This window comes from Verrucomicrobiales bacterium, from assembly GCA_016793885.1.
Classification (GTDB): Bacteria; Verrucomicrobiota; Verrucomicrobiia; order Limisphaerales; family UBA11320; genus UBA11320.
Window position 1 is genome coordinate 1 of record JAEUHE010000133.1, and the last position, 57,671, is coordinate 57,671.

Here is a 57,671-nt window from a genome sequence, read left to right on the forward strand (position 1 = left end):
GTTGTGAGAAAACAACGACTAACCCAGGGTAGGCGCTCCTGCGTCGCGCCAACCCTGGGCTTTGAGGCGGAATCCCTTTGGGATTCTAACATTTGGTCGAAGAACTTGTGGGTAATGCTTAGGTCGTGCCACCGCGGTCCAGAGGGGAATCGTGCTTCTCGGACGTTGCGATCGGGCTGAGAAACGACAGTTGTCATCCACGCTCGCTGCCCCTACTGTCTTGAACATGTCAAATCGACTGGCTTACGGATGGGCCTGTTGCCTGTGTGCGATCCATGCTTCGGCCTGGGATGTCGTTCAGCTTAAAGAAGGTGCCTCGGTTACGGGGAAGCTGCTAAACGAGAAGCCAGACTATGTGGTGGTTGATGTCGGCTTTACGGCACTCACCATCCCCCGCACGCACATCACGAAGATCACCCCCGATGCTGACGCCAAGGGATCGGGCGCTCCGGCCCCGGTCGCCATCGAATCGGTGGGCCAGACTTACTTCACCGCCAAGGTTCCGCCGCCCGAGCGCGCGGTTCGGGAATGGTCCAAAGAACTGGGTGAATCAGTGGTGCAGGTGCGCACTCCGGGGGGGCTGGGCTCAGGCTTTATTCTCAATGAGGACGGTTATCTCATTACGAACTTTCACGTGATTGAAGGAGAAACCCAGATTTCGGTGGAGGTTTATCATCAGGACGCCGGCGGTCCTCTGGAGCGACGGCCCTACAAGAAGGTCAAGATTATCGCGCTCAACAAGTTCCACGACCTCGCTCTGCTGCGAATTGAGGATGATGCTTCCCCCAAGCCCAAGTTCAAACCGATCCTGATCGGCAGCTCGGATGCTTTGGGACAGGGAGAACGGGTGTTTGCCATCGGGAGTCCGTTGGGACTCGAACGAACGGTGACTGAAGGGATTGTGAGTGTGAAAGCACGTGAGATGCAGGGTGAGCTCTTTCTGCAAACCACCACCCAGATCAACCCCGGTAACAGTGGCGGCCCGCTGTTTAACCTGCGAGGCGAGGTCGTAGGAGTCACCAACATGAAGATCTCGGTGGGGGAGGGTCTGGCCTTCGCGATCCCGTCCGAGCGGCTCAAGTATTTTTTGGATCACCGGGATGCCTTTTCCTACGACAACGACAATCCCAGCAATCCCTTTCGCTATCTCGAACCCCCTCGACATCCCCAGACCTCCGGCAAAACCCCTGCAACAAAGAAGGATAAAGGGGGTTGATCCAGTGTCGATAGACTCCATGAACAGATCGCTCATGCGCTCAACTCAACTCAGGTGACCGTCACTATGCCTTGCACTTTTATTGGCCGTCTTACGGCGTCGCTTCCGCTCACCCTGGCCTTTGGCCTCGTCGCGTTCGGCCCGGTCCGGCTGGCTTCGGCGGCGGCACCTCCTCCGGATAAACTGCTTCCCGCTTCGACCTTGGCCGTGCTCTCGGTTCCCGATTACGTCAAGTTCAACGCGGCCTCCACCAACGACCCCGTGTGGCGGTTTCTGCAGGATCCCGCCATGAAGCCCATGGTCGACAAGCTGTCTGCCAAGTGGAAGAGCGATGTGGTGGTCAAACTCGAGCAGCAGTTCGGCATCAAGTTTGCCGACTACGCCGAATTGGCCCAGGGCCAGATGACCCTGGCTTTCATGAGTCAGGCGGCGGACGCCAAGGACGGATCCTTGCAGCCATTCGTGTTCATCATGGACTCCGATTCCAAGGCCGAGCTGCTCAAGAAGTCCTTGGCTGACCTGCGGAAGAAGTGGGTGGATGCTGGAAAGAAGCTCAAGACCGAGACCATCCGCGGGGTGGAGTTCACCGCCTTGATGTTCACGCCGGCCGAGTTGGATAAGGCGTTGCAGGACGTATTTCCCAAGCCCCAGGGTCAGGACCAGGAGGAAGACAAGGATCTGGCCAAAGAGAAGCAAGAGGACAAGGAGGCCGACGAGAAGGAATCCGGCAAGACAGCGGTGGCGGGCTATGAGTGGTATGTGGGCCAGAGCGAGTCCTTGCTATTGCTGGGCAACATCCCCGCACACCTGGAGAAGGTGCTGTCATTGCAAGCCGGTGCCTCCAGCTCCACGCTAGCCGAAGTTCCCAGCTTTGCTTCGCATCGGGGTGCCCTGTTCGGCGACTCCAGCCTTTATGTGTGGGCCAACCTGCAGGAAGTTGTCGGGATGGTCAGGAAAGCGTTGGAACCCGACGCCGGAGCGCGTCGTCGCAACGTCGATTCCGGTCCTTCATCCGCTCAGATTCTCGATGGATCCGGACTGGCGGGCCTGCGCTCGCTGGCGTTTAGCTTGCGTCCCTCCGCTGAGGGCAGCCTCCACGACTTGCGAATCGAGGTTCCCGAAAGCGAGCGGGTCGGACTGCTCAAGATTCTGGGATTTGAAGCCAAGGATGCCAGCCCACCGCCCTTTGTTCCGCAGGACGTGCTGTCGTTCAGCCGCACCCGCATCGATTGGCTTAAAGGATTCGAGACCTTGGAAGCCACGGTGGTGAAGCTGTTCCCTCAGAGCGCCAGCTTCATCAAGTTGATCATGGAGACCACGGGTAAAGAGAAAGATCCAAACTTTGATCTGCGCAAGAACCTGATTGGGAACCTCGGAGACGATTACATTTCCTACAGCAAGGCTCCGGCTGAGAAGACGCTGGCTGGTCTTGCTTCCGGCCCGTCGATCCACCTGATCGGCGCACGCAATGCCGACCAGCTGATGGCGGCTTTGAAAACTTTGACTGCATTCATGCCTGCCCAGGCTGGCAAACGGGAGCGGGAGTTCCTGGGGCGCCAGGTCTTCAGTCTGAACGTTTCGGGAAGCAAGCAGAGCCTGAGCTTCGTGAGCAGCGGCGGGTATCTGGTCATTGCCAACGAGGATGGGATCCTGGAGGAGTACTTGCGCAGCAGCGAGCAGAAGTCCAAGCCGCTGAGTGCCGCCCCTGGATTGACAGAGGACGCGCAGAAAGTGCGTGGCACCAGCACCGGGTCTTTTGGCTACGCCAACCTCAAGGAGTCAGCGCGGCTCCAGTTTGAGGTCTTTAAAAAGGAGTCGGGCACGCTGGCGAATCTTCTCGCCGGAGCACCGCTGGCCAGTCGCTTGGGGCTGGATGAGGACAGCTCCGCGTTAAAGTCCTGGGTGGACTTTTCGTTGCTTCCGCCGTTTGACAAAGTGGCTCAGTATTTCCATCACTCGGTGTACACCTGGGCCTTTACTCCCGCCGGAATCGAACTTCGATCGTTCACCCCGGTTCCTCCCGAGCTGAAGAAGTAACTGGCATCCGGCGGGGCTCATGACTGCCCGCCGGGTCGGACCTGGAAGGGATCACGCTTCGCTCGGAGCGGTCTCGTCCATAAGCGCCACGTGGTGGCGGTACCAGTCACTGGTAAAGCGGCATTCCGGATCGAAGTGCCGCTTGCGTTCCAAGAAGAGTTTGAACTGCGGATAGGCGCGAAGGACCTGCTCGCGGGTGGCGTATCTATGGTAGGTGAGGAAGTAACTCCCGCCGAGTTTCAAAGCCGCGTCGATCAACGAGCGGAAGGCATCGGCGGTTCGAGCCTTGCCCTCCGGAGTATGAGGTGTTCGCAGGTTAAAAATGACGCACGCATAGTCGGCTTTGGCCCACGTTAGGAAGCTCGACTCGTCCCGCAGAATGGCGCGGATGGTTCCATAGATCACCTCAACGCCTCGCGACTTGAGTACCTGAGCGGCCTCGGCCATGAACGTGGCGATCTGATCGCGAGGCACATAGTGCTCGCCGATCACCAGTGTCTCCTTCGGCCCAGGAGGCCCGTCTGCCGCTCGTAGACTCTCCAGGAACTCGGCATAGCTTGGGATGTAAGTTCCCAGTTGCATGGTGTCCGACCAGTAGGTGGAGCCATGGGTACTCAGATAGTGCTGAGAATAGAGTCGGAAAGCCTGGGCTTTGTCCTCATGGGCTAGCTTGAGCAACTGTAACCATGCTTCCGGCTGTAAGTCGGCGCTGTCCGCCCCCACTGGATCGAGATCTGGACTGGCGATTGGCTCGTAACACGCGAACACGCCGCGATGTAGGAAACTGGCATCGTGGGGATCGATGACGAACTGGAAATCGCCATAGAGGCAACCCTCTCTCACGCGTCGGTAGACCGCGTTCATGGCATCGGCCAGATCGAGAATGTCCACGACTCGACGCACCCGTCGTCGCGGCGCGAGCCTCAGGGTGGCGGCGTAGATCAAACCGAACAGGCCATATCCTCCAATCACGAGCGAAAACAACTCGGCATTCTGGCTTCGGCTGCAGACCACCAGATCGCCATGGGCGTCGACCAGCGTCAGGTCTTCGATATCAGCTCCCAGCGGCTGCATTAACAAACCGCGTCCATGGGCGTTAGCCGAGATAGATCCACCCAGCGTCACCTCATCCACTCCCGTTTGCTTCTGGCGTATGGCCCATCTGTGGCCATCAGGCGCCACCATTTCGTGAGCGGCGGAGATGATCCTGGGCCAGTCAGCACCCGCCTCGATTTGCAACAAGCCGCGCTGGACATCCGTTTGCAAGACGCGGTTCAAACCTCTCGTGTCCACGTGCAGTTGGTGGGTGGCGAATTGCTGTCCTCCCATGGCGTGCCGGGCACCGCCAATGGACAGCGACATGCCGCGACGTTTGGCCTGCCTGACCGCCTCGCGCAAGTCCGACAAGTTGGTGGGCCGTTCGACCTGCGCCACCCGCGTCGGGTTGAGCTGTGAATGGACGTCGTTTAAAAGCATCGCATCTGGCGTCATGACATGTGCGTCAAAAGGGAGAATTCACCACAACCCCCACTCTCGGTTTCGCACACCTGAGCAAAACCATATCCGACCGGCCGTAGCGGAACAAGCCAAACGGATCGCGGTCCCGTTGGCGACCGAAAGGGTTTGCTCGGGTGTGAAGGCGAACGGTGGCATGCCACGCGCGGTCCGCACGGCGGGGTAGGGCGAAACTCTGTTGAGCCCATAAATGCCTCAGGCTTTCCTACACAAGAAACGCTGCCCCGACGCGGGCCTTTCGATCTGGATCATTTTTCAGCGCTCCTCGCCGCGGCTCCTTCCATCCTTTCACCACCCTAGCGTTCATGGGCTCGACGGAGTCTCTCCCTACCCTTGTAGCCCGCCCAGGTTTAAGTTGAATCACCTCCGTCTGAACCAGGGGGGTACGGGGTGGACACGGTGGGGTGGATACGCTAGACCTTAGGGGAGATCATGCATCGACGTTTCTATTCCATCGACGTAGGGGCAGTGGCTGGCCTCCTTCTCGGAAGTCTGGCCGTCACAGCCCATGCCGCGTCCGGGCCGCTGGACTTCAATCGCGATGTAGGTCCGATTCTGTCTGACCGGTGCTATGCCTGTCACGGGCCTGACTCCCAGAAGCGGGAGGCAGGATTGCGGTTGGATACCTTCGAAGGGGCGACGGCGCCACTGAAGAGCGGTGTGCGGGCGATCGTTCCTGGAAATACTAACGCCAGTGCGCTCGTTTCGCGCATTCATACAACGGATCCGGACGACCAGATGCCTCCCTCCAAGCTCAATCGTCCGCTGACGACCGGCGAGAAGGAGACGCTCGTGCGTTGGATTGTGGAGGGAGCGCCCTATTCCAAGCACTGGGCATTCCGAGCGGCGGAGCGGCATGCGGTTCCTCAGGTCAAAAACCAGGACTGGCCTAAGAATGGGATCGATCGTTTCGTGCTGGCCAAGCTGGAGGCTCTGAATCTATCCCCCAACCCGGAAGCTGAACGGGGTGCCTTGCTGCGTCGGGCGTCGTTCGCCCTCACCGGACTCCCCCCTTCGGCCGAGCAACTGGCGGCCTTTGCTGCGGATCGATCCGATCAAGCGTGGGAAAAGCAAGTGGATGCCCTTTTGGCCTCGCCCCGCTACGGAGAGCGCATGGCTTCCGATTGGTTGGACGTGGCGCGCTTCGCCGACACCATGGGTTATCAGGGAGATCCCAACGGTTTTGTGTGGCCGTGGCGGGATTGGGTCATCCGGGCTTTCAACGACAACCTGCCCTATGATCAATTCCTAACCTGGCAAATCGCGGGCGATTTGCTCCCGGATGCCACCCAGGACCAGCAGTTGGCCACCATGTTCAATCGGCTCCATCGCCAAACCAACGAGGGCGGTTCCATCGAACAAGAGTTTCGCCAGGAGTATATCTCGGATCGGGTTCACACGGCGGGAACCGCCTTTCTCGGGCTGACCCTCGAATGTTCCAAGTGTCATGATCATAAATATGACCCGCTGCCCCAGGCCGATTACTACAGCCTGTGTGCGATGTTCGGACAGATCGATGAGTGCGGTCTGTATCCGTATGGGATCAACACCACGGCCGCCGAGCCTTCCATGCGCCTTTTGGAACCGGGACAAGCGGCGGAGGCCAAGAAGCGTGAAGCGGCCCTGAAGGCGGCGAGGGCCAAGGCTGCGGCCATCCGTACGGAGCGTGCGGAGGCCTTTGCGGCCTGGCTGACTTCGGCCGCGGAGCTAAGCTTGCCCGCCCCTTCGGATCACTTTCCCCTCGATGCCATCGTCGAGGGAAAACTGACCAATGTGGTGGCGGGTGCTGCTTCCGCCACGATGTCGGCCGGGGTTTTGGCACCCGTGCCGGGTGTCGTCCAAGGTGCCATGAAGTTCGATGGCGATACGGTGTTGCAGTTGAACGGGGTCAAAGGCATCACCCGTCACGATTCGCTGAGCATATCAGTCCGGCTCTTCTGCCCGGAAAAGAAGGACCGTGCGGTGTTGCTGCATACGGGGCCAGCCATGTATGCGTGCGCCTCGGATGCCTCCGGATTCGAGCTGCTGCTCGAGAACGGCAAGCTCCGGTGGAGTTGCATCCACCTCTGGCCTGGCTGCGCGGCTTCGGTGGAGATGACCGACGATTTTCCGATCCAGCAATGGGTGGATGTCACGGTCACGTATGATGGCACTTCACGGGCCGCCGGCCTTAAGATCTATCGCGATGGGAAAGCGGCGTCGACCGTGGTTTTGCACGACCACTTGGACAAGAGCATCTTTACGGAGATGATGCGAGTGGGAGCCCGGCCGCGGGATGATCGCGGGTTCGCGGGCGGACTCATGGACGAGATCAGGATCTTCCGTCAGCCGCTTTCAGCGCTGGAGGTAGCTCATCTACACGCCCCGGCTTTTGCGGAAACCTTGGCGCAAGCCAGGACGGGTGATCGGGTCGCGCAGGCGCTGCTGCGCGAGCACTTCTTGAATCGCGTCGATGAACCCTGCGCCGCGGCGCGACGACAGGTCAGCGCGGCCCTCAAGCATTTGGAGGATGAGTATCTGCATCGCATGCCGCTGATCATGACGATGAAGGAGTCGCCGAATCCGAAGCAGTTCCACGTTCTACAACGGGGCGACTATGCGTCGCCCGACTTGAAGCGGCCGGTGTTGGCGGCGGCTCCGTCGGACATCATGCCGTTCCGGGCCGAGGGTGGACGGAACCGGTTGGGGCTGGCGCGGTGGATGACCGACCCGAAAAATCCATTGGTAGCGCGAGTGGCGGTTAATCGCCTGTGGATGCAGTGCTTTGGGACGGGCATTGTGTTGACACAGGAGAACTTTGGGACGCAGGGCGATCCGCCGTCGCATCCCGAGTTGCTGGATAGCTTGGCCTACGAGTTCAGCCACACCGGTTGGGATACGAAGCGGCTTCTGAAGCAAATCATGATGAGCGCCACGTTTCGTCAGTCGTCCGCGTCTACGCCGGAGAAAAAAGAGCGAGATCCCGGCAATCGGTTTCTGTCGCGAGGTCCCTCTTATCGGTTGTCGGGGGAGGCGATTCGGGATCAGGCGCTGTTCGCCTCGGGATTGCTGGTCGATCGGATGGGCGGGCCCAGTGCCAAGCCCTGGCAGCCACCGGGCCTCTGGTCAGAGGCCGGGGCCTCTGGTGGAGACTACACGCCGGATACTGGCGCCGGGCTTTATCGTCGGAGTCTCTACACGTTCCGAAAGCGAACCGCCCCGCCACCGAGCATGACCACCCTGGACGGTGGCAGTCGCGAGACTTGCCAGCCGCGTCGGCTGACGACCAACACCCCCTTGCAGCCTTTGCTGTTTCTCAATGACAAGGCCTATTTCGAGTGCGCTCGCGAGCTGGCCCGTCGGGTCAGGCGCGAACAACCGGGCGGTCCGAAGCAGCAGTTGGAGCGAGCCTTCCTCCTGCTGACATCGCGGCCGCCGGCGGCCCCCGAGATGAAGTCCTTGCTAGCCCTGTATGAGCAACAATTAGCGACCTATGCCACGGATCTGCCGGGGGCGAAGGCGGTTTGCGGCCAGGAGGATCCGGGTTTTGCTTCGATGACCGTCGTCTGTTCCACCCTGCTCGTGAGCGATGCTGCTCTCACCAATCGATAGTACATTATGAGCACACCCTTCCTGCCTCCTGACTTCATGCTGCGACAGACCAGGCGCCACTTTTTCGCCCGGAGCGGCCTGGGTCTCGGCGCCCTGGCCATGGCGAAGCTCTCGGAGAATCGCGTGTTGGCCACCAGTCCCGGGGTGCTCAGCTCGCCACATGTCGCGCCGAAGGCCAAGCGGGTCATCTATCTTTTTCAATCGGGCGGCCCCTCGCATCTCGAAACCTTCGATTTCAAGCCGGTGTTACGAGCGGGGCACGGGAAGCCATTGCCCAAGGAAGTGATCGGCAATCAGCGGCTTTCGACCATGAGTGGGAATCAGAGTTTCCTGCCGATGGCTGGTTCGTTCACGGAATTCTCCCGGCATGGGCGTTCAGGCTTGGAGATCTCGGACTTGCTTCCGTACACCCAGCAGATTTCCGATGACATCTGTTTGATTCGCACCCTGCATACCGAGGCGATTAACCACGATCCGGCCATCACGTTCTTTTGTTCAGGCAGCCAGATCCCGGGACGTCCGTCCATGGGTGCTTGGGCTTCGTACGGACTGGGCAGTCTCAACGAGAACCTGCCCGCGTTCATCGTCTTGGTGTCCAAGAATGCCGTGCGCGACCAGCCGCTCTACTCGCGGCTCTGGGGCGCCGGCTTCCTGCCCAGCGAGCATCAAGGGGTGCAGTTCCGGGCCGGCAAGGAGCCCGTGCTGTATCTCACCAATCCGGAAGGCGTTTCCACCGACACACGACGTCGCATGCTGGACACCCTCGGGCAGTTGAATGGGTATCAGGCGGGGCAGCAGCTGGATCCGGAGATCGAAGCGCGGGTGGCGCAGGCCGAGATGGCGTTTCGAATGCAGGTCAGCGTGCCGGAGGCGGCGGATTTTTCTCAGGAATCGGAGGCGACTTTCGCCATGTATGGTCCGGATAGCAAAACGCCCGGCACCTATGCGGCGAACTGCTTGCTGGCCCGTCGGCTGATCGAGCGCGATGTGCGATTCGTGCAGTTGTTCCATCAGGGATGGGATCAGCATGGCGACGTGGTGGGCGGAATCACCAAGCAATGTCGGCAGACCGACCAAGCGTCCGCGGCGCTGGTGGTTGATCTGAAGCGACGCGGATTGCTGGACGACACCTTGGTTGTTTGGGGCGGGGAATTTGGGCGCACCGCGTACTGTCAGGGGAAAATGTCGGGGAATAACTATGGGCGCGACCATCATCCGCGCTGCTTCAGCATCTGGATGGCCGGCGGCGGGGTGAAGGGCGGCACCAGCTACGGGACCACCGATGATTACGGCTACAACATCGTCGAGAATCCCGTTCACGTGCACGATCTCCATGCGACAATGATGCATCTGCTCGGCGTGGAGCATGAGAAGCTGACCTATAAGTATCAGGGCCGCTATTTCCGTCTGACGGATGTTCACGGGCACGTGGTGAAGCCGATTTTGACTTGAGTGATGAGCTGGGGAGGGGACTTTTGGCCCACGGATCATGCGGATCACACGGACCAAGACCGAAATCAAAAACTACCAAGTCATATCCTACCCTTCGGGTTTTCTCCGTGTGATCCGCGTGTTCCGTGGGCAATTCCTCGTTTCTTGAAGCTTGCCGTTTCTTGCTGCGTTTGCGACAACCATGCCTAGATCTATGATTAAATCCCTCACCTTCGCGACTGTCCTTCTCACCGTTGTTGCTTTCAGCGCCTTCGCCGAGACCAGCGTTAAACTCTCCGGAGTCCATCTTTGCTGTGGTAGCTGCGTGAAAGGCGCCGATAAGGCCGTCGCGAGCGTCACTGGCGCTACCTCCGCCACGGACAAGGACGCGGGTACCGTGACCATCCAGGCGGCCGATGCCGCCACGGTCCAGAAAGCGGTCGAGGCGCTCGTCGCTGCCGGGTATTTCGGCACCTCCAGCGACTCTGAAATCAAGGTAAAGGCCAAGAGCGGCGCCAAGAAGGCGAACGTTCAAACGTTGAAATTGACCGGCGTGCACCTGTGCTGCGGCAAGTGTGTCACGGCGGTTAATGACGCGATCTCCAAGGTGAGCGGCGTCAAAGCCAATACGGCGACCAAGGGTGCCGAATCGTTCGAAGTGACTGGCGCTTTCAATCCGAAAGAAGTGGTGGCCGCTCTGAACAAGGTCGGACTGACCGGTAAAGTTGCCAAGTAACACCGAGCGGGAATATTTCCCATTTGGTTACACGGGGTGGCTCTGGGTCGGCCCAGAGCCGTGTTCCGCGAGAGAAGGTGATGGCATGTCCGACATTACTCAGCTTTTAAAGGCTATTGATGCTGGGAATTCTCAGGCGGGCGAAGAGCTGCTGCCCTTGGTGTATGGCGAGTTGCGCCGACTAGCCGCCGCCAAGATGGCTCGGGAAACCCCAGGGCAAACCTTGCAGGCCACGGCGCTGGTTCATGAAGCCTGGTTGCGTTTGGTTGGTTCCGAGGATCAAGGGGTGTGGAGCGGCCGCAATCACTTTTTTGCTGCCGCAGCCGAAGCTATGCGACGGATTCTAGTGGACCGGGCTCGGCAAAAGCACCGCATCCGTCATGGGGGAGAGTTGGAGAGAGTGGACCTGACGGATGTTCAAGTGGCCACTCAGGACAAGGATGAGACGGTCTTAGCCATGGACGAAGCCCTCGAGAAGCTGGGCAAGGAATGGCCGGAGAAAGCCGAGATCGTCAAGCTGCGGTATTTCACCGGCATGACTCACGAGGAGATCAGCCAGGCTCTCAATCTGTCCGAAACGACAGTTCGACGACACTGGGCTTTCGCCCGCGCCTGGCTCCATGCGGAGCTAACGAACTTCCGGTGAGCGTGACAGCCCGAATTCCTCGCACTAAGGCACGAAGTTCACGAAGGAGGGGAACCGTTCCTGGCCGCCTGTAGAATCGTCCTTACTCGGATGATTACGCGCGGAGGAGAATGCGGCGCTATGGACTGCGCGTCGCATGCCACCGCTTTCCCTTCATGCCAGCTCCCCCTCCGGCGCGCCCTTTCAGAGTAGCCCCCCAGCCACGCCGCCACGCGCAGGAAAGCGGCGACATGTCTCCGCGCTCCATAGAGCCACCCCCCTTCGCACGTCACCCGGGGGAAGGACGTCCTATGGACCGCGGTGGCACGACACCGCTGTTCCTTCACGCCACGGCAACTCTCTCGTGCACCTGCGCGTTGATCGGGCAACCTAGCCAAGGACGCTGCATTATGACCACGCCATCTGATTACATCGATCCGATCCCCTCCTTGGGGAGCTTCGTGCCTTCGTGCGAGGCTATCGGATTCGGGTCCTTTTCCCTCCCTCTTCGTTTCCTTTCGTGAGCGTTCACTATCGGTCGTCTTCCCCACAGAAATCCACGGATCGAAAATAGTTTCATTTTATTTGGACGCTTTCGAAACGAAACGACGCACGTGATGGGTGGAACCAATGTATCTCAAATTACAAGCCATCTGCTCGTGGGTTCTGGTTACCTGGGTTGTTGCCCTGGGTCTCCAAGCCGAGGTGCCTCAGGTGCTGCACTATCAGGGACGGGTGTTCACGGGTGGAACTGGTTTTGAAGGCGCCGGCCGGTTTAAGTTCGCCCTGATCAGCACCGGCGCGGCTCAAGTGTTTTGGCAAAATGCTTCTGATTTCAATGGGGACGGCCAGCCTGATGCAGCGGTGGAGTTGCCTGTCAAAAGCGGCGCTTTCGCTGTCTTTTTGGGAGATGCCACGATCGCCAACATGGCGGCATTTCCGGCGAGGCTGTTTACGAATTCCCCGATGTTGCTTCGAGTTTGGTTCAGTGACGGAGTGATGCCGTTCGCCTCCGTAACGCCCGATCAGCGATTGGGCGCCGTGGCCTACGCCATGATGGCCAGCGAGGTCCCTGATGGTTCCATCAGTTCAACAAAACTGGCAGCCGGGGTGCTGGACGCTAGTAATATCACCGGTACGCTTCGGCCGACCCAAATCCCCAATCTCAACGCCTCCAAAATCGCCACTGGCCGCTTGGCGATTGAGCGGCTGCCTCAGTCCTTGCAGGACCAAAATCTTCAATTGAGCAACCAAGTGGCAGCCATGAGAGGGCAGATCGACACCATTCAAGCCCGGCTTGAAGAGCTATCCGCTGGAGGTACGCCCTTACCCTCGGGGCTGGTTCTGGTCTCGGAGATTGCCAACGACCCAGCTTTGGAGGCTCAAGGGCTTCGGACCTTCGTTGAGTTTTCACCGCAACCTTGGGCCAGGGGTTCTGGCGAGGAAGCACCCTCCCCACGACGAGGTCACTCCGCTGTCTGGGCTGGGCAGTCGATGATCGTGTGGGGGGGAACTCAAGACCTTGGCTCCTACCTGGCGTCTGGAGGGATCTATCGTCCCGGCGAAGATGTGTGGCGTCGGATTTCGCCGTTGAACGCTCCGACTGCTCGCATGGGTCACAGCGCGGTATGGGGCGGCCAGTCCATGATCGTGTGGGGTGGGTTTGGAAGCGACGGCTATGAGCAGTCCGGCGGGGTGTTTCGGCCGGAAGATCAGCACTGGTCGAAGGTCTCGGTGGAGAATGCTCCTTCGGGACGGGATGGCCATCTGGCAATTTGGACGGGAACGCGAATGCTCGTCTGGGGAGGTCGAAACGCCTCGGGGTATTTGGGCGATGGTGGGCAGTATGATCCGGTTAGCCAGCAATGGAGTTCGCTCCCCGGAGGGGTCAGCGCTCCGTCCGCGCGTGGCGGCGCCACCGCCGTTTGGACCGGCTCCTCGGTTTTGATTTGGGGGGGCAAAGGAACGACTGGAGCTCTTCAAACTGGAGCCGAATTGCGCTTCGATGCGCTGGGGCGTCCAACGACCTGGCGTCCCTTGCCGGGGGGTGCGAGCTCACCCGCGGCGCGCACCGGACATACGGCGCTATGGACTGGCAAGAAAATGCTGATCTGGGGTGGAGAACTGAAAGGCGCTCCCGTTAAGGCGGGAGCGTCTTACGACCTGGCGACGGATAGCTGGGAATCCTTGCCTGGCGACGGGGGCCCCGACGGTCGGATTGGCCATGCCGCTGCATGGACCGGTTCGGAAATGGTTCTGGTGGCCGGCGGGGATGCCTCCGGGCCGCTCGCTTCGGGCTGGGCCTATCACCCGTTGACTCATCGCTGGCGTCAGCTGACGAGCGCAGGCGATCCGCTGGCGCGAACCCAGGCCACTGCCGTCTGGACTGGGCGTGAGATCCTGGTCTTTGGCGGCCGATCTGGAACACAGCCGGTCGGGACCCTCGAACGACTGAGCGCAGATCCCACCTATTACTTCTATCGGAAACCATGAACTCGAGAAATTCCATCAACTTTCGCTCGATCCTTCGTGCCGCCTGTGGTGACGCCTTCTTGGGCACGATGCGCTCCGCATTCCCTGTCCGGCTGAGCTGCCTGGTTGTGTGGTTGGGCGCAGCTCTAGCGGGTCAAGCCCAGTGGCTCACGCAGAATCTCCCGCTCAGACCGGGCTGGAATGCCGTCTATCTTCATGTCGACTTGTCTCACACCAACCTGCTGGATCTAGTGGGGAGGGATGCTTCGAATCCCATCCAAGAGATTTGGCTTTGGAATGTGACTCCCTCCGCCGCTGAGTTCCTTGTCACCCCTTCCACTCCCTCGGACTCGGGAACCGAATGGATCACCTGGAAACGATCCCAAGCGGCGACCTCAAAGCTCCAGCGACTGGTTGGCAATACGGCCTATCTTGTCCGACTCGCCAATGACGCGGCAAGCACCACCTGGGCCATCAAGGGCAAACCTGTGCCTCCTCAGTATCAATGGACGAGCAGCGGGCTAAACTTCCTCGATCTCCCGGTTATCCAGGGTCAGGGACCCACCTATCAAGCCTTCCTATCGGAGCAGCCTGGCATGTTGCAGGCAGAGATCTATCGTTACACGACCGGGGAGCTCGGGGACAGCAATCCTTATCGGGTTGATCCATCGAGCGAGACGCTCGTGCGAGGTGAAGCGGTGTGGATTCGGGCCAACGGCGCGTTCAATCGTTACTTTGGCCCCTTTGAGCTGGAGCTCCCCGGGAGCAAGGGAGTGGAGTTTGGAGATTCGATCGGACAAATGCGGATTCGCGTGCGGAATGTGACGGCTCGGACGAATGTTGTCACCGTCCAGCTGCTGAACTCTGAGAGTGCTCCGGCTGGACAGACGGCGATCCGGCCCGACCTGATGCCTATGCTGGTGCGAGGCGAGCGTGACCAGACCACGTTGAAGTATGCCTTCACCAATCTCTTGACACCCCAGTCGTGGACCCTGAGCCCGAAGGGCCGGGAAGGCTCGGCCACCGAGGTCGTGCTAGGTATTAACCGTTCCGCCATGACTGGGAACGCCGGTGACCTGTACGCTGGCATCCTGCGTTTCACCGATTCCCTGAACCATTCCCAGGTGGACGTGCCGGTCTCCGCGATCGTCGCCTCCACACAGGGGCTTTGGGTCGGGCAGGCGACCGTCAACGCAGTGAATACCGATTTGGTGAAGTACAAACGCGCCACCAATGCTGCGGCCTTTGCCAGCATCGTGTCCCAACTGGATCCGAGCGTCACCTACCAGTGGCAGAGCAATTCCGGAATGATCCTCATCTCGGGAGGGCCAAACAAGGGTCGCTATGTGGAGGACGGACGAATTTCTTCGAAGGATGTCGCCCGGCCGTTTCCTCTCCGTCTCATTCTTCACGACGATGGTGCCAACATCCGGCTGCTTCGTCAGGTCTACCATGGCTACGGCAAGGCCGAGAACTCCAGCAACCTGATCGTGACCACCAGCCAGGAGCAGCTGGACCCAGGGCGGCTGACCACCGCACGTCGCATCAGCGCCGTCCATCTGCCGGCTTCCGGCGCCATCGGCGGGTGGAGGTGTGACGGAAAGATGTTGCCCGACAGCGTCGTGACCACGGCGGATCCGGTTTCCTCGGATTTCGACGACGCGGACAATCCATTCGTCCACAACTATCACCCCGACCATGACAACTTGGATGCGACCTTCAAGGAGCGGTCGGCCCAGGGTCAGGAGTCGTACACCCTGAACCGTCGCTTGGCGCTCGGGTTCGCGGCTGCAGGGGATGATTTCGAAACGCTCACTGCAGGGTCCAGTCGGCTCGTCGGCAACTATTCCGAGACGGTCACCCTGCTGGGGCGATTGGTGGACCGTGGCGGAGGGAATGTCACGACGAACTCGCGCACCTATCCGGTGAGCGGATCGTTTCTGTTGAATCGAATCAGCAGCTCCCGGCTCTTCAAGGACTAACCCCGAACGCCCCTATCACACTCTTTCCAATCTCACTTTACGAAACTATGAAAATACAATGTTCCCTCCCATGGCTTCGCACGCTGAGCCTGTCGGCCGGTGCGCTGAGCCGGTCACGATGGTCCCTGCTGATGATTCTCCTGCTGTGCGGGGTGGTCCCTGGCACGTCTGCACAGACGGCGGCACCGCCAGAGTTCATGACCTATCAAGGCTTTTTGACCGATGCCAATGGGGTTCCTCTAGGAGCCAACAATCCCCTGAACTACACCATCACGTTCAAGGTATACGGTTCGCCGACTGGGGAGGACGCCCTGTGGGGCGAGACGCAGATCGTGACGGTGGACAAGGGCAATTTCAATGTGCTGCTGGGCCGAGGGACCCGCCTGACCCTTCCGAATGTGCCCTCCACGGTCAAGTTGCCGGACGTCTTTGCTAGCCCCACCGCCTCCGATCGATACGTTGGGATTTCGGTTTCGGGGAACAACATTAATGCGGAGATCAAACCTCGCCTGCGCCTGCTCCCATCCCCTTATGCGTATCTGGCCACCAGCGCCTTGAAGCTGACGGATGGCCAGGGCAAGCCCTTGTTGGATAATCAAGCGGGTCGCGTGGTGGGGAATGGTTCAGGCCTCACCAACCTGACTGCGGCAAACATCTCCGGAGTCCTCGGCGTGGGCATTATTCCCAATCTGGATGCGAACAAGCTGACTTCAGGCACCCTCGATCCTGCCCGAATCCCTGTCCTGGACAATTCCAAGATCTCCTCCCTGGACGCCGCCAAGATCACCGCCGGTACGCTCAACTTGGCGCGAGTTCCATTGCTGGATAACACGAAGATTCCAGTGTTGGATAACAGCAAGATTCCGGCGCTGGACAGCAGCAAGATCGGGAGCCTGGATGCCGGCAAGATCAGCTCGGGTGTCATGGACAGTGCCAGGATTCCCACCTTGGACGTCAGCAAGATCACGACCAAGACTGCGACTGGGGTCGCCACCAACTTGGCCGAGGTCCTGGGCCCTGCCCCGAGAACGTATCACTCGGTGAATCGTACCGATACAACCACTTGGCATGGAGTGGAGGTGGATCTCACGCCCTATCTGGACGACGACGACGGCTGCCGTGTGTGGTTCCATCTCGCCCACGAAACAGATAATGATGTGATCCGATCAACCACGCTCCATTTCGCCAGCGAGCGTTCCTGGAATTCCGCGGAAAAGGCGCTTGGTACACAGGTCTTTGTGCACGGCCACCTGTTGAATAGGGATCTCTACGGTTATTCCGATCTGACGTGGGGGGTTGCAGTCACGAAGCACCGGAATGAGATCAGCTCTGGCTTTTGCTACCTCACCAATTACAGGCCCAAGGAAATCAATGGGGGAGTAGTGGATGGTCCCGTCAACACAGGTGCAAATCGCTACAAAATCTGGTTCACGATGCCCGGTACCGTGAGCGGTCGGCTGATCGTTTATGACAACTGACCTGGGGTTTATCCAGTTCGGCCAGGGTACCGTTCAGCCCAGGTTCAAGAGACTTCATCAGACCACGCCTCATTCAGCCGCTAGGTAACATCCTATGAGAACTTCAACCCTCCTTCTCTCCGTACTTCTGCTGCAGGCGCAGGTAGCGACGCTGAGACTTCTGGCCCAAGTTCAGGTGCTCGCGCCGCCATTGGAAAGTCCACAGGATCGCACCGTGTATAATCCTCATTCCTTGCGGGGCCTGCCGTTGTCCACCAACCAGAACGCCACGATTGGGTCCGATGGACGTGCCCCTAGCTTGACCACTCAGATAGCCGCCCAGCTCACGATCGATCCCGCCACCACCAATCAGTTCGTCAACGCCGCGTGGTTTGGAGCCGTCGCGGCGCCGACCAACTCGGCGGGCCTGGTGGTGGGCAACCTTGCCGCCAACGCCCTCAATATCGGACTTCCGGCGGCATCCGATGGGACGGTCCTCATGCTGGCAGCGAGGGTGGGGGCCTCCTTTTATGGGGAGCGCGTCGAGTTTCTCTTTGGCCAGGAAGTCACCCCTCCGACGACCGATGAAGCTGGAAAGGCGCTAGCCGCCAATGCCGCGGCCAGCTATTGGCTCGGCGAGGCGATCATTCCATCCGATTCTACCAACAAACTTTACTGGAGCCCTCACGCTCGGAAGCTCTATGCCGTCCGTCCCGGGCCGGTCTCGGTGGTGTGGAAGAAGAGCTCCCCGAACAATGTGGCGCCGGCAGCGGCTGGCAATGTCGGGTTCCTGCTCACCAACGGATTCTATTACACGCTTTGGACGAACAGCTACATTGTCAGCGGAAGTCCTGTAAAGCCTCCTCGGCAAATCTACTGGACCGAGGGAGTGTTCCGGTCGACCGGAGTTCCCGTTTCCATTCCTCCCTCTCGCATTAGCGGCGTGGTTGTGGCAGAAACCGACCTGTTTCCGAGGACCGTCCCATCCAGCGCCATCTATCAACCACTGGGGGGAAACAGCGCTGTTGATGGCGCAGCGCTCGAGACGCGCACGCTCTACCTGGACACCAGTGGCGGGCAGAAATCCCTACGCGCTTACAACATCGAGGGGAGAGGATTCCTCGAGCTGCTCGGGGATCTCCGTTCTGACAACACGACCTACGAGTCGCTGGGGGTGGAGATCGTGGATGTCCTGCGGGAACCGGTCCGGCACGATGTGACCATCGAGTTGGGCAATGAGCTCACCGCATACCCCGGCGGCGCTCCTGACGACGCAGAGCTTCTGCCGCAGGCTTTGATGACCGCGGGCGCCGCGGGGAGTTTCGCCTATCAGCATAGCATCAGCGGCTCGGACCGCTTTCGTTTCTATGCAAATCGTGAGACCGTCAACCTCAACGACTACCTCCTCCACTGGCTGGAGGAAGGGATCGAGGGCCTCAGGTGGCCATCTCGACTTGTCCGCTACCATCACGTTTGGCCCAGCAGCGTCTCCGAGTATTCGGCTTTTCTCCGTCCGCGGGTTTCCACGGAGGAAGAAGCCAAGCTGACCGCCGTGCAACTGCCCTTGGCGAACAGCCCATCCCTGGACTTCCAGGATCCCCTCGACATCCCGCGCGCCAAGCTGACGGAGAGCTTCAAATTCTACACGTTCCTGACCCCCGCCCATCCTGCGCATCGATCGCTCTTGCGCTTCACGTCCGGCGACACGGTCCGCTTTGAACGCGTGTTTTCCTGGCTTGACGACAGTGTTCTCTCCAATCAGTTGGCCGCGTCCGTGGCGGTCAATCTGGATAATTGGAACACAAACTCCAAAACTTTGGTGTGGAACAATAACCTCGATCTCCCTCTCGGAGCCACTGACACCGTCGGCGGTGGGCAGATGGGAGGCGGTGGGCCGCGTGTCGTTACGAACCTCAACGCGGTGGTCGGGGAGCGACTTCATCCTCCGGCGAACGAGGTTGAGGAGCTGGCTGGGTATATCAAGGTGGAGAGAGGTGATTCTTTTCACCCCGGAGCGTATGTGGATCCTTTGGTGAATGGGTTTACCCTGGCCAGTCAGGGAGCGATCATTCCCGTCAACGCCATTCCCGCGAGGAATACGCTGGAAGTTTGGTGGTTTCGGAAGCAGGCGGTGGATGAGAGCAAAGGATTCAAGCCGATCTTCTGGCCTGCGGTGTTCGATCGGCGGACGATCGTGTGGCCCGGTGATGCCACCGAAATCGTCCTCGCGAGCAACAAGGGCAGCGGCCCTCTTGCCAGCCTGCAAGCCAAGGGCAGCATCTATGTGCAGAACGACCCGATGCTTCCAGGCTACAATCCGAATGAAGAGCATGCCTTGATGCAGGGAGGACAGGCCTGGGCTCTGCGCGACGATCTGAACCGAACCAATGCCGCCGGTGGGATTTACACCTCGCATCCCTTCGTGTTGCTCGACTACACCGAATCCGATGGGCGTCCCGCTCTCCGAGCCTTCAAGGTAGTTCGGGAGCGCCCCGACCTGGGCCTTGTGTTCCGCTACCTGGTGCCGGCTGGCCAGATCCTCCAGCCGCCCATGCCGCTGCCCCTGATGGCGAAGCCCTTGGTGCCAGCTGAGACACCGGGGCTCCCTCCCAAGAGTTTCAACCAAGAGGTGGGGCCTTGGAAGATCACCGCGGGGACAAAGACCGCGGCCAACGGAGTGGCGACCGAGCTTTGGAGCCTGACCACCGACCTGATCCACGGGTTCGGCACGAACAGCACGATTTGGTTGGAGAGCACCGACGGGTCTCAGGCGTTGGGATTCGTGCCAACCGGCGCCACTCTGACGAAGATCAACGGTTTCGTGACGAAGGATCAGCCGAGGGTGATCACCTCAGTGGGATCCGCCACGGGAGCGCCGGCGGGCTCATCGCGCTGGCGATATGGAGCCGACTTGTCCTCCCTAGCCCTCAACGACCTCATCGCCGTGGTGTCTCCGAACACCGGGCAAAGCTGGCGGGGGACGATCAAATCGATCACGCCCACCTTTGTGGAAGTGGAATTCGCGATCCCCACTATCCCGAGCGCAGCTCGGAGTGGAAAGCTCGTCCGCCTGAGTGAAACGCAAGCTGCCAGTCAGCTCAATGGCTGGGTGGTGATCACCGAGCGCACGCCGAAGAACTTTCCCGACTACTATCCCCAATTCACCTTCAAGGATCGAAAGAACAACGTGTGGATTTACCGCGGACCGCATCTCGCCACCGGAGGATCACCTGAGATGGTGATGAAGTATTATTACAAGACCTTGCCAGGATTCTTCTTTCCGGGAGAGAACCCTCAGCCCGCGGTAGGAACCATCACTCCTTATCTCCGCCCCTTTGACACCGCGAGCCAACAGTATTCGGGCGGCGCGGTCACCGGCGTGCCCGTCGACTTGGGGGGCGGAAACCCCCTGGGCATTGTCTATACCCCGGTATGGCCCACCGATACGCCAGTGCTCCAGATGGCGGAGACTCTCACCTTGCCGAAACGAGGACTTCCGGCGGTGCGGGGGCAGCGAAGCGCCGAGATCCTCTATCAGCAATCTCAGGTGGCGGCGAATGATGCGCAAAAGATATCCGCCATTCTTCACGATCCCACCCGACGAAAGATCCACAAGCTTTCGGAGCCGGACGCCACGTCGGGCCTGACTGGAATTCCCGAGTCGATTCGGACTCAGTCGTCGCGGGGAAAAACCTACTTCCCCAATCTTCCGCCGCATTTGGTGAAACGGTTCTATTTCGATCCGAACGAGGAGGGAAACGGCGCGCTTGTTTTTGAAGGGGAGTTCGTCGATGCACCTTTGGGCGAGCGCTATCTCTTCCTCAACGTTATGGGCCGCCAGGATCTGGATGCTATCCAGCAGCTCTGCCTCCAGGGCGACCCGAGAGAGGATGCCTGGAGGACAGCCGTGGACCGCGTGAGCTTTGACTTGGAGAAGTTCGTTCACAATGATGCCAAGCCGGGAACCTTCAAGCCTGAGAAACTCCGATCGATATCGGCTACTGCCATGGCTCAGATCACAGATGATGACATCGCGGTGGATTCCTACGCCCTGACGGCCGTCGGGGCTGGAGTGGGCTATGTAAGCCTCCTTTTTGGCAATGGCCTCAACCCTGAGAGAACCCCTCAGGAGGAGCCGGTCAGCGTTCAAGTTCTCCGGGTGGTCGATACTCTGTATCCCGGGGAGGTTAATGTGGTGGAGTCCGCCAATCCCCTGAGTGAAAGCGTGACAGCCGCGCAGGTGGTGGATCTTGCCGGAGAGATTGATCGCTACGCTTTTGAGTGGCGGATTGCGGCGCCGGTGGACGGCTTTCCCCCCCCGGTGTATGCAAAGGTTGCGACTAATCTAATGGCTCCTGATTCTTGGATTCACATCCCATTTCCGCTCGTCAGCGAGACCCCTACGGACAGTTTGGCCATTGGACCTGAACGCAGCTCCCAGGACTATGCCAACACGGGGGATGCGCCAGCGCTGGCGGTCGTCCAGGGGATTCCTTTCACTGCCAAGGACAATGAGCTCGACGAGCTTCAGTTTGAGGTGAGCGGCTCGACCCGTTTGGTGGCCGGAAACGAGTTGTCGCTTCGCACGGCCGAAGTCACGACGGTGTTCGGGACCGTGACTCGCGTTACGGGATCTGGCGGCACACGCAATGTGTTCGTTCAGTTGGAGGAGGATCCGCCGGTCAGCCTGGAGGCTAGCCAGGTGCTGCAGCTTTCGGAGCGCGTGGCGTCGGGCCGTCCCCAAAGCGTGCTGTGGCGAACCGTGGACATTCCGGCCAATGTGATCTATTCGCAGTACTTGGTCAGCCTGGACTTGGAGGGCTCACTTGGCGCGAAGGTCTACTTCGACGGACAGCTGGCGGTTACGGCCAACACCGGAATCAGCGATTCTCCAGCCATCGCGATTCCCCAGAGCCTTGACGGCACAGCGCTGCCCCGGCTGTACCGCATCAGTGCGTCGGCCCTGGCGGGCGGAACTCCGCTTGGGACACTTCGCCGTCATACCGTCGTCGTCGAACTGTATTCGGCGGCGAATCCGGACGTCGCTCAGGTCTTCAACATCCGCCTGCATGCCTTCCAGGCGCAGGACATCACGGGCGATCAATGGTTGGCGTTGGACTCAAGAAAGCACGAAGACGGTGTTCGCGCCGTGATGGGCGGCTCGGCGGATGTTCAGGTGCTCTCAGACAACTACCTCATCATGCGCTACAAAACGAAGGATCCTACTCATGCCTCCTTTAACCTGGGTTGGTCTCAATGGACGGAGCCGATGCTGGTGGAAGGTTGGATCAAGCGGGTTCTCAAGGGGATCAATCCGTTCAATCAGCGGGTGACGGACCTGTTTAACAACCAGGTGAACACGGACGTGAGCATCATCTCACAGGCTGGTCCGCGCTGGGAGGGAGACGTCGCCCTGAGTCTCGACAACCTTAACCAGGCAGGCCTGATCGAGATCTATGAAACCGTGCTGAACCGTGGGAAAATGTTGAGCATCGACTCAGGAATTAACTATGGGCCGGCCAACGATGCTCTCTTGCTGGCTGCGGGGTACCTCAACGATCTTTACATGCTCCTGGGCAATGAGGCTTGGGCCGATGCTGCCAATCCCACCATCGGGATTGGAACCAAGGACCGCACTTACGGGGATATCGCGACCGCTCTCTTCTCCTTCAAGGGTCAACAGGCTTCCTTGTTGGATGAAGAACTCGCCCTCCTGCGTGGCCGAGACGACTTCCCGCTCCCCGGAGTTGAGCTCCGCCCCGTTTACAATCGTCTCGTCTGGAACTACACGCGCGGCATCGACGCGGGAGAAGTCGTCTACGCGCTCAACTACAATATCCTGGACCAGAATGCCGATGGCGTGGTGAACGCCGATGATGCGCGCAAGTTGTACCCTCAGGGACACGGGGATGCCTACGGCCATTATCTGACCGCGCTCACCGGGTATTACGCCCTGCTCATGGACAATGATTTCGACTGGGTGCCACGTATTGAAGCCGTCACCGTCCTTGGCAAGCCGGTGTCGGTGGACTACCAGGACGAGCGGAAATTTGCTGCCGCCGCGGTCGCGCTGGCCAGAACCGGTCGACAGGTGTTCGACCTGACGTGGCGTCAGGACTATAAGTCGGGGCCAGGCAACGGATGGGACCATTTCCATCCCATCCGAACCAATGAGCGTCGCTCCAACCCGCCAGAACCGACGGCTCGTTCCTGGGGAATGGATCACTGGGCTTTCCGCACTGGCCAGGGGACGTACCTCCATTGGATCGTGGGCAATTCGACCCTTCCCGATGTGGATCCCGATCCCGACCATGAAGGGATTCAGAAGGTGGACCGAACCACGGTGCTCGAACTGACAGAGTTAGCTTCGCTCGCAGCTGGGTTGCAGACGGCGCTCGACAATGCCGAGGCTGGCATGAGCCCGCTTGGGATGCCGGAGTCAAGCGTGCCCTTCGATCTGAGCCCGACTTCGATCGGGGCGGCCGGAGGGACCACGCATTTTGAGCAGGTTTACGACCGAGCTCGGCTTACGCTCAACAATGCGATCTCGGCGTTCGACGATGCCAAGGACGTGACGCGGCTATTACGGTCGGAACAGGACTCGCTGGCGGACCTGCAGGCCACGGTGGCTCGCCAGGAGCTAGCCTACGAAAACTCTCTGATCGAGATTTACGGAACACCCTACGCGGATGACATCGGTGCGGGCAGACTCTACAAGCAGGGCTATACCGGTCCTGATCTGGTGCACTACAGCTATGTGGATTTTCCGGAGATTCAGTTTCCTGAACTCTGGAACCATACTGAGACCCGGGAATACCTCATCGACATCCAGAACTTTCCGGAGGACTTCACCGTTCGGAACCAGCTGCTCAAGGATTTCAACTTTCTCGTGAAATCGGATGATTCTGCGAACTACACCACGAACCTCTACATCAAGCACGTCCTGAGCGACCTGGGCCCGTTCCGCAAACCGGACGCTTGGAATGGCCGTCGTCTCGCTCCGGGCAAGATGCAGCAAGCCATCTCGGACATGATTCACGCGCGTGCCCGTCTGAAGCAGGTGCTTTATGACAACTACGGAGGCAAAGCCGACTTAGACAAGGCTATCCGCCTCTTTGAATCCCAGACGGCCACCAGCCTTGCCGTGCTGGACAAGGAAAAGGACAACGTGGACCGCGACAAAACCATCGCCGATTTGCAGACAGTCTATGAGTTTGTCAATCAGAGCATGGACTACGCTGCCAATGTGGCGCAGGAGGCGAAGGATTTGCTTGGTGATGCAACGTCAGTCATGGGGATCGTTGGAGTGGACAATGGTGGTGATTGGGGAAAGTTCGCGATCATGACGCCCTACGTTCTTGCCCAGGTCGCCAAGTTGACGGCCTGGAGCGCAGGTCTTCTGGCGTTCGGCGGACTGCAGGGCGGGATCATCGAGCGCCGGGACGACACCTACAAGGCGACGAAACAGATTCTCGAGCTGCAAGTGGACCAAGGCACTAAGGATGCCGCCTACCAGCTGTTTCTGCAGATGGAACAGATCCAAGCCGCTCTGGACACGATCAACTTGCGTTTGCGAGAGTTCGACGACGCCGAGCGGCGCATTCGCTCCCTCGAGGCTGAAGGCCTTCGCATTCTCACCGAGCGGGAATCGGTCAGGAAGCGCACCGCGGCGGTCATTCAAGGATTCCGGGTGCGTGATGCTGCATTCCGAATCTTCCGGAATGAGAAGCTCGAACGATACAAGACGATGTTCGACCTTGCCTCTCGCTACTCATTCATGGCCGCCCAGGCCTTCGATTATGAGACGGGCCTGCTCCATACCCAGCAGGGCAAGGAGTTCATCCAGCGCATCGTTCGATCCCGCGCCTTGGGGGCGATGAAGGATGGCGCGCCAGTGTTCGCCGGCAGCAACACCGGGGATCCTGGGCTCTCCAGCGCGATGGCCGAGATGCACGCGGACTGGCAGGTGCTCAGGGGGCGGCTGGGCTTCAATAATCCGGACGCTTACGGCACCACGGCTTCGCTTCGTCGGGAGCATTTCCGCATCGATTCCGGAACGGAGGGCCAGGATAGCTGGAAGGACGTGCTCCTGCGAGCCCGTCGGGCCAATCTGCTGGATGACGAGGATGTGCGGCGTCAATGCATGCAGATCGGCTCCCGGGATGGGCTGCCAGTTCCTGGCATAGTCCTTGAATTCAGCACCACTATCGCCGATGGCGTGAATCTGTTCGGGAAGCCCCTCTCTCCCAGAGATCACGCGTTTAGTCCGAGCTCCTTTGCGACCAAAATCTTCGCCATGGGGGTCGCGCTGGAAGGCTACCAAGGAATGGATGACCCCTCCGCGAACGGGAATGCTGTTTCCGCCGCCGGGGCCTCCTCTCCCGCCGATCCGTCCCTCTCCCTCCTGGATCCGACGGCTCTGTCCGCCACACCGTACGTCTATCTCATTCCGGTAGGCGTCGATTCCATGCGCAGTCCGCCGCTAGGCGACGTCAGCGTGGTGCGCACCTGGAGCATCAACGATGTGAGCATTCCATTGCCGTTCAACATAGGGGCTTCGGACTTCTCCACGAAGTCGTTCTGGACCTCCAGCGACTCGCTGACCGAACCGCTGTTCGACGTGCGCAAGCATCAGGCCTTCCGTCCGGTGTCCTCGGCGAATCTCTTCGGGTCGGTTCTGGTCTACACCGGTGCGGGCCAGTTGGGCCGCTCGCAATATACGAACAGCCGCTTGATCGGACGCTCCGCCTGGAACAGCAAGTGGAAGCTGGTGATTCCGGGTCGAACACTCCTACAGGACCCGAATGAAGGACTGGATCGACTCACGCAATCGTTGAAGGATGTGAAGCTGTTCTTCCACACGTATTCTTACTCGGGAAATTGAGGTTTAGCCATCGGAGACCGTCCTTATGCAAATTGACTCAACAATCCGGAAACAACTGGCGATGGTGGGGTGGCTTCTTGCGAGTGTGTGCGCCCTAACTGCCTATCCTCCCGCTCCGCATCACGTGCTGTTTGGTTTGGTGCGAGATGAATTCGGAACTCCACTCAACACTGTCGGAGGGGAGGTCATCCTGGAAGCGACCTCGGGAGTGCTGGTGAGGGGGGAGATTGGCGCTAAGGAGCCCGGGGTGAACTTCCGCCTTCCCGTGAGAATGGATGCCGGCCTCACGGCGGATCTTTACAAGCCGACTGCGCTTCGTCCGACCGTCCCATTCAAGGTGAAAGTTCGCATCGGCCGCGTCACTTATCTGCCCATCGAGATGCGTGGGGACTATTCAAAACTGGGCCTGCCGGGGGAGGAGACTCGGCTGGATCTGACCTTGGGAGAGGATTCCGACGGCGATGGATTGCCAGACACTTGGGAGCGGTCGCTTATCGTCAAATCCGGAGGTGGACGCACTCTGATGGATGTTCGCCCCACGGATGATCTGGACGGTGACGGTCTGAGCAACCTGCAGGAGTATCTGGCGGGTACTTACGCATTCGACAGCAAGAACGGACTCGCACTCAAAGCCATCGCCGCAGGCGGAGACGAGCCGCTCTTGGAATTCGTGGCTGTTCGAGGCCGGAGTTACAGCATCCTGAGCTCACCGGATTTTTCAAATTGGACCGTTTTGGCTTTCACCATCCCGGCCAATGGCCCCAGCTCCCCAGAACTCTCCACCTACCGCTCAGAGGATGTCCGGCTCGTGCGGGTGAAAGTGAAGCCTCCTGGCGAGGCCCAAGTGATGAAGTTTTTCAAACTGATGGCCCAATAGGACGATTATGAAAGCGCCTCGTGCTGTCGTTCTGATGGGTGCCCGTCCCAGGAGGTTAGCCGTCTGGTTGGCGGTGTCCTGTTGTTTGATGGTGTTGGCGGTGCTCGTGGTCTGGACGGATCGGTTCTCTAATCCCCATCCTGCCACCTTGACCCAGGCCGAGCTGTCACAGCTGGCGCTGCGAGAGGGCCGGCTGTATCAGGAGGGGGCGGCGGACCCGTTCTCCGGGTTTGTCACGGATCACTATCCGGACGGAACCATGAAATCGCGTTCGCGGGTGGTGGCGGGAAAGCTGCATGGGATGTCCGAAGGTTGGGCTACCAATGCCCAACTCGTCGTGCGTGAATTCTTTAGGGAGGGCGTGTCTCATGGCGTGCGCACGAAATGGCATCCTAACGGATGCATTCTCTCTGAGGCAACGATCGTGGAAGGGAAGCTTGAGGGTACTTTTAGGCGTTGGCATGAGAATGGTGTTCTGGCTGAGATGATTCCGATGAAAAAGGATGCTCCGGATGGGCAATTGCGTTCCTATTACCGCAGCGGCTCGCCCAAGGCACTCGTGACGATCAGTAATGGAGTGGTTCTCACCCGAAAGGCCTGGAAGGACGGAGAGAGGCGCGAGGTGGCTATGAGCAGATCTCAGGCGAACTAAGAACCCCTTGTCATGAAAGCACTGGACAATCATCCCAAGGTCTGGGGCAAAAGCTCCCAAGCCCTACGAGCGTGCGGTGGTTCATTTCTGGCGTACACGTTGTTGTTGGGTGAAGGCTTCGGCCAGTCGTACCTACTGGAATGGTCGGGCTTCGGAAATGGGGGCGGGAGCGGGACTGCTGGCGAGTTCAGCATCACGAGTGCCCTAGGTAGTTTTGACCGAGAATGGGGCGAGGCGGACGGATTCACCCTAGTCGGCGGATTCATCGGGGATGCGCTGGTAATCCAGGAGCCGGGCGCTCCGCGATTAGCCATTGAGTGGACTCAAGACACCCTGACACTGCGATGGTCTCCCGTGGCTGCTGGGTCGTTGCTGGAGTTTGCTGAGACTCTCTCGCCTCCCGATTGGCAGGTGTCCCCGACAGGAACCCTCAACCCAGTGAGTTTTCCCGTTCGGCCGGGCATCCGCTTCTATCGAGTTCGAACACGCTAACCGAAGAGTCTTCTGGTTGCGCCTTTGGTGGCTGCTGGGTAGGCTTCAGCCCGCGATCCCTATCACTTCGATGAACGAGACTTCTAAGTCTTCAGAGGACGAGCTGTTTGCGGCGGCGTTGGAGCTGAGTTCTGCCTCTGCCCGCGCGGCCTTTCTCGACGGGGCCTGTCAGGACAATCCGGATCTCCGCGCGCGGCTGGAAGCGCTGCTCCAAGGACATTTCGAGGCCGCCGGCTTTCTCACCAGGGAACCGGAGCGAGCGGCGAAGGCCGACGCTTCGGGTCTGCCCAGCGAACGGACGGCCGTGAGGGTGGGTCGCTACAAGCTGCTGGAGAAGATCGGGGAGGGCGGCTTTGGTGAAGTCTGGATGGCGGAGCAACGCGAGCCGGTCAAACGGCGCGTCGCGCTCAAGATTATCAAGCTGGGCATGGATAGCCGCCAGGTGGTGGCCAGATTCGAAGCGGAACGCCAGGCCCTGGCGATGATGGATCATCCGAACATCGCCAAGATATACGACGGCGGCGTGGTCGGCTCCACTCTTAATGAAGACTCATCTTCACTCTTCACTCCTCACTCCCAACTTTCGAGTGGCCGCCCCTACTTCGTGATGGAGTTGGTGCGCGGGGTCAAGATCACCGAGTATTGCGATCAACATCAGCTGCCCACCCGAGAACGGTTGGAACTGTTCATTCAGGTGTGCCAGGCGATTCAGCATGCGCATCAGAAGGGGATCATCCATCGCGATATCAAACCGTCGAACATTTTGGTGACCTTGCACGACGGGGTGCCGGTGCCGAAGGTCATCGATTTCGGCATCGCCAAGGCGACGCAGGGGGAGCTGACGGACAAGACGGTGTTCACGCAGTTTCAGCAGTTCATCGGAACGCCGGCGTATATCAGTCCGGAGCAGGCGGAGATGAGCGGGCTGGACGTGGATACGCGCAGCGATATCTACAGCTTGGGTGTGCTTCTCTATGAGCTCCTGGTGGGACAAACACCGTTTGATGCGAAGGAGATGCTGAAGGGGGGGATCGATGCGCTCCGGAGGATGATTCGGGAGAAGGATCCGCACCGACCCAGCACGAGGCTGACTCAAGAGCTGGCGACTGCGAAAACGAGGACTCGGAAGGCGACGCAGGGGTTGAGTATGCCCACGCCCGAGGAAGTGGCCGCCGAGACTCGTCGCTGCCTTCGTTTGAAGGAGCAGATCAGCGTGGTGAGGGGCGATCTGGATTGGATCGTGATGAAGTGCTTGGAGAAGAATCGAGCGCGGCGTTACGAGACGGCGAATGGCTTGGCCGCCGATGTCCGACGGTTTCTGAACCATGAACCTGTGGTGGCTCGCGCGCCCAGCCGCGCCTATGTTCTCCAGAAGCTGATCCAGCGGAACAAAGCCACTCTGGTCGTGTCGGCCACCCTGGCTCTGACCTTGGTCGTCGGGGTAAGCGCGGTGATCTGGATTCAATATCGGGCCAATCAGGGGTATCGACGACAGCTTTATGAGTCGAACGTCAACCGAGCCGGCCTGGCCTGGCAGGCACGACAATCAGCGCGGCAACGCGAGCTGCTGGACCTCTGTCCGGTGGAGATGCGCCATTGGGAATGGAACTTCCTACAGCATCAAATAAGTCGTTGGGAATCCAAGCTCGTGTTGGAAGGGATCGAGATCACGGAGGGGTCGGTGAACGCGGACAGTTCCTGGATGGTCGTCATGGAGGCCGGCTCGCTGCAGATGATGGGGCTCCCATCTGGGGAACGGATCAGCCGTCGATTCCCCCCCGGGCACCAAGCGCGCTGGGGCATCCTCTCCCCTCAGGGAGATCGGCTGGCGTTCGTCGAGGGTCCAGGCCAAACTTTAGCGATCTGGGATATCGGTCACGAGAAGCGGGTCGATGGGGTACCGCCGGCCGAGGCTCACGTCATCTCCTGGTCGAAGAACGGTCAGCTCTTGGCGTTCACCAGTGATGCGACGACGATCCGACTCTGGGATGCGAGAAATCGCCGCGAGCTGGGAACATATACTGCGAACCATGCGGTGCTCGCGCTGGAGTTCGCGCCGGACGGCAAGACCTTGGCCGTGGGTACGAGAGAATTGGATATCCAGTTGCTCGACGTTGAGACTCGCACCGTGCGACGTACGTTGCGGACGCGCGGTCCCTACTATGGGCTCCTGCGGTTTAGTCCTGATGGGCGGAAACTTGCGGCCGCCAACGGAACCGCGGGTGGATATGCGCGCGACCACCGCGTTTGGGATTTGGAAGACGGAGGCTCTCTCGATCTGAGTTTGGGAGGCGAGGCTTCTAGCTTCGCGTTCAGCGCCGACAGCCAGCAGCTGGTGGTCGGTGACGTCAACGGAGTGGTTCACCTCTGGGATCTGGGCCGTCGCCTGGAGGTCGGCCATTTCCTTGCCCATGAATCTGAGGTTCTGTGGGCGCGTGTGTTGCCCGATGGCCGGATCCTGTCGTCTGCTCGTGATCGAACCACTCGACTCTGGCAAACCGGTAGCTCCGAAGTGATCCAACTCCAAGGGTATCCTAATTCCCTTCGCACGGTGGCTTTCAGCCCCGATAGTCGGTGGGTGGCAGGGGCCGGAATCCATTCGTCGGTTCACGTTTGGAACGCAGCGACCGGGCATCGAGCCGGCGCGTCCGCGAAGCACGGTGAGCACTCTTTCGCTGTGGCTGTAGGACCCGACGGCCGAGTGGCTTCGTCGGGTTCAGATCAGGTCGTTCGACTGTGGGATCGAGTCACTCAGAAAGTGGTCTGGGAGGGATCCATCGCCCCTGCGGAGATGCCCTATTGGATCGCCTTTAGTCCTGACGGTCGCCGTGTCTACGTAGCAAGCAGCAAGGACACGTTGACCATGCTCGATGGGACTACCGGCGCACGGCTGAAGTCGGTCAGCGGACTGGGGAGCGTGCTCGATGGCTTGGCGGTCTCTCGAGATGGACGTCTAATAGCCCTTGGTCAGAAGGAGCAGATCAGCGTCCGAAGCGCCGATGATTTGAGCGAACTTTGGCAGGCCTCCGTTCGGGTTGAACGGTGCGTGACTTTCAGTCCGGATGGGAAATGGCTTGCGAGCGGGGACAGGGACGGGAGCATCAGCCTCTGGGACGTTGCATCGGCGGGTCGGGTCCGTCGCCAGCTGACGGGGCATGCCGGTGGGGTCTCCGGGGTGGGCTTTCATCCAGATGGAAACCGGCTGGTCTCCTCGGGTTTCGACGGTCAGGTGAAGGTCTGGGACTGGCGAGCAGGTGTCGAAATGCTCACCCTGCGCTGGCCAGGTGGGGGCCGGGTATGGCACGCGGCGTTCAGTCCTGATGGGAAGACCATTGCGGGCGCGGGGGGGGATGGACTGGTGACGCTCTGGAAAACGGAGTAGGCCCCGCTGGGAGGGGGATGGGGGATCGATTACGATTACGATTACGATTACGAACCGAGGGAACGAAGCCTTGGGATCCGACCCGGCAGCGTCCTAGAAATGAGCCGGGGGTCACGGACCCCCGGAACCTTTAGAAGTACGGAGCATCGCGTAGCGATGCCACCGGAGGCCACCGCCAGGTTTGCGATTGTGGACGACTTCGGTGGATTCGTTTTGGTAACAAACTCGGCTGAATAAGCCATGGCTCGTTCCAACAACACACAAACAAAGTGGGTTAGGATCGCCCGAGAACTCGGGGCCATTCCGCCCGCCCCGCCGGAGTGGAAGGACTGCGAGTTGGTCTTCGATGTTCGGCCGGATACTCCGGCGGACCTGGCGCAACCCCAGGCTCCGGGCGGCGGGGTCATTCTGAAAGACGCACATGGTAAGGCGGTGCTCGGCGAAATTCTTTGGGTGTTGATTCTCGCAGCCTTCGCGGTCGCGTTGACCTACGGCACTCTTTTTGCGAAAGGGGCCCAGGGGCTGCGCTCTCAAACCGGGCCGTTCCTTTTCGTCGTGTCCATTATTGGTCTCTTCGATTTGTTCTTCGTTGTGATCATTTGGAACTTCTCATACCGCATCCTGAAATATTTTCGATTCGGATCTCCGAAGATTGGTCTGAGTGCGTATCCGCTGATCTTGGGTCGCGAGTTCAGCGTGGGCATCTCGAATTTGCCGCCGGGGCTTTCGCAGTTGAGCCTGACACTTCGCTGTCTCGGTGAGCGTTCCTATTCACGGAGGCGTGACAATCAGCATGAGGAGTGGGTCACGGAGTATTACGCTCTTCATCGCGTGGAGGGCTCCATGGGTCTCGATAGCGACGGTACCGGGGCTCAGTTTTCGGGGCTCTTGCCGGACCTTCCGAATCTGGCCACTCGAGCAGGCGATCCCTGCAGCATTTTCTGGGATCTGGTGATTCGGGGTGAGCGGCGAGGACTGGATTTCGAGGCGCGATTTGTCATTCCGGTCTTCTCGCCAACCGAGACGTAAAACTCTCCAGAGCCAGGGTTCGGATCCAATCGTCTCGCACAAAGGCACAAAGCTCACGAAGCGCCGAGGAGAAAGGGCCCCGAACCTTAAACCGCAATGGACGCAATGGACGCAATGTGGGACCCGATCCGAGATCTGAACTCTGAACTCATTTGGATTGGCCTCCATCAACTTTGTCCTTCTTCGGTATCGGACATCGCGTCCTTGGCGTCCATTGCGGTTCGATAGTCTCTCTTGGCTCGGCCTCTTCTTGCTTCTTGAGCTCCATCGTGGTTCTTCGGTCCAAGGCCATCCCCTCAGTATGGTAGCTTGTCTGGGGTGGTGTTGCGGCGCAGGCCGAGCGCTTTGATCCGCGAGTTCAGGGTCGTCGGCTTCATGCCGAGCAGTTCCGCCGCTCCGCCGGGGCCGAATACTTTCCCCTGCGCTTGCTCCAAGGCGGCTCGGATGTTCTCCCTTTCCTGGCGCTTCCATTCCTCGCGTGTCAGGGGGCGAGAACCTGGGGTCACCACCTCGCTACTCGAGCTCGAGGGGAGGCGAGTAGGTGGGCTAAGATTGAATTCCAAGGGTCCACCGCGCGACAGAATGACGGCTCGCTCCACCGCGTTTTGGAGCTCGCGGACATTCCCGGGCCAGTCTTGTGCTGTCAGCTGATTCAGTGTCGCGGGAGTGATCCGCGGCAAAGGCCGGTTGAGGCGACGAGCGGCGAGTTTCACAAAATGTGTCGCGATCGGGGCAATGTCTTCGCGCCGTTCACGCAGGGAGGGGATCTCGATGGGGAAAACGCTGAGGCGATAGTATAGGTCCTGGCGGAAACGGCCTGCTTCGGCTTCCTTCTTCAGATCGCGATTGGTGGCGGCAATAATCCGGACGTTGAGCTTTCGCGTGCGGGTATCTCCGACACGCTCGATCTCTTGCTCCTGAAGGACCCGCAGGAGTTTCGATTGCATGGACAGCGGAACTTCGCCGATCTCGTCGAGGAATAGCGTGCCTCCGTCGGCCAACTCGAAGCGGCCGGGTTTGTCCTTGATCGCACCGGTGAAGGAACCGCGGACGTGGCCGAAAAACTCGCTCTCGAAGAGCGCCTCCGGGATGGCACCACAATTTACCTTGATGAGCGCGCGTCCGTGCCGCGAACTCCCATCGTGGATAGCGCGCGCCACGAGCTCCTTGCCCGTACCGCTCTCTCCGGTGATCAGTACCGCGGCGTCCGTAGCGGCCACCAGCTGAATTTGCTCCATCACCTTGCGCAGCCCCGGGCTGCTGCCGATCATGTCCTTGACCCCCAAGGCCTCGGTCACTTCCTGACGCAGATAGCCGTTCTCCTGTTCCAGTCGGGATTTGAGGTGCTCGATCTCCTCGAACGCACGCGCATTGGCAATGGCGACCGCGGCGTGGTTGGCAAACCGTCCCAGCTTCTCGAAATCTCGCGTGTCTAAGGGGGTTCGACTGAAGAGTCCCAGAACGCCGAGGGTTTCACCGCGAAACACCAGTGGTAGTCCGGCGAACGTATGCATCCCTTCGGCGCGGACCCATTCTGGACGCACCACCCACTGGGTGTTCTCGGCCATCTGGGTGACTAAAACCGGCTGCCCCGTCGCAGCGATGTGGCCTACCTTGCGTACGCCGATGGGGAACCTGCGAAAATCGCCATCGAGGCGGGACCAGTCCTCCGTGGAGCTGTGTGGTCGTCCGGCGCTGGCGGCCAGATGAAGGCATCGAGTTTGGTCCGGACATTCCGTACGAAACCGACACGTGTGGCAAATGTCCCCCGGACGAACCAGCCAGAGGCGCACGAGAGCGACGTCAGCACCTCCCTCCGAATCCCGCTCGGCCTCTCTCCTCCGAACGTCGGCGATCTGTTCGACAACCAACTGCAGCACACTCGCCACGGAGCGCTGTTCCGCCATGGCCAAGACGATGTCCTGCAGGGCATCCATGTTCATAGGTGGAAACTACGATAAATCGTCAAACTCTACAACGAATAGTCGTAAATGACGATAATTCGTTGTGTTTCGACTGGAGGCTGCTTGGACTGGCGATGCCCGGGGACGTGGTAGCCCTCTCTCAGCTTTTTGGCACCCCCGCAGGGGGGATCCCTGCTCCGCTGGGAAAGACAAAGCGGTAGAGGTCTTTAAGCATTACCCACAAGTTCTGGATCGCTTTGGTCTCTATCCCAAGGGGATCGCGCGGGGTCGGGTGTGCTGAGAACTCGGTAGGATTCAGGTCGAATTCAGCTCGTCACTCCCCGCGATGATGCGGGCTTTCAGCCCTCAGCGTGTGTGGGGTGAGGCAACCTGGGGTTGTCACCCCAGGCTGGAATGGTGCTGGGCCTGTGGCCCGCTGACTCAGCCACCACTAGTGAATCCCATGCGAATCTGGGCTCAATGGCCGATGCTGAGTTTGGTAGTGGGTCGAAGGCCCTTCGGGCTTAAGCACCGACGGTGCGTCCCATCCCAGCCTGGGGTGACAACCCCAGGTAAACATCCATTTTGCCATCCAGGGCTGAAAGCCCGGTATAAGGCCGTCGAGCCGGTCGCGACTTCACCACCTTTCTCACCCACTTCGAATCCCGGCAGGATTCTAACGGTTGTCCCAGCAACTTGTGGGTAATGCTTAGGGCACGACACCGCTGTTCCTTCGCGTGAGGTTGCACAGCTCTGGTCACCGAAGCGAGTGACTAGTTCTTATCCATCCGAGTCATCCAAGAAATCCGCGGTTACAGCTGCCTTCCCCAGGGATGGTTCATTTCTTTGTGGAGTGTTTGACTGAGTTGGCATGAAGACTGCATTGGGATGGGATATGAACTCGCGACCTCCCTTTCCTCCGTTCACGGCCGAAACGGCTCGGCTCAAAGTCCAAGCGGCTGAAGACGCCTGGAACACGCGCGACCCGGAACGGGTCTCGCTCGCTTACACCGAAGACACCGAGTGGCGAAACCGTTCTGAATTCCTGCATGGGCGGGCTCAAGTGGTGGAGTTTCTGCGGCGAAAGTGGAGTCGCGAACACGACTACCGATTGCGCAAGGAGCTGTGGGCATTCACCGACAGTCGAATCGCGGTGCGATTCGAATATGAGTTTCACGACGAGTCCGGCCAGTGGTTTCGCGCCTACGGCAACGAGAACTGGGAGTTTACTCCGAGCGGACTCATGCAGCGACGCTTTGCGAGTATCAATGACTTGGCGATCACCGAGGCAGAACGGAAGTTTCGCTGGGAGCGCCCGGTTCCGGCCAAATGAGCGGTCAGGATGATCTTGAAAACCCTTCTTGATGCCTGCCTCGGGTGAAGACCATGGTACCATCGTGGCCGCGGCCAGACCCATTCGATAACCCACTCCCAACCTAAGATTCTTTATGCCAACCATCACCGGTCCCGATCTCACTCAACGTCCGCCCCGCAGCCCACGGGTTCGCCTGGGCGGCTATGCCATGTTGCCTCGCGTACTCGATAAAGCTCGCGCCTCGATTCTCGGAAAAGCCGGGGAGTACAAGTATGGCAACCCAATGGATCAATATCTGTTTGGGTTCGCTGGCATTGCCCAGGAGGCGTTGCTTGAGCAGGTCAAAACAGGTGCGACCGATTGGGATCTGTTGCTCTGGGTGAACGCCCACGCAAGACCGGCTCGCGCACCGTATGAAGTCGTCGCCTGGTCTTCGTGGCTGGAGACGATGCCCATTGGAGATGCCGAGGATTTCGAGTGGTTCACCGCCCAAGTCAAACGGTTGAACCCGAAGCGTACCGATCTCCACACGGTCATGGACTATCTCGATGCTGACGATCATGTCAGCTTCGGTGGGCAGGCCTGAAGATTATCCCTGCTGAGCATCAACATACCTTCTCCAAAACTATGGCTGGCCGCTATCTGGAAACCTACTTCACGCCGAAAGTGCTGGCTGCCCAGCAGCATTACTTCGGACGTTCGCAGAGTTTACCCCCGCAACCGGAGACCGACCCTCTCACGGAGGAGGAGCGGACTTTCATTGAGGCACGCGACTCGTTCTACATGGCGACCGTGAGCGAGAATGGCTGGCCATATATGCAGCATCGTGGCGGTCAGCCGGGCTTCCTCAAGGTGGTGACACCGAATCGACTGGCCTTCGCCGACTACAAGGGCAACCGGCAGATGCTCTCAACCGGCAATTTGGCGGCGAATGATCGCGTGGCGCTGTTCTTGATGGATTACCCTCGTCGAGAGCGGTTGAAGATTCTAGGCCGCGCTCGCGTTGAGGATGCCCGCCAACATCCGGAACTGGTCGCTCAAATCGCCGAGCCGGAAATCCGGGGCATCGTCGAGCGAGTGGTGCTCATTGAAGTCGTGTCCTTTGATTGGAATTGCCCGAAGTATATCACTCCGCGGTTTACCTCCGCGGAGGTGGAACAGGCCGTCGCGCCGCTCCATCAGCGCATTGCTGAGTTGGAAGCGCAGTTGAAGGCGCGGGGATGAACCTAGGAAGGAGGATACAAACCACGGATTTCTCGGATGACACGGATCCGCAAAGACTTGGAAGGAAGACCCTCATCAACCTGAGAGGGAGTGCGAATTAGTCCTCGAGAACCTTACAAAGCCTTCTTAATCCGTGTCATCCGTGAAATCCGAGGTGACTCCATTCCCGGTTATAGGTTAAATGTCATAACGGCGCGATGGATGCCTGCCTGACGCTGGATTCTTTTCCCGACCGTTGCCCCCCAGGCGACAGAGAGCAAAAGGTTCAAGCGAGAGATTCGCCACCTCATCTACAGTAAACGGCACTACGCGTTTCGCATCTTGTTCACCGTGTCGGGGGAGAGCGTACATATCCTACACGTTCGGCGAGAATCGCGAACGCGGGTAAGCCCGTAATAGGCTGTGCGCCATTGCGAGAGAACTGAGCGTAAGCGCTGGTTGCGCTGGGTGCCCCGGAACCGGCTTATCGACCTTGAGTCAACAGTTGTGAGCCCACTTGGGCGATCCATGAGCGAGTCCATTCCACCGTTTCGAGATTGAGATCGCAGACATTCGTCCCCAGAAAAATGATGCCTTCGATCTTTCCCTCTTGAAGCCAGCGCAAGGCGAGGGCGCATTGGTGCTTCATTCGATCCAGTGGCAGGGCTCGATTGTTTCCAAAGTCATAGAGATAACAGCCGAGGAACACTCGTTGATGCGGTGCCAGCTCCCGGAGTCGGGCGAAGTTTGTCTCGAGTTGCGCGAGATCCTCCGATTTCCAGGTCCAGAGTGACACAATATCGCAGAGTTCCAGATGCGACTGCACTCGCGGGGTCAGTTGGTAGGTGTAAAGAGTAACCCCGAGATCAAGCCGCCGGTCCGGGAGCCGCAGGCGCTGACGTATGGCTTGCAACGCTGCCGGTGAGAGCGCAGCCGAAGCGACCGATGGACTCGAAGGATCGATCAGCAGCGATGGCTCATGACCGGGGAAAGTTGAACTTGCCTCGATTTTGGCGGTCTTTAGATCCACTTCCACCGCATCGGACCAAAGTCTCAAGGCCCGGAGTCCGCAGCTTCGGGAGCTTTTGATTCCGGAGTCGTGGGTGTTGAGAAACCGAAAGCGAAGGAATCGAGTGGGATTTCCTGGAAGAGTGACCGAGTGCGCGGCTCCTGCCTCATTCGGCATCCGGCCCCCGCCAGCTTCGACCCACGTCGCACCATCGATCGAGGTGGCTACGGTAAAATCCTTCGATCGATAGTCCCCAGTGCGCCATTCGGTTTGTTGCAGGTCGACCCGAGTCAGCTTCCGGGCTTGCGGCAATTCCAGGTTCAGCTCGACCGGAAACGGTGGCTCATTCTTAGCCAGCCACTGGGGTGAAGCGGAAGACTCGGCCGCGAGATGGAAAAAATCATCCATGAACACTCCGGTGATGTTTGGATTGGCTGCGACTAGACGGAAAACCGCCTCGCGCTCTTCGGTCGAGGTGATGCCATTGGCGCCGGTGATGGACCACATGACTCGGCTCATCGAGCGGAAGGGAATCACATACTGATCAAAGGGGGGCGCAGGCTTGCCTAGGTACCGGATGAAAATGACATTCTTCGTCCCGAGATAAGCGGCCCCCTCCACCGGGGTCATTCGAGAAGGGCCCGGCAGGCCCCAGTTTCCGTTGTAAACCCCGGCATCGTGCGCCCACGCCCACAGCCGATCGTTCACGGTGGTGGGCTGTGGCGGTTGCGATTGTCCGTTGGATCGTTCTGCCGCCAGGAGAAGTAGCGAGAGGACTAGAAAGATCGGCGCCCGTTGGCGGGAATTGCAGACACTGGCGGCGGTCGCGAGGCCGTTGAGCATCTTGCGCATATAGGAGATTGGCTGCCACGGGACAAGCCGGAAGCGATGGAGGGTAGGCACTTCTTCGCATGAGTTCCTGAGGCCGAAACCGAGAACCCGGAGGGTTCATAGAGATTATACGGGGCGTGGAGCGCAGGGACACCCCCGGTCTGTCGGCCTCCTATTCAACAGCACCCTGAAAGGCGTGCCACCCGTCGGCGAACGGGCTGACGAACGGATTTGGTTCTTTGAGTAGGGGTGACGCAAGTCTCAGAAGCCGGTGGCATCGCTGCGCGATGCTCCATACTTTTAACAGTTCCGGGGGTGCGAGCGCCCCCGGCGACATCTCTTTGAACCCTGCGGGTTCGGGCCCTGCCGACAAAGTGAGAAACGTCAGCGTTGTCCAGCTTGTCTAGCCCACATTTGTGGAGGTAAAGATGAGAGCCAACTGGCGCTTTATTCACCCCCTACAGTCTCATCCCCTCCGCCGCCACACCTAACTGCGCGATTGTCATCGGACGTTGGCGCAGGATAACATCAGGGCTTATGACGAAGCCGGCTTGCCCGATGTGCACGATGGAAGAAGTTTTGGAACACGCGGATCGATGGGAGTGCGTGACCTGTGGCCACGAATGGCCGCGTGAGGTCGAGGAGGCTCCTGCCGCTGGGGCGCGCGTGGTCAAGGATGCGCATGGCACGGTTCTCGCCGACGGCGACTCGGTCACCTTGATTAAAGACCTGAAGTTGAAGGGTTCGTCGCAGGTCATCAAAGGCGGGACCAAGGCGAAGAGTATTCGCTTGGTGGATGGCGATCACGAGATTTCCTGCAAGATGGACGGCATGGCCATCGGCCTCAAAGCCTGCTTCGTGAAGAAGGCGTAAGGGCACTGCGTGCCGGGCAACTCCTCTTCTAACCTGAGAGGACGGGGCCTACAGCGGAAGGGCGGCAGCGTTCTCACGTTCCGTCTCCGCTGGCAGCTCCGACGTGACAAGCGGCTCCGACAAGGCAACCCAAATGCTTCTCAACTCTCCGCAAAGAGAAAGCGGAGATCGTCCAAGGTCAGGCTGCTTGCGAAGGTTTCTTCGCCGAGCACACCATCGGCCAGGGCCGCCTTTGTTTTCTGAAGCGTGCGGATTTTCTCCTCGATGGTGTTTTTCATCAATAACCGATAGGCCATGACCTTGGTGGTTTGACCGATCCGATGGGTCCGGTCGATGGCCTGGTTTTCAACGGCGGGATTCCACCATGGATCGAAGAGGACGACGTACGAGGCGGCGGTGAGATTCAGGCCGAAGCCGCCCGCTTTGAGCGAGATCAGGAAGACCGAGGAGCCACTTTGCTTCTGGAACTCCTTGACCAGTGATCCTCGATCTTCGGTATCCCCGGCGAGGTAGAAGTGGTTCCAGCCTCGTTCCTTGAAGGTATCTCGGAGGAGGTCGAGCATGGTGACGAACTGCGAGAACACGAGCACTTTGTGGCCTTCCTCCATGAGCGGTTCGAGCAGGTCGGTCAGGGCATTGACCTTGGCGCTCTCCGCCTTCCGCATCGCCCCATCCACCAGCGCCGGGTGACAGCAGATTTGTCTCAAGCGGAGCAGTGAGGTCAGTACGCTGAAGCGGTTCTCGTTGAGTTCCTGCCGGGTTTGGACCTTGAGCAACAGCTGCTGAGCCCGTTTCAATTCGGCGCGGTAGAGGTTTTTTTGATCGCCCTCCAGTTCGCAGAGCAAATCTTCCTCCACCCGGTCGGGTAGGTCCTTCGCAACCTGGTTCTTGGTGCGTCGGAGCAGAAAGGGACGCACCCGAGAAGCCAGTCGACGTCGGGCGAGCGGGTCATCGGTCGCGTTGAACTTGCGTGTGAACTGGGCGCGGTTTCCGAGCACCCCTGGCATCGCGTAGGCCATGATGCTCCAAAGGTCGAGCAGGCGGTTCTCGATCGGAGTGCCGGTCAGCGCGAGACGGTGGTGCGCTTGCAACGCTCGCGCCACCTGGGCCGTTTGGGAGTCTGGGTTCTTGATATACTGAGCTTCGTCCAGAATGGCCGCATGCCACTGCAGACTGGCGATGTCCGGGCTCAGGGCGCGTAGCTGCGAATAGTTGATCACGATCAGGTCGCATTCCTCGCGGGCCGCTTTAAACGCCACGACGTCCTCGCCGCGCCACAGCCGCACCCGCAAACCTGGAAGAAACCGCTGTCCTTCGGTCTGCCAGTTATCCATCACGGACTTGGGACATACCACCAGGGATGGAAGGCCTGACAGCTTGGATCTCAGCTCCTTGGGATTCGATCGCAGCCAGGCCAGCCAGGTGAGGGTCTGCAGGGTTTTTCCCAGGCCCATGTCATCAGCCAAAACTCCACCAAACCGATTGGCGGTCAGATAGGCGAGAAAGTGAAAACCCTCGAGCTGGTAAGGGCGTAGCTCGGCTTGAATTCCCCGGGGAACTTTGGGGGCGACCCGCGCTTTCAATTCGCTCGCCCGCCGCTGAATGGTCTCCACTTGCTGCAGGGGGAGGAGTCGGGTGGCGCCTTCATCGGCTAATTGAAGGGCGTGGAGTCGGGTGGGCTCGGCGGTAAAATCCCGGGCGTCCAGGCCAAGCCGGGCGAGCCGATCATCCTCTTCCGGACTTAGGTTGAATTGAAGGCGGCGCCACCCCTTTTTGCCGAGCCGCACGTAGCGGCCGCGGGCGTTGAGCAGCAACTTCAATTCATCGGGCGTGAGTTCCGTGTCGGCCACGTCCAACACGACCGTAAGATCGAACCAGTCGACTCCGGACTCCTGCACATCGAGTCGCACACTGCCTGCCAGCGGAGCCGACTTCAGGCTGGCGAGTTCGGGATCCAACATCACCTCGATGCCGGAAGGTAAGGCGGCAATCCAGGAAATGAACAGTTCGGGAAACTCCTTGGTTAACTTGCCGCGCCAGCCGCCAGCGAACTGTTCCCATTTCAGTTCCAATCCTTCGAGAACGGCCGGAAAATGGTCGAGTGCAGATCGGTCCACCACGGGAATCAACCCATCGGAACTCGGCTTGGATTTCTTGGCGCCCGGCTGAGGGACGACTTCCCATCCGTTGCCAGCGAAACGCTCCACTTTGGCATCGGCCTGCTCAGCCAACACTCGGACAAACAGGGATTCCTTGTCGCTCCCCGGGTAGGACGGTCGGAGATCGCAGAAAATTTTGACACCCACTTCAATGCGTCGGGTCCGAGAGGCGAGACGCGGGGGCAGTTCCACACCCAGAGAGGCGAGGAAGCCCACGCCTCCGGGAGTCTCGACCGCAGGAGCCGGGATGGTAAGCTCTGGGGCCGATCCGAATCGGTGCGGAGGCGGGCCGACGAACACCGCGGACGGCGTTAGGTAGAGAGGCGGATTGCCGGGCAACGCCAACAGTGTGTGCGGTGCCGGCGAACCATCGTGGTGCACGAGCCGAAGTCGATAGTCCTCGTCATCGCTCGTAGCCGGCAACAGATCGAAGTGGAGGGGCTCTGTCGGACGTTTTAATGGCAGTCCGCTCTCCGAGACTACCCGATCGATGAGGCTCGGTAGGCGGAGGATTCGATTCAAGATGCGGGCGGCATCGGACGAAGCATAGCGCAGATCCGAGTGGGGGCGAGAGTCGTACGGGTTGAGAATCAGATGCCAGAGTGGCGTTGCTTCCGGCACCAGGGAAAGTGTGTCGCCTTGATGAGCTTGCATCAGGCGGCGGGCCTGAGCCTGCTTGAGCTCCTTGAACGGCTCTTCCGGGGTCGATCGCCATTGGATGATTGCACTCTCGGTGGCTCGAACCAGGACGCGCAGGTCGACGGGAGGAGCAGGCCTCAGGATCCCTGTTTGATGGGCCTCTGCCAGTTGAGTTTGCCAGTGGGAGATGCTTTTGGCGCGTTCCAACTTCTGCATGGCCGGCTCGATCAGGGTGAAATCGGTGACTGCCTCCATGAAGTCCGGGATGGGTACGCCTTGACGTCGAATTTCCCACGCGCAGTAGAGCCAAAACTCCAGATCATTCAGGGGAGTCTTGGGCCAGAGTTCTAAGGGTTGCCAGGTATAGTTCCGGATCCCGGGTGCCAAGCTGTTGAGCTCATGGGAGTAGAGCGAAGGGCTTGATCGTACACCGAGCGACTGGAAGAGGCGCTGGATCTGGCCCACAAAAGACTTCGCGGGACCCTTCGGAGCCTTGCCGGTTGCTTCGATGTAGCGGGCGACGAGCGGTGAGGGGGGAGGAATGGGGGGTGCGGGAGCGGCGCGACGGTCTGACGGAGTCGGGAAGACCCCGGAGAGACCGGGGAGCAGTGTTTCCCGATCCCGGAGGAGGAGCAGAGCCGCATAGATATGTTTGCAATCGAAGACCGCCGGGCAGCTGCAGAGGGCATCCCAGCCTACGGCTTCGTCGAAATCGATGGTGACCAGGTAGGCTCTTCGGTCCTTGACGACGGCGCTATAACTGCGTCCTCCATTCACGGGTTTGAGCTGCAGCACTCCTCCTCGCGCTGCGCAGTCCCTGCCCGCCTGGGCAACCGCATGAGGAAACTCATCCAGCAGGGACTGGATCGGCACGGCCAGTGAGTTTGGATCGAGAGCCATTCGTCGAACGAGTTGGGTAGCGAAACAAGGTTCCTGTCAGCCAGGCAGCGGCAAGAGCCGAAAAGGCCTGGTTGTCACCAAACTCGGCTGCACTGAACCTTTATGGTAACATGTTAGTCAGTGGCCGAGCTAAGATCAACTGGAATGCCTTTTCGATTTGCGATGGGTCGAGCGGCGGATGGTAATCCTGAGTTCAGCTTAATCTTTAGAAACGTGCGGTTTCTGCTTGGACTTCGCACCATGGTTTGCCACAAGAGGCTCCATGCAAGGAGTTCACGCACAATCAACGCGTTGATCCTCCACACAATCTCGCTTATGGACTGGTATTATTCCGAAGGACAGGAACGCAAAGGGCCGGTGAGTGACGAGGAGTTTCAGCGGCTGGTGCAGCAGGGGGTTATCAAGAGCCAGACCCTGGTCTGGAACGAGTCGATGGCGGACTGGAAGCCCTACGGTCCTTCGGCCCCACCGGCGCCTCTGACCATGGCTGCCTCGGCTCCTTCGGACGCCGTGGTGTGTGCCGGATGCGGCGGCTCCTTTACCCCTAACGCCGTGGTCTCGGTGTCCGGTGGGCTTTTTTGCGCCGCCTGCAAGCCTCTCGCGTTGCAGCGCCTTCAGGAAGGGGTCAGCTCGAGCACGGGCGCGGAGGAGGTGCGCAAGCAGTATCTCAAGCATGAGGCCTCGGTCAAGTCGGTGGGGGTGCTCTACTTGCTGGGTGGGATTCTGTTGACGGGCATGAGTTTGGTGACCTTGGGAACCGGCATCGCGGGGGGTGGGGTTCTGGAAGCCGTGTTTGTTACCGCACTCCTTCTGCTCTTGGGGGCGGCGCAGCTGTTTGTGGGCTCCGCACTGCGACGATTGCGACCGTGGGCGCGCATTCCTACCGCGGTCCTTTCGGCGATTGGACTGGTCGGTTTCCCACTGGGCACGATTATCAATGGTTACATCCTCTACCTGGTTTTGGGAAAGAAGGGGAAAATGGTGTTTTCCCCTGAGTATGCCGCTGTCATGGAACAAACACCGCATATTAAGTACCGCACCTCCATCCTGATCTGGGTGCTTTTGGGCGTGGTGGTGCTGTTCATCGCGTTGGGGTTGGGAGCGCTGCTGCTTGGGACACGGCGATAGATCCCGCGATCCGAGAACTCCATTTCGGCTATCGATGCGATTTCCACCAACGGAGGGATTGCCCCTTCGTTCTCAAGCTGGCATAACGCGACTTCGATGAAATCAAGCGCTCCAGCGCCGACCGTGTTGATCGCGGACGATCAAACCGATGTCTGTGAAGCTCTCCGGCTGTTACTGAAGGCGGAGGGCTATCGCTGTCAGGTGGTTCATTCCCCCCAAGCGGCCCTGCAAACGCTGGCCGATCAGGACTTCGATTTGGCGCTTCTAGACCTGAATTACGCTCGCGACACCACTTCGGGCAACGAAGGCCTGCAGCTGCTGGCCCAGGCCAAGCAGCTGGATAGCACCCTTCCGGTCGTCGTGATGACGGCGTGGAGTAGCGTCGATCTCGCTTTGACGGCCATGCGTCAAGGGGCGGGCGATTTTATTCAAAAGCCCTGGGAGAACGAGCGGCTGCTCGCGATCGTTCGAAACCAGATCGAACTGCATCGGGCCCTACGCAGAGGGCGGCGTCTTGAGGCCGAGAATCAACTTCTCCAAGGCGATGGCGGTCTGCGGATGATCGCGGAGTCAACCGCGATGCGTCCGGTGCTTGATTTGATCGACCGGGTGGGCCCTTCCGATGTCAACGTGCTGCTGACCGGCGAGAATGGCACAGGCAAGGGGGTGGTGGCGCGGGCGCTGCATGCCGCCTCGGACCGGCGCACAAGACCGCTCGTGAGTGTGAACATGGGTGGGTTTCCGGAAGGCCTCTTCGAGAGTGAACTGTTCGGCCATGTCAAAGGCGCGTTCACGGACGCGAAGTCGGATCGCCAAGGACGATTCGAGCTGGCTGATGGAGGAACCCTTTTTCTCGACGAGATCGCCAATGTCTCGCTGAGTCAGCAGACCCGTTTGCTGCGCGTTTTGGAGACCGGGGAGTATGAGCGGGTCGGCTCTTCCAGATCGCGCCGGGCCGACGTGCGGCTGATCTCGGCTACCAACGCCGATGTTCGCGCCGAGGTTGCAGCCGGGCGCTTTCGCCAGGATCTATTGTTTCGCCTCAATACGGTGGAGATCCATCTTCCGCCGCTGCGGGAAAGGAAGGAGGACATTCCGTTGCTCGCCCGCCACTTTCTTGAGGATCGGCTGCGCAAGTATCGCAAGGAATTGAAAGGGTTTGAACCGTCGGCTCTGGAGCAGTTGCAGGCCTATCCATGGCCGGGAAATGTGCGCGAGCTGGAGCATGTGGTGGAACGGGCTGCCCTCATGGCCCGCGGGAACAGTATCGCGGTGCAGGACTTGGGTATCAAAGCTCGCCCGGACAGCGCGCCCACTTTGGACGACATGAGCTTGGAGGAAGTCGAAATCCACTTGATCCGCAGGACTCTCGCCCGGTGCGATGGAAACGCCCAGCGTGCCGCTGAGGCCCTGGGGTTGAGCCGTAGCGCGTTTTATCGCCGGCTCGAAAAGTATCGGCTCTAATCACGTTGTTGTGGGTCGACCATTCAAGCATGAGACGCGGATCTTCCTGCTGACCCTTTTATCAGGAGCACCCGCCCTGGCGCTGTCGATCTGGCTGAGTGGGATGGCGGGGGTAGCCTCCGTCACCCGAGTGGCCATGATAGGAGTCGTGTCGATCAGCTGGTGGCTGCTGGCCAGAATTGTCCGACGACAGGTGATTCGCCCGCTCCAGACCTCCGCGAATCTTCTGTCCGCTCTCCGGGAGCAGGATTTCAGCGTGCGTGCTCGCAGCCCTCGTCGGGACGATGCGCTCGGTGTGCTGACCAGCGAGATCAACGCGCTCAGCCAGACCCTGCGGGAGCAGCGTCTAGGAGCCTTGGAGGCCTCTGCCCTGCTCCGAACCGTGATGCTTGAGATCGATGTGGCGGTGTTTGCCTTTGACGAGGCGCAGGGCCTAAAACTGGTGAATCGGGCGGGCGAGCGCCTCCTGGGGCGCACTTCCGAACAGCTCCTCGGGCGGACGGCTCAGGATCTTGGCTTTGGGGAGCTCCTCGAGGGTGAGGTGGCCCGCACCGCCACGCTGAACTTCCCGGGCGGCACGGGCCGTTGGGGAATCCGCCGCGGCTCCTTCCGCCAGGAAGGGCGACCCCACCAGATGCTCGTGATGAGCGATCTGAGCCGGGCACTGCGCGACGAGGAGCGTCAAGCCTGGCAACGGATGGTGCGCGTCATCGGCCACGAGTTGAACAATTCCCTCGCTCCCATCAAGTCCCTGGCCGGAACCATGAGCACGATGCTCGCCAAACAACCGCGGGCGGAGGATTGGGAGTCTGACGTTCACAACGGGCTGTCCATCATCGCGTCCCGAGCCGATGCCTTGAGCCGTTTCATGGATGCCTACGCCCGGCTGGCTCGCCTCCCAACGCCGCGCCTGCAGCCGATGGACATCGGGGGCTGGGTGCGACGGGTCGCCTCATTGGAAACGCGCGTGAAGGTGGAAGTAGATCCGGGACCCGGGATTACGATACAGGCCGATGAGACTCAGCTGGAGCAGCTCCTGATCAACTTGGTGCGCAACGCTGCGGACGCGCTCACCGAACTGAATGGCGCAGGGCGCGTTTCCGTGGGTTGGAGCAAGGTCGGGTCGGGGGTTGAGGTCTGGGTGCAGGATGAGGGTCCAGGTCTTTCGAATTCTGCGAATCTCTTCGTTCCGTTCTTCACCACCAAGCCGACCGGCACCGGCATCGGCCTGGCGCTGTCCCGTCAGATCGCGGAAGCCCACGGGGGAACGCTTGTTCTAGAGAATCGGATCGATAGGGCAGGCTGCGTCGCCCGCCTGCGGCTTCCGGAACCCTAGCTCCATGGAGTGCGGCAGCCCTCTGCCGCTTTGGTCGCCCCAGCGTAGCTGGGATCCCCCTCCGGGGGTGCTGAAAAGCTGTAGAGGGCCACAGCACTCCAAATCGCTTCGCGAGGAATGGGGCCCTATGGAGTGCGGCAGCCCTCTGCCGCTTTAGTCCCCCCAGCGTAGCTGGGATCCCCCTCCGGGGGTGCCGAAAAGCTGTAGAGGGCTACAGCACTCCAAATCGCTTCGCGAGGAATGGGGCCTTATGGAGTGCGGCAGCCCTCTGCCGCTTTGGCCCGCCCAGCGTAGCTGGGATCCCCCACCGGGGGTGCCGAAAAGCTGTAGAGGGCTACAGCACTCCAAATCGCTTCGCGAGGAATGGGGCCCTATGGAGTGCGGCAGCCCTCTGCCGCTTTGGTCCCCCCAGCGTAGCTGGGATCCCCCTCCGGGGGTGCTGAAAAGCTGTAGAGGGCTACAGCACTCCAAATCGCTTCGCGAGGAAGGGGGAAATGCATTTACCTCACCCACAAGAGCTCGTCCCATTCCCGGGACGAGGCTTTCCCATTCGTGGGACGGTCCCCCAGTCCCTTCCCGTGTATTGCAGGCCCTGGTCCCCATGGCCCGACTGTAGGTGAGGTCAGGGCGCGAAACGGGCCGCGGGCCTCAAATCCAATGCATTTGCGGAGGATTAGATCTGCCCTGTGTGACGATGAGGGTTTCGCGGCCACGCCGTTGATTCGTTTGGCATGTGACTTGCAATACAGGCCACTGATCGCTCTTGTGAACCGACTCATTTTCATACTTTTCTGCGGCTGTCTGACGATTTCTGTGGGGGCGCAGAGCTCCAACGATGTGGTGAAAGCGTTGTCGTTATCGCAGTGCTTGGAGATTGCGGCGCGTGACAACTTCGATGTTCAGATCGAGCAGAAGGGGATTGAGATCGCGCGGCACGACCTGCGACAGAGCTACGGCGTCTATGACCCAGTTCTACGGGCCGGGGTGAGCCGAGGCGATAGCCTTTCGGCGGGCGGGATAGACGATCAGAACCGGGCCTATCCGGGGACGCAGACCCGGCGCGATAACGTGTATGGAGGTGTGACAGGGTTCTTGCCGACTGGATTGGAGTACGATTTGGGGGGAGATATCGCTGATTCGAGAGGCACGGGCCCCTTCGGCCGATTCGAGAATGCGGGCGGCACGGCGGGAATTCGGCTGCGGCAGCCCTTGCTCAGAGACCTTTGGGTTGATTCCCAGCGCGTCACCATTCAGATCAGCCGCACTCGCCTTCGCGTGTCGGAGCTGGTCTGGCGATTTCAGCTGATGAACACGCTCACGCGCGTTGAGCTGGCATTCTACGATCTGCTGTTGGCTCGCGATAGTGTGAGGGTTCAAGCCCAGGCCTTGGACCTGGCCAATGAGCTGCTCGCGGCGAATCGCGAGAGGATCAAACAGGGAGTGCTGGCGGCTCTGGATGAGAAACAGGCGGAATCTCAGGTGTCGGTCCAACGCTCCGTTTTATTAACAGCTCAGCGAACGGTGAGCGTGCAGGAGAACCTACTCAAGGGCCTGCTCAGCGATCGCATCGACGCTTGGATAGACGTCTCTATTCAACCCCAAGGGGAGCTGGCCGCCGTCCAGCAGCGGGTGCAACGTGCTGAGAGTTGGCGGCGGGGGATGGCGCAGCGCCCCGATCTTCTCCAAGCACGGGCGGATATCGAGCGGCTCGGATACATCGTCCGATATAATCGCAACCAAACCTATCCCCAGCTGGACGCGGTGGGCGGCTACGGCCATGGAGGATCCGCGAACGAGGTCAGCGGCACGCTGGGCCAGTGGAGGCGTGGGTCTAGCCCGTTCCACTCGTATGGGGTTCAGATGTCACTGCCCCTGAGCGGACGATCGGCTCGCGAAGGGTTGAGAGTGGCGAAGTCCGAAAAAGAGCAGTCAGCCTTGAGAGTGAGACAACTGGAGCAGGAGATCCTACTGGAGATCGACAATGCGGTTCGAGCGGTGGAACTGAACTTCGAGCGGGTAGGCACCACTCGTCAGGCCCGCGAGTTCGCCGAGGCGGCGCTGCGGGCCGAGCAAACGAAGATGGACACCGGCCGGAGCACCAGCTTCGTGGTGCTTCAGTTGCAACGAGATCTTACCTCGGCACGGTCGGAAGAAATTCGAGCCCTCGCGGAATACAATCGGGCGCTCGCTCAGCTGGCGTTGAGCGAAGGTAGCGTCTTCGAACGACATCAGATGGATGTGGTGGTGAAGTGACAAGAAGTGATGAGTGATGAGTGATGAGTGATGAGTGAGTTGGCATTAGAACTATCAAAACGCATTTTCAAGGCTGAAACGATGAACGATTGCGAATACCTCAGTGGTCCCTGCTCGCTGCCTAACGCCACGCAGGCGACAACTGGCAAAGAGAGCGTTCGGTTGCCCACTCATCACTCATCACTCGTCACTCATCACTAACTCCAAGCCCTATGGACGTTGCCCGCCCTGACATTGCCCGCCGAAAAAAACGCCGCCGCCTGATCTACTCGACGTTGGCGATTCTCGCGCTGGCCGGAACCACTCTGGGGTTGTCCCGTTTGAAGCCGGCGGCGCCAAGCGTCGAGCGGGGCTCGGTGTGGACCGATACGGTCAAGCGTGGGCAGATGCTTCGACAGGTCCGAGGCAATGGGACCTTGGTCCCCGAGCAGATCCAGTTTGTGCAATCGGAGACCGACGGTCGGGTCGAGCGCATCCTCGTCCAACCTGGCGCGCAGGTCACGGCCGACACGATTCTGATGGAGCTCAGCAACGCCGAGCTGAAGCAAGCCGTATTCGATGCTGAGTTTCAGGTGAAGATCGGAGAGGCTCAGCTAGACAGACTTCGAGTTCAGCTGGAGAGCGATAAACTCACGCAGAAGGCGGCCCTCGCTACCTTGAGATCGGATGCGGAGCAGGCCAAGCTTGTGGCCGAAGCAGACGGGAACCTGGCCAAGCGGGGACTGGTGGCCGTCCTCACGGCCAAGCAGACGCAAGCGAAGGCAGTGGATCTCGACGCCCGGGCCGAGATTGAGCAGCAACGACTCACCATCGCCGCCGACTCCGCCAAAGCGCAACTAGCCGCCGCCGATGCCGAACTCGAGAAGACTCGCGCCCTGCTCGCGCTCAAGCGTCGCCAGTTGGCTGCTCTCCAAGTTCGCGCGGGTATTGACGGGGTCCTCCAACAAATTGGCGACACCGTGACGTTGCAGGTTGGCCAGCGAATCAGCCCCAGCGCCACCTTGGCCAAGATTGTTCAGCCTACCAAGCTGAAGGCGGAAATCAAAATCGCGGAGACGCAGGCTCGCGACGTGCTCATCGGACAGACCGCGTCCATCGACACTCGCAATGGAGTGATTCAGGGGAAGGTAGTTCGCGTGGATCCCTCGGTGGTGGGCGGGACGGTGACCGTCGATGTCAAGCTGGAAGGCGACCTTCCGCGCGGTGCGCGTCCGGATCTGAGCGTCGATGGGACCATCGAGCTGGAGCGGCTCGACGATGTACTGTATGTGGGGCGACCGGTGCAGAGTCAACCCGACAGCACCCTTGGACTCTTCAAACTCATCGACAGCGGCAGCGGAGCCATCCGCGTTCCGGTCAAGCTTGGGCGAACTTCGGTCAGCACAATCGAGATTCTGCAAGGGTTGGAAGTCGGGGATCAGGTCATACTCTCCGACATGTCCGCTTCGGATGGGCATGAGAGAATTAAACTCAACTGATTTTGGATTTTGGATTTTGGATTTTGGATTGGATGCTGCGCCTGCCCTGGTTCGGAGGCGCGGAAGCTCCTCAGAACCCAGAATGATATGAATGAGCAATTGTTTAAGGAACGGACGAGGCAACTGGCACTCAAAGTAATTGAGTTGGTTAGCGAGCTGCCTCCAGGGAAAGCCGGGGATATTCTCGGCCGGCAGATACTGAGGTCCGGTACCTCTGTCGGCGCTAATTATCGTGCGGCCTGTCGTAGCAAATCCACAGCGGACATGATCCATAAGTTAAGCATTGTCGAAGAGGAAGGCGATGAAACCATTTACTGGCTAGAACTGCTTCGGGAGTCGAAAATCGCGCCGAGCGCGAAACTCAGTTGGCTTCTCAAAGAAACCGACGAACTCCTCGCCATGACCGTAGCCTCTATCAAAACGCTACGTGGTCGGAAGCAGGCCCCCGGCTCCTGAATCCAAAATCCAAAATCTAAAATCTAAAATCGAGAATGCCCCCCGACCCACTCATCCACTTGGACGGCATCAAGAAAGTGTTCTTCACCGATGAGGTGGAGACGCACGCTCTTGCCGACATTCACCTCACCATCGCCCGGGGCGAATATGTTTCCATGGCTGGACCATCCGGGTGTGGGAAGTCCACCCTGCTCTCCATTCTCGGCCTGTTGGACACGCCGACCGATGGCACTTACACCCTGAACGGTCAGGCCGTCGCCAACCTCGACTTTGCCGCGCGCGCCCGGATTCGGAACAAGGAAATCGGATTCATCTTCCAAAGTTTTAACCTCATCGGCGATCTCACCGTCTTTGAGAACGTTGAGTTACCGTTGACCTACCGTGGCATGGCGGCGGCCGATCGCAAGGAAGCGGCGGTGAAGGCTTTAGAACGAGTGGGAATGGGACATCGGATGAAACACTATCCCTCGCAACTTTCCGGAGGGCAGCAGCAGAGGGTCGCGGTGGCGCGCGCTCTGGGCGGAAAACCCAGCATCCTGCTCGCGGACGAACCGACGGGGAATCTCGATTCCAAGAACGGCGACGCGGTGATGGCCCTGCTCAGCGAGTTGCATCAGGAAGGTGCCACGATCTGCATGGTGACCCACGACGATCGTTTCGCGCGTCATGCGGCCCGCCAAATTCATCTCTTTGATGGAAGAGTGGTGGAGGAGACGAAGCAGTGATGGGGGGAGTGACGAGTTATGAGTTATGAGTTATGAGTTGGAGTGAGTTATGAGTTCGAAACAACCCCAAAGTTACCGTGAGTTGATCAGTTGGCAGAAAGGGATGCTGCTCGCGAAGTTGATTTATCGCCTAACCGCCGGATTTCCAAATGAGGAGAAGTTTGGCCTGATTTCCCAGATGCGTCGGGCCGCTGTATCCGTTCCATCAAATCTTGCGGAAGGACAGGCTCGAAGAACCACGGGTGAATTTGTTCAGTTCATTTCCCACGCCGAGGGATCAGTCGCAGAGCTCGACACGCAACTAATCCTGAGCGTTGAACTCGGCTTTTGCTCAGCCCTGGAATCCGACGAAGTCAGCCGACTGATTCAAGAGCTCCGCAAAATGCTCAACGCCCTCCGCCTATCCGTAACTGATAACTCATAACTCACAACTCATAACTCGTAACTCGTAACTCGTAACTCGTAACTTATCACTGTTCCCCCATGCTTCACCTTCGCAACATTGAAAAGAGTTTCCCCACGCGGCCCAGCCCGACCTACGTGCTGCGCCAGATCAATCTCGATATCGCCGAGGGCGAGTTCATCACGATCATGGGTCCGAGCGGCGCGGGCAAATCGACGCTGCTGAGCGTGATTGGGCTGTACGATCACTCTTGGCAGGGTGAATATCTTTTCGCCGGCCAGGCGGTCCATACCCTGAAAGCCAAGGAACGCGCGTCGCTGAACAAGAAGCACGTGGGGTTCGTCTTCCAGCAGTTCCATCTGCTCGAAGATCTCACGGTGGCCGAGAACCTGGACATCCCTCTCTCTTATCGCGATGTCAAAACGTCGGAGCGCCAGGCTTTGGTGGCCGACATGCTGGACCGATTTGGCATGGTCGGAAAGAAGGATCTATTTCCCAACCAGCTTTCGGGCGGGCAGCAACAGCTGGTGGCCGTCGCGCGGGCAATCATCGCCAAGCCCACTCTCCTGCTCGCGGATGAACCCACAGGAAATCTGCATTCCGATCAGGGACGGGAGATCATGGAGCTGTTCAAGAAACTCAACTCCTCGGGTACCACGATCATTCAGGTGACACACTCAGAATCGAACGCGGCCTATGGCAATCGCATTATCCGCCTGCGGGATGGGTGGATGGAAAAATAGTGATGAGTGATGAGTGATGAGTGATGAGTGATGAGTGATGAGTTTATGAACTTTATCGAAGCGAAGAAGTCGGCCAGCTGCCGTGACCTGATCGAAGAATCATGCCGCATGATCAAAGCCTAGAGCCAATTGCGCAGAAGTGACCAGTGGGGAGTGACGAGTGGCGAGCAAAACATTCGCCCGAAGCTGCGTGGCCCATCACTTGTCACTCGTCACTCATCACTCATCACTTTCCCATGAAATTCGCCCTCCGCCAACTTTTGAAGAACCCCGGCTTCACCGCCGTGGCGGTGCTCACGCTTGCGTTGGGGATCGGCGCCAACACCGCCATCTTCAGCGTGGTCAATGCCGTGCTGCTCAGGCCGTTGCCCTATTCCGAACCCGATCAGTTGGTGCAGTTGCGCGCGAGTTGGTCGGGGAAACCCAGCACCGACGTTGGCAGCGCCATGGTTCTCGCCATCAAGGACCAGAGCCGATCGCTGACACGCATCGCCGCCTACAGCGGTGGCGAGATGACGCTCACCGGGACTGGATCGGCGGAGCAGTTGGTGGCGGGCGCAGTAACGGCGGACTTCTTTCCGTTGCTCGGCGTTCAGCCAGCGCTGGGACGCAACTTCACCGCGGAGGAGGACACTCCAAATGGGCCAAAGGCGGTCATTCTGGGACACGGACTCTGGCGGAGCCGATTCGGCGGCGACGCAAGCCTGTTGGGCCGGACCGTGACGTTGAATGAGCAGAGCTACACCGTGGTCGGCATTCTTCCATCGCACTTTCAATACCCCGAACCATTTCAACTCTGGGTGCCGATGGCGCTCAGTGACACAGGGGGCACATTCGTGAAACACGGTGAAGGCATGATGCTGCTGAGATCCATTGCGAGGTTGAAGCCCGGTGTGACTCTGATGCAGGCCGAAACGGAATTGCAGACGATTGCCCAGCGGGTTCAGCCGGCCCAATCCCGCGAGACGAAACCCGTCGGCGGGCGGCCCGTCAGCGGCCTGACTTTGGTCGGCCTGCACGAGCAGGTCGTCGGGGACGTCAAGGGGGGGTTGCTGGTGTTGCTGGGCGCGGTAGCCCTCGTTCTGCTCATTGCTTGCGCCAATGTCGCCAACCTGTTGCTCGCGCGTGCCGCCGGGAGGCAGCGAGAGATGGCCGTGCGGGCCGCCCTCGGGGCCGGAAAGATGCGGATTGCCCGCCAACTGCTGGCCGAAAGCATGCTGCTCTCTCTGGGCGGCGGCGGTTTGGGTTTGCTGGTAGCGTTCGGGGGCGTCCGGGCGCTCGGACAATGGAGCGGTGCAAGTTTACCATCGATGCACGCGATTGGCATCGATGCCGGGGTGTTGGCGTTTACGCTGGGAGTCTCGGTGATCACCGGGTTGGTGTTCGGGCTTGCGCCGGTGCTTCAAGCATGGCGGACCGATGTCAACATCGCGCTCAAGGAGGAGGGCCGAGGCGACACGGGCGGCCAACGCAATCGGCTCCGGCATCTCTTTGTGGTGTCAGAATTGGCGCTGGCTTTGATACTGCTCATCGGCGCCGGACTGTTGATGAAAAGCTTTTCGCGGCTCACGGACGTTAACCCCGGATTTCGGACCGATGACGTGCTGACGTTTCAGGTGGCTTTGACGGAGGAAAAGCTACCGGCCCAGCGGGTTGCCTTCGTTCAACAAGTCCTCGAGCGACTGAGAGCTTTACCCGGTGTGCAAGCCGCCGCCGCGACGGATTCCCTCCCGCTCACTCCCTTTTCGCGCATTACACTGCCTGAGATCGAGGGTCGCCCCCCGATCGATGTGGTCAAACTGAAACGGGGCGAGCTGAAGGTGAGGCCTATATCACGGCCGACGGTCACATCCGACTACTTCAGCGCGATGGGTATTCCGTTGAAGAGTGGACGCACGTTCACCTCGCAGGACGCGCGGCCGTCGGCGGGGGTGGTCATCATCAACGAGTCGTTTGAGAGACATCACTTTCCTGGCGAGAGCGCGATCGGCAAACGCATACGACTCCTCGGGTCAAGAACGGGCCCGCAATGGCAAACCGTGGTGGGGGTGGTGAGCGATGTCCGGCAGAGCGGATTGGCGGGCGACGTGAGGATGGAAGTGTACACCCCGGTCCTGGACGAAATCGAAAGCTCCTTGAGCTTCGCCCTTCGCACCGCAGGCGACCCGACCCAACTCCTCTCGGCGGTGCGCGGAGTCCTGGCGGCAGTGGAACCGAACCAACCGCTCCACAACCTGATGACGATGGAGCAACGGCTGGCGAATACCACGACCTCTCGTCGAATGAACATGGCCTTGTTGGGGAGCTTTGCGGCAGTGGCGTTGCTGCTTGCCGTCGTGGGCATCTACGGCGTCATGTCGTACTCGGTAACACAGCGGCGGCGCGAAATCGGTGTGCGGATGGCCCTGGGTGCTCAAAAAGGAGAGGTGTTGGGCCTCATTCTGCGCGGCGGTCTGCAGTTGGCCCTCATCGGGGTGGCCATCGGCCTGGTCGGGGCCTTTGCGCTCACCCGCTATCTGTCGAGCCTGCTCTTCGGGATTAAGCCCACCGATCCCGTCACTTTTGTGAGCGTAGCCGTGGCACTGACGGGAGTGGCCCTGCTGGCCTGCTGGCTGCCTGCCCGCCGCGCCGCGCGGGTGGATCCGATGGAGGCGTTGAGAGACAGTTAAAAGTTATCAGTTATGAGTTATGAGTTATGAGTTATGAGCGGGAATCACGGACAACAGCCCTACCGATATCGAGAACCAATGCAATTTATCTGCACTGCCCCGCTCCGCGCAGCGCGCGGAGTCAGGAAACGGAACTCATAACTCATAACTTGTAACTCATAACTTCCCATGAAACTCGCCCTCCGCCAACTGCTGAAGAACCCTGGCTTCACCGCCGTGGCGGTGCTCACGCTCGCGCTCGGCATTGGTGCTAATCTCAGCATCTATGCCGTGGTGGATGCCATCCTCGTGCGTCCACTTCCTTTTCCTGACTCGGAACGCCTGGTCACGATCTACAACACGTATCCCAAGGCGGGGGTGACGAAGGGAGAAGCCTCCGTTGCCAACTTCTATGAGCGCAGGGGGGAGATCGCAGCCATTTCACATTGGGGGCTGATGAAGGAAAGTACGGCAATCGTTGGGGAAGCGGGATCTTCCGAGCAGGAGACGACGATGCGCGTCTCGCCCGGGTTCTTCGCAACCTTGGGGGTAAATCTGATTCTTGGGCGTGAATTTGGCGAAGAGGAAATGAACTACCAATCCGATCGGGTGGCAATTCTCACCGACTCCTACTGGCGCGAGCGCCTTCAAGGGCATATGGGAGTGGTCGGGCGGACGATTCGAATGGATGGATCCGCCAGGACAATCGTGGGCGTGTTGCCGCCGCACTATCGGTTTCTTTCCTCCAAAGCCCGAATCATCACCCCGCTGTCCTCCGCGCCGTTGGATCGGACAGCCGCCCAACGTCACTCGAACCTCGACTACGTTCTGATCGGGAGGCTGAAGCCGGGCGTGAGCCTGGCTCAGGCGCAGGCCCAGATCGACGCGCACGATGATGCGCACATGGTGGAGTCGCCTGATGCCAAGCTGGTCGCGGATGCGGGCTTCCGCACGGTGGTGGCCGACTTGCATAGCGATCACGTGGCTTCGATTGGGCAGACACTCTGGCTGTTGCAGAGCGGAGCGCTCTTTCTCTTGCTAATCGGCGTGGTGAATCTCGTCAACCTGCTGCTCGTTCGCGCGAGCGGACGAACCCGTGAACTGAGCATCCGACAGACCCTGGGAGCGAATCGCAACCATGTCGTGCGGCAGGTGGTGGCGGAGACCGTGTTGTTGACTCTGATCGGCGGCATCGCCGGTCTGGTGTTGGGTGCCGCGGGAATCCAGCTGCTGAGCCAGCTCGGTGTTGAACAGTTGCCCCTGGGCGCGGAGGTTTCGTTCGACGCCCGGTTGGCCTTGGTGCCGATTTTGGGTTCCGTGGTGCTGGGCATCGGCATCGCCCTGCCGATTGCCTGGTTTAACCTGCGTTGTGACTTGGCCCGAGTCCTACGGAGCGAATCCCGTGGCGGCACGGCTTCGCCTGCGGCGCAGCATCTGCGCCAGAGCTTTGTCGTCGCGCAAGTCGCTCTGGCGATGATCCTACTCACGGGGGCCGGGCTTTTCACCTTGAGCCTTAAGCGGGTCACGGAAGTCTCGCCAGGTTTCAGGGCGGAGAATGTGCTTGCGGGACGCATCCGGCTCCCGTTCAAGGGATACCCCAGCATCCAGGCGCGGTCGAGTTTCGCGCAGCGCCTCGTCGAGGAAACGGGTCGGGTGCCCGGGGTCGCCTCCGTGGGAGTGATCGACTGCGTGCCTTTTTCCGGGGAGGGTGAAAGCACGAGCGCGATTTTTGTAGAAGGCCACGTCTTGCGCTCCGGTGAATCGTTTCGTACCCATCTCACCTATGGAGTCAGTGGCGACTATTTTCCCGCTACGGCCATTCCTTT

At 59.7% G+C, this 57,671-nt stretch carries 34 protein-coding genes (1 of these 34 running past the window's edge); 30 read left to right on the forward strand and 4 right to left on the reverse strand.

Translation table 11 applies throughout. The features are described 5' to 3' along the window. Nucleotides 1-226: 226 nt before the first annotated feature. Nucleotides 227-1,216, forward strand: coding sequence for a trypsin-like peptidase domain-containing protein (locus tag JNN07_14665; GenBank protein MBL9168980.1), 990 nt, complete (start codon nucleotides 227-229; stop codon nucleotides 1,214-1,216). A gap of 66 nt (nucleotides 1,217-1,282) precedes the next feature. Continuing rightward, nucleotides 1,283-3,253 (forward strand): hypothetical protein, encoded by a 1,971-nt coding sequence (locus JNN07_14670; protein ID MBL9168981.1) that lies wholly within the window; start codon nucleotides 1,283-1,285, stop codon nucleotides 3,251-3,253. A 51-nt stretch (nucleotides 3,254-3,304) separates the two neighbouring features. On the opposite strand, the gene JNN07_14675 is transcribed toward JNN07_14670, so the two are convergent. After that, nucleotides 3,305-4,744, reverse strand: coding sequence for an FAD-binding oxidoreductase (locus JNN07_14675; protein ID MBL9168982.1), 1,440 nt, complete (start codon nucleotides 4,742-4,744; stop codon nucleotides 3,305-3,307). Nucleotides 4,745-5,200: 456 nt separating this feature from the next. Between JNN07_14675 and JNN07_14680 the strand changes: the two genes are divergently transcribed. From JNN07_14680 to JNN07_14740, 13 genes are all read left to right on the forward strand, one after another. Next, a complete protein-coding gene (locus JNN07_14680) occupies nucleotides 5,201-8,359 on the forward strand; it encodes a DUF1553 domain-containing protein (protein MBL9168983.1) in 3,159 nt (1,052 codons plus the stop codon). A gap of 6 nt (nucleotides 8,360-8,365) precedes the next feature. After that, the gene (locus tag JNN07_14685; GenBank protein ID MBL9168984.1) at nucleotides 8,366-9,811 is read left to right on the forward strand and encodes a DUF1501 domain-containing protein; all 1,446 of its coding nucleotides are present in this window, start codon (nucleotides 8,366-8,368) and stop codon (nucleotides 9,809-9,811) included. Between the two features lie 193 nt (nucleotides 9,812-10,004). Further along, entirely contained in the window at nucleotides 10,005-10,526 is a 522-nt protein-coding gene (locus JNN07_14690; GenBank protein ID MBL9168985.1) for a hypothetical protein, read from the forward strand. 85 nt (nucleotides 10,527-10,611) lie between these two features. Further along, nucleotides 10,612-11,172 (forward strand): sigma-70 family RNA polymerase sigma factor, encoded by a 561-nt coding sequence (locus tag JNN07_14695; GenBank protein ID MBL9168986.1) that lies wholly within the window; start codon nucleotides 10,612-10,614, stop codon nucleotides 11,170-11,172. 609 nt (nucleotides 11,173-11,781) lie between these two features. Continuing rightward, nucleotides 11,782-13,644, forward strand: coding sequence for a hypothetical protein (locus JNN07_14700; protein ID MBL9168987.1), 1,863 nt, complete (start codon nucleotides 11,782-11,784; stop codon nucleotides 13,642-13,644). Then, nucleotides 13,641-15,605: a hypothetical protein gene (locus JNN07_14705; protein ID MBL9168988.1), complete on the forward strand. Its 1,965-nt coding sequence runs from the start codon at nucleotides 13,641-13,643 to the stop codon at nucleotides 15,603-15,605. Before JNN07_14700 ends, JNN07_14705 begins: the two co-directional genes overlap by 4 nt. Before the next feature lie 47 nt (nucleotides 15,606-15,652). Next, nucleotides 15,653-17,083 (forward strand): hypothetical protein, encoded by a 1,431-nt coding sequence (locus JNN07_14710; GenBank protein ID MBL9168989.1) that lies wholly within the window; start codon nucleotides 15,653-15,655, stop codon nucleotides 17,081-17,083. A 94-nt stretch (nucleotides 17,084-17,177) separates the two neighbouring features. Further along, nucleotides 17,178-25,946 carry a hypothetical protein gene (locus JNN07_14715; protein MBL9168990.1) on the forward strand — a complete coding sequence of 2,923 codons (8,769 nt, stop codon included), beginning with the start codon at nucleotides 17,178-17,180 and terminating at the stop codon, nucleotides 25,944-25,946. 25 nt (nucleotides 25,947-25,971) lie between these two features. After that, on the forward strand, nucleotides 25,972-26,823 hold the full coding sequence (locus JNN07_14720) for a hypothetical protein (GenBank protein MBL9168991.1): 852 nt from the start codon (nucleotides 25,972-25,974) through the stop codon (nucleotides 26,821-26,823). Between the two features lie 7 nt (nucleotides 26,824-26,830). Continuing rightward, nucleotides 26,831-27,475, forward strand: a complete 645-nt coding sequence (locus JNN07_14725) for a hypothetical protein (protein MBL9168992.1) — start codon at nucleotides 26,831-26,833, stop codon at nucleotides 27,473-27,475. A gap of 12 nt (nucleotides 27,476-27,487) precedes the next feature. Continuing rightward, complete coding sequence (locus tag JNN07_14730; GenBank protein MBL9168993.1) at nucleotides 27,488-27,967, forward strand: hypothetical protein; 480 nt, start codon at nucleotides 27,488-27,490, stop codon at nucleotides 27,965-27,967. A gap of 70 nt (nucleotides 27,968-28,037) precedes the next feature. Next, nucleotides 28,038-31,349 carry a protein kinase gene (locus JNN07_14735; protein ID MBL9168994.1) on the forward strand — a complete coding sequence of 1,104 codons (3,312 nt, stop codon included), beginning with the start codon at nucleotides 28,038-28,040 and terminating at the stop codon, nucleotides 31,347-31,349. Nucleotides 31,350-31,589: 240 nt separating this feature from the next. Further along, nucleotides 31,590-32,378 carry a hypothetical protein gene (locus JNN07_14740; GenBank protein MBL9168995.1) on the forward strand — a complete coding sequence of 263 codons (789 nt, stop codon included), beginning with the start codon at nucleotides 31,590-31,592 and terminating at the stop codon, nucleotides 32,376-32,378. A 296-nt stretch (nucleotides 32,379-32,674) separates the two neighbouring features. On the opposite strand, the gene JNN07_14745 is transcribed toward JNN07_14740, so the two are convergent. Further along, on the reverse strand, nucleotides 32,675-34,321 hold the full coding sequence (locus tag JNN07_14745; GenBank protein MBL9168996.1) for a sigma 54-interacting transcriptional regulator: 1,647 nt from the start codon (nucleotides 34,319-34,321) through the stop codon (nucleotides 32,675-32,677). Nucleotides 34,322-35,177: 856 nt separating this feature from the next. Between JNN07_14745 and JNN07_14750 the strand changes: the two genes are divergently transcribed. The 3 genes from JNN07_14750 to JNN07_14760 all read left to right on the forward strand — a co-directional run bounded on the left by JNN07_14750 (nucleotide 35,178) and on the right by JNN07_14760 (nucleotide 36,821). After that, nucleotides 35,178-35,615, forward strand: a complete 438-nt coding sequence (locus tag JNN07_14750) for a nuclear transport factor 2 family protein (protein ID MBL9168997.1) — start codon at nucleotides 35,178-35,180, stop codon at nucleotides 35,613-35,615. A gap of 115 nt (nucleotides 35,616-35,730) precedes the next feature. After that, the gene (locus JNN07_14755; protein MBL9168998.1) at nucleotides 35,731-36,183 is read left to right on the forward strand and encodes a DUF5069 domain-containing protein; all 453 of its coding nucleotides are present in this window, start codon (nucleotides 35,731-35,733) and stop codon (nucleotides 36,181-36,183) included. 41 nt (nucleotides 36,184-36,224) lie between these two features. After that, nucleotides 36,225-36,821, forward strand: a complete 597-nt coding sequence (locus JNN07_14760) for a pyridoxamine 5'-phosphate oxidase family protein (GenBank protein MBL9168999.1) — start codon at nucleotides 36,225-36,227, stop codon at nucleotides 36,819-36,821. Between the two features lie 463 nt (nucleotides 36,822-37,284). On the opposite strand, the gene JNN07_14765 is transcribed toward JNN07_14760, so the two are convergent. Continuing rightward, nucleotides 37,285-38,661 carry a discoidin domain-containing protein gene (locus tag JNN07_14765; GenBank protein ID MBL9169000.1) on the reverse strand — a complete coding sequence of 459 codons (1,377 nt, stop codon included), beginning with the start codon at nucleotides 38,659-38,661 and terminating at the stop codon, nucleotides 37,285-37,287. Between the two features lie 537 nt (nucleotides 38,662-39,198). Between JNN07_14765 and JNN07_14770 the strand changes: the two genes are divergently transcribed. Further along, nucleotides 39,199-39,513, forward strand: coding sequence for an alkylphosphonate utilization protein (locus JNN07_14770; GenBank protein ID MBL9169001.1), 315 nt, complete (start codon nucleotides 39,199-39,201; stop codon nucleotides 39,511-39,513). 140 nt (nucleotides 39,514-39,653) lie between these two features. On the opposite strand, the gene JNN07_14775 is transcribed toward JNN07_14770, so the two are convergent. Continuing rightward, nucleotides 39,654-43,211 carry a DEAD/DEAH box helicase gene (locus JNN07_14775; protein ID MBL9169002.1) on the reverse strand — a complete coding sequence of 1,186 codons (3,558 nt, stop codon included), beginning with the start codon at nucleotides 43,209-43,211 and terminating at the stop codon, nucleotides 39,654-39,656. A 315-nt stretch (nucleotides 43,212-43,526) separates the two neighbouring features. On the opposite strand from JNN07_14775, the gene JNN07_14780 reads away from it, so the two are divergent. The 11 genes from JNN07_14780 to JNN07_14830 form a co-directional block, all read left to right on the forward strand. Continuing rightward, nucleotides 43,527-44,339: a DUF4339 domain-containing protein gene (locus tag JNN07_14780; GenBank protein ID MBL9169003.1), complete on the forward strand. Its 813-nt coding sequence runs from the start codon at nucleotides 43,527-43,529 to the stop codon at nucleotides 44,337-44,339. 96 nt (nucleotides 44,340-44,435) lie between these two features. Then, nucleotides 44,436-45,803 carry a sigma-54-dependent Fis family transcriptional regulator gene (locus JNN07_14785; GenBank protein ID MBL9169004.1) on the forward strand — a complete coding sequence of 456 codons (1,368 nt, stop codon included), beginning with the start codon at nucleotides 44,436-44,438 and terminating at the stop codon, nucleotides 45,801-45,803. Nucleotides 45,804-45,813: 10 nt separating this feature from the next. Next, entirely contained in the window at nucleotides 45,814-47,139 is a 1,326-nt protein-coding gene (locus tag JNN07_14790; protein MBL9169005.1) for a PAS domain S-box protein, read from the forward strand. Between the two features lie 765 nt (nucleotides 47,140-47,904). Further along, nucleotides 47,905-49,392 carry a TolC family protein gene (locus JNN07_14795; GenBank protein ID MBL9169006.1) on the forward strand — a complete coding sequence of 496 codons (1,488 nt, stop codon included), beginning with the start codon at nucleotides 47,905-47,907 and terminating at the stop codon, nucleotides 49,390-49,392. A 212-nt stretch (nucleotides 49,393-49,604) separates the two neighbouring features. Further along, nucleotides 49,605-50,870, forward strand: a complete 1,266-nt coding sequence (locus JNN07_14800; GenBank protein MBL9169007.1) for an HlyD family efflux transporter periplasmic adaptor subunit — start codon at nucleotides 49,605-49,607, stop codon at nucleotides 50,868-50,870. Between the two features lie 87 nt (nucleotides 50,871-50,957). Next, on the forward strand, nucleotides 50,958-51,326 hold the full coding sequence (locus JNN07_14805) for a four helix bundle protein (GenBank protein ID MBL9169008.1): 369 nt from the start codon (nucleotides 50,958-50,960) through the stop codon (nucleotides 51,324-51,326). A gap of 35 nt (nucleotides 51,327-51,361) precedes the next feature. Further along, the gene (locus JNN07_14810) at nucleotides 51,362-52,051 is read left to right on the forward strand and encodes an ABC transporter ATP-binding protein (GenBank protein ID MBL9169009.1); all 690 of its coding nucleotides are present in this window, start codon (nucleotides 51,362-51,364) and stop codon (nucleotides 52,049-52,051) included. Nucleotides 52,052-52,100: 49 nt separating this feature from the next. Beyond that, nucleotides 52,101-52,475 carry a four helix bundle protein gene (locus JNN07_14815; GenBank protein ID MBL9169010.1) on the forward strand — a complete coding sequence of 125 codons (375 nt, stop codon included), beginning with the start codon at nucleotides 52,101-52,103 and terminating at the stop codon, nucleotides 52,473-52,475. 59 nt (nucleotides 52,476-52,534) lie between these two features. Beyond that, nucleotides 52,535-53,197: an ABC transporter ATP-binding protein gene (locus JNN07_14820; protein ID MBL9169011.1), complete on the forward strand. Its 663-nt coding sequence runs from the start codon at nucleotides 52,535-52,537 to the stop codon at nucleotides 53,195-53,197. A gap of 236 nt (nucleotides 53,198-53,433) precedes the next feature. Continuing rightward, nucleotides 53,434-55,866, forward strand: coding sequence for an ABC transporter permease (locus tag JNN07_14825; GenBank protein MBL9169012.1), 2,433 nt, complete (start codon nucleotides 53,434-53,436; stop codon nucleotides 55,864-55,866). Between the two features lie 168 nt (nucleotides 55,867-56,034). After that, a protein-coding gene (locus tag JNN07_14830; GenBank protein ID MBL9169013.1) for an ABC transporter permease crosses the window boundary here: on the forward strand, nucleotides 56,035-57,671 show its 5' portion. The gene runs 793 nt beyond the window's last position; only the first 1,637 of its 2,430 coding nucleotides appear in the window; it begins with the start codon at nucleotides 56,035-56,037; the stop codon falls past the right edge of the window.

Excerpts from the sequence above, each read along its gene's own strand:
- JNN07_14665 (MBL9168980.1), top strand. The coding sequence starts at position 227 with ATGTCAAATCGACTGGCTTACGGATGGGCCTGTTGCCTGTGTGCGATC.
- JNN07_14670 (MBL9168981.1), top strand. The coding sequence starts at position 1,283 with ATGCCTTGCACTTTTATTGGCCGTCTTACGGCGTCGCTTCCGCTCACC.
- JNN07_14675 (MBL9168982.1), bottom strand. The coding sequence starts at position 4,744 with ATGACGCCAGATGCGATGCTTTTAAACGACGTCCATTCACAGCTCAAC.
- JNN07_14680 (MBL9168983.1), top strand. The coding sequence starts at position 5,201 with ATGCATCGACGTTTCTATTCCATCGACGTAGGGGCAGTGGCTGGCCTC.
- JNN07_14685 (MBL9168984.1), top strand. The coding sequence starts at position 8,366 with ATGAGCACACCCTTCCTGCCTCCTGACTTCATGCTGCGACAGACCAGG.
- JNN07_14690 (MBL9168985.1), top strand. The coding sequence starts at position 10,005 with ATGATTAAATCCCTCACCTTCGCGACTGTCCTTCTCACCGTTGTTGCT.
- JNN07_14695 (MBL9168986.1), top strand. The coding sequence starts at position 10,612 with ATGTCCGACATTACTCAGCTTTTAAAGGCTATTGATGCTGGGAATTCT.
- JNN07_14700 (MBL9168987.1), top strand. The coding sequence starts at position 11,782 with ATGTATCTCAAATTACAAGCCATCTGCTCGTGGGTTCTGGTTACCTGG.
- JNN07_14705 (MBL9168988.1), top strand. The coding sequence starts at position 13,641 with ATGAACTCGAGAAATTCCATCAACTTTCGCTCGATCCTTCGTGCCGCC.
- JNN07_14710 (MBL9168989.1), top strand. The coding sequence starts at position 15,653 with ATGAAAATACAATGTTCCCTCCCATGGCTTCGCACGCTGAGCCTGTCG.
- JNN07_14715 (MBL9168990.1), top strand. The coding sequence starts at position 17,178 with ATGAGAACTTCAACCCTCCTTCTCTCCGTACTTCTGCTGCAGGCGCAG.
- JNN07_14720 (MBL9168991.1), top strand. The coding sequence starts at position 25,972 with ATGCAAATTGACTCAACAATCCGGAAACAACTGGCGATGGTGGGGTGG.
- JNN07_14725 (MBL9168992.1), top strand. The coding sequence starts at position 26,831 with ATGAAAGCGCCTCGTGCTGTCGTTCTGATGGGTGCCCGTCCCAGGAGG.
- JNN07_14730 (MBL9168993.1), top strand. The coding sequence starts at position 27,488 with ATGAAAGCACTGGACAATCATCCCAAGGTCTGGGGCAAAAGCTCCCAA.
- JNN07_14735 (MBL9168994.1), top strand. The coding sequence starts at position 28,038 with ATGAACGAGACTTCTAAGTCTTCAGAGGACGAGCTGTTTGCGGCGGCG.
- JNN07_14740 (MBL9168995.1), top strand. The coding sequence starts at position 31,590 with ATGGCTCGTTCCAACAACACACAAACAAAGTGGGTTAGGATCGCCCGA.
- JNN07_14745 (MBL9168996.1), bottom strand. The coding sequence starts at position 34,321 with ATGAACATGGATGCCCTGCAGGACATCGTCTTGGCCATGGCGGAACAG.
- JNN07_14750 (MBL9168997.1), top strand. The coding sequence starts at position 35,178 with ATGAACTCGCGACCTCCCTTTCCTCCGTTCACGGCCGAAACGGCTCGG.
- JNN07_14755 (MBL9168998.1), top strand. The coding sequence starts at position 35,731 with ATGCCAACCATCACCGGTCCCGATCTCACTCAACGTCCGCCCCGCAGC.
- JNN07_14760 (MBL9168999.1), top strand. The coding sequence starts at position 36,225 with ATGGCTGGCCGCTATCTGGAAACCTACTTCACGCCGAAAGTGCTGGCT.
- JNN07_14765 (MBL9169000.1), bottom strand. The coding sequence starts at position 38,661 with ATGCGCAAGATGCTCAACGGCCTCGCGACCGCCGCCAGTGTCTGCAAT.
- JNN07_14770 (MBL9169001.1), top strand. The coding sequence starts at position 39,199 with ATGTGCACGATGGAAGAAGTTTTGGAACACGCGGATCGATGGGAGTGC.
- JNN07_14775 (MBL9169002.1), bottom strand. The coding sequence starts at position 43,211 with ATGGCTCTCGATCCAAACTCACTGGCCGTGCCGATCCAGTCCCTGCTG.
- JNN07_14780 (MBL9169003.1), top strand. The coding sequence starts at position 43,527 with ATGGACTGGTATTATTCCGAAGGACAGGAACGCAAAGGGCCGGTGAGT.
- JNN07_14785 (MBL9169004.1), top strand. The coding sequence starts at position 44,436 with ATGAAATCAAGCGCTCCAGCGCCGACCGTGTTGATCGCGGACGATCAA.
- JNN07_14800 (MBL9169007.1), top strand. The coding sequence starts at position 49,605 with ATGGACGTTGCCCGCCCTGACATTGCCCGCCGAAAAAAACGCCGCCGC.
- JNN07_14805 (MBL9169008.1), top strand. The coding sequence starts at position 50,958 with ATGAATGAGCAATTGTTTAAGGAACGGACGAGGCAACTGGCACTCAAA.
- JNN07_14810 (MBL9169009.1), top strand. The coding sequence starts at position 51,362 with ATGCCCCCCGACCCACTCATCCACTTGGACGGCATCAAGAAAGTGTTC.
- JNN07_14815 (MBL9169010.1), top strand. The coding sequence starts at position 52,101 with ATGAGTTCGAAACAACCCCAAAGTTACCGTGAGTTGATCAGTTGGCAG.
- JNN07_14820 (MBL9169011.1), top strand. The coding sequence starts at position 52,535 with ATGCTTCACCTTCGCAACATTGAAAAGAGTTTCCCCACGCGGCCCAGC.
- JNN07_14825 (MBL9169012.1), top strand. The coding sequence starts at position 53,434 with ATGAAATTCGCCCTCCGCCAACTTTTGAAGAACCCCGGCTTCACCGCC.